Source organism: Variovorax sp. 05T418, from assembly GCF_056396385.1.
Genome location: NZ_JBFTLJ010000008.1, coordinates 55,727 through 110,126 on the forward strand (window position 1 = coordinate 55,727; position 54,400 = coordinate 110,126).

55 protein-coding genes (2 of these 55 cut by a window edge) are annotated in these 54,400 nt (G+C 65.5%); 26 read left to right on the plus strand and 29 right to left on the minus strand.

Going from position 1 to position 54,400, the window contains the following annotated elements; genetic code table 11:
- The 5 genes in view from AC1DMS_RS17375 to AC1DMS_RS17395 are tightly spaced (at most 53 nt apart) and all read left to right on the plus strand, a layout consistent with a single transcriptional unit that may run on beyond the window.
- Positions 1-252, plus strand: partial view of an NAD(P)/FAD-dependent oxidoreductase gene (locus tag AC1DMS_RS17375; RefSeq protein ID WP_478181507.1) — the 3' end only. It extends 855 nt beyond the left edge of the window; only the last 252 of its 1,107 coding nucleotides appear in the window; its start codon lies off the left edge, out of view; its stop codon occupies positions 250-252.
- On the plus strand, positions 249-497 hold the full coding sequence (locus AC1DMS_RS17380; protein ID WP_478181508.1) for a (2Fe-2S)-binding protein: 249 nt from the start codon (positions 249-251) through the stop codon (positions 495-497). The genes AC1DMS_RS17375 and AC1DMS_RS17380 overlap by 4 nt, the downstream gene beginning before the upstream one ends.
- A complete protein-coding gene (locus AC1DMS_RS17385) occupies positions 494-1,789 on the plus strand; it encodes an FAD-dependent oxidoreductase (protein ID WP_478181509.1) in 1,296 nt (431 codons plus the stop codon). Before AC1DMS_RS17380 ends, AC1DMS_RS17385 begins: the two co-directional genes overlap by 4 nt.
- Before the next feature lie 35 nt (positions 1,790-1,824).
- On the plus strand, positions 1,825-2,493 hold the full coding sequence (locus tag AC1DMS_RS17390) for a GntR family transcriptional regulator (RefSeq protein ID WP_478181510.1): 669 nt from the start codon (positions 1,825-1,827) through the stop codon (positions 2,491-2,493).
- Positions 2,494-2,546: 53 nt separating this feature from the next.
- Positions 2,547-3,470, plus strand: a complete 924-nt coding sequence (locus AC1DMS_RS17395) for a fatty acid desaturase family protein (protein ID WP_062363947.1) — start codon at positions 2,547-2,549, stop codon at positions 3,468-3,470.
- 21 nt (positions 3,471-3,491) lie between these two features.
- Here AC1DMS_RS17395 and AC1DMS_RS17400 read toward each other — a convergent pair whose 3' ends face one another.
- From AC1DMS_RS17400 to AC1DMS_RS17425, 6 genes are all read right to left on the minus strand, one after another.
- Positions 3,492-3,806 carry a hypothetical protein gene (locus AC1DMS_RS17400; RefSeq protein WP_015867953.1) on the minus strand — a complete coding sequence of 105 codons (315 nt, stop codon included), beginning with the start codon at positions 3,804-3,806 and terminating at the stop codon, positions 3,492-3,494.
- Between the two features lie 86 nt (positions 3,807-3,892).
- Positions 3,893-4,063 carry a hypothetical protein gene (locus tag AC1DMS_RS17405; protein WP_015867952.1) on the minus strand — a complete coding sequence of 57 codons (171 nt, stop codon included), beginning with the start codon at positions 4,061-4,063 and terminating at the stop codon, positions 3,893-3,895.
- 99 nt (positions 4,064-4,162) lie between these two features.
- Positions 4,163-5,593 carry an ATP-dependent RNA helicase DbpA gene (dbpA, locus tag AC1DMS_RS17410; RefSeq protein WP_478181511.1) on the minus strand — a complete coding sequence of 477 codons (1,431 nt, stop codon included), beginning with the start codon at positions 5,591-5,593 and terminating at the stop codon, positions 4,163-4,165.
- Between the two features lie 88 nt (positions 5,594-5,681).
- Positions 5,682-5,954, minus strand: a complete 273-nt coding sequence (infA, locus tag AC1DMS_RS17415; protein ID WP_015867950.1) for a translation initiation factor IF-1 — start codon at positions 5,952-5,954, stop codon at positions 5,682-5,684.
- A gap of 61 nt (positions 5,955-6,015) precedes the next feature.
- Positions 6,016-6,276 carry a hypothetical protein gene (locus tag AC1DMS_RS17420; protein WP_015867949.1) on the minus strand — a complete coding sequence of 87 codons (261 nt, stop codon included), beginning with the start codon at positions 6,274-6,276 and terminating at the stop codon, positions 6,016-6,018.
- Positions 6,277-6,664: 388 nt separating this feature from the next.
- The gene (locus tag AC1DMS_RS17425) at positions 6,665-7,720 is read right to left on the minus strand and encodes a sugar phosphate isomerase/epimerase family protein (RefSeq protein ID WP_478181512.1); all 1,056 of its coding nucleotides are present in this window, start codon (positions 7,718-7,720) and stop codon (positions 6,665-6,667) included.
- Positions 7,721-7,848: 128 nt separating this feature from the next.
- On the opposite strand from AC1DMS_RS17425, the gene AC1DMS_RS17430 reads away from it, so the two are divergent.
- Complete coding sequence (locus AC1DMS_RS17430) at positions 7,849-8,736, plus strand: gamma-glutamyl-gamma-aminobutyrate hydrolase family protein (protein WP_062363953.1); 888 nt, start codon at positions 7,849-7,851, stop codon at positions 8,734-8,736.
- Positions 8,737-8,749: 13 nt separating this feature from the next.
- Here the strand turns inward: AC1DMS_RS17430 and AC1DMS_RS17435 are convergent, their stop codons facing one another.
- From AC1DMS_RS17435 to AC1DMS_RS17445, 3 genes are all read right to left on the minus strand, one after another.
- The gene (locus AC1DMS_RS17435) at positions 8,750-8,932 is read right to left on the minus strand and encodes a hypothetical protein (RefSeq protein WP_438999169.1); all 183 of its coding nucleotides are present in this window, start codon (positions 8,930-8,932) and stop codon (positions 8,750-8,752) included.
- Between the two features lie 105 nt (positions 8,933-9,037).
- Positions 9,038-9,910 carry an N-formylglutamate amidohydrolase gene (locus tag AC1DMS_RS17440; RefSeq protein WP_478181513.1) on the minus strand — a complete coding sequence of 291 codons (873 nt, stop codon included), beginning with the start codon at positions 9,908-9,910 and terminating at the stop codon, positions 9,038-9,040.
- Between the two features lie 12 nt (positions 9,911-9,922).
- Positions 9,923-10,888 carry a tripartite tricarboxylate transporter substrate binding protein BugE gene (locus tag AC1DMS_RS17445; protein WP_436298671.1) on the minus strand — a complete coding sequence of 322 codons (966 nt, stop codon included), beginning with the start codon at positions 10,886-10,888 and terminating at the stop codon, positions 9,923-9,925.
- Between the two features lie 112 nt (positions 10,889-11,000).
- On the opposite strand from AC1DMS_RS17445, the gene AC1DMS_RS17450 reads away from it, so the two are divergent.
- The gene (locus AC1DMS_RS17450) at positions 11,001-11,930 is read left to right on the plus strand and encodes a LysR substrate-binding domain-containing protein (RefSeq protein WP_369663830.1); all 930 of its coding nucleotides are present in this window, start codon (positions 11,001-11,003) and stop codon (positions 11,928-11,930) included.
- A gap of 19 nt (positions 11,931-11,949) precedes the next feature.
- Here AC1DMS_RS17450 and AC1DMS_RS17455 read toward each other — a convergent pair whose 3' ends face one another.
- The gene (locus tag AC1DMS_RS17455) at positions 11,950-12,927 is read right to left on the minus strand and encodes a Bug family tripartite tricarboxylate transporter substrate binding protein (RefSeq protein WP_278876383.1); all 978 of its coding nucleotides are present in this window, start codon (positions 12,925-12,927) and stop codon (positions 11,950-11,952) included.
- Positions 12,928-12,935: 8 nt separating this feature from the next.
- Positions 12,936-15,878: a DNA topoisomerase III gene (locus AC1DMS_RS17460; protein WP_478181514.1), complete on the minus strand. Its 2,943-nt coding sequence runs from the start codon at positions 15,876-15,878 to the stop codon at positions 12,936-12,938.
- A 184-nt stretch (positions 15,879-16,062) separates the two neighbouring features.
- Between AC1DMS_RS17460 and AC1DMS_RS17465 the strand changes: the two genes are divergently transcribed.
- Genes AC1DMS_RS17465 through AC1DMS_RS17475 form a run of 3 tightly spaced genes read left to right on the plus strand, consistent with a single transcriptional unit; the run spans position 16,063 to position 17,725 of the window.
- Positions 16,063-16,695: an SET domain-containing protein gene (locus tag AC1DMS_RS17465; RefSeq protein WP_478181515.1), complete on the plus strand. Its 633-nt coding sequence runs from the start codon at positions 16,063-16,065 to the stop codon at positions 16,693-16,695.
- Positions 16,696-16,697: 2 nt separating this feature from the next.
- A complete protein-coding gene (locus AC1DMS_RS17470) occupies positions 16,698-17,525 on the plus strand; it encodes a biotin--[acetyl-CoA-carboxylase] ligase (protein WP_018903492.1) in 828 nt (275 codons plus the stop codon).
- 11 nt (positions 17,526-17,536) lie between these two features.
- On the plus strand, positions 17,537-17,725 hold the full coding sequence (locus AC1DMS_RS17475) for a sporulation protein (RefSeq protein ID WP_478181516.1): 189 nt from the start codon (positions 17,537-17,539) through the stop codon (positions 17,723-17,725).
- A gap of 21 nt (positions 17,726-17,746) precedes the next feature.
- Here AC1DMS_RS17475 and AC1DMS_RS17480 read toward each other — a convergent pair whose 3' ends face one another.
- The 3 genes from AC1DMS_RS17480 to AC1DMS_RS17490 all read right to left on the minus strand — a co-directional run bounded on the left by AC1DMS_RS17480 (position 17,747) and on the right by AC1DMS_RS17490 (position 20,461).
- Entirely contained in the window at positions 17,747-19,192 is a 1,446-nt protein-coding gene (locus AC1DMS_RS17480) for a sensor histidine kinase (RefSeq protein ID WP_015867937.1), read from the minus strand.
- 45 nt (positions 19,193-19,237) lie between these two features.
- Positions 19,238-19,909, minus strand: a complete 672-nt coding sequence (locus AC1DMS_RS17485) for a response regulator (protein ID WP_015867936.1) — start codon at positions 19,907-19,909, stop codon at positions 19,238-19,240.
- Positions 19,910-19,975: 66 nt separating this feature from the next.
- A complete protein-coding gene (locus tag AC1DMS_RS17490; protein WP_018903493.1) occupies positions 19,976-20,461 on the minus strand; it encodes a MarR family winged helix-turn-helix transcriptional regulator in 486 nt (161 codons plus the stop codon).
- A gap of 146 nt (positions 20,462-20,607) precedes the next feature.
- Here AC1DMS_RS17490 and recA point away from each other — a divergent pair, with 146 nt between their 5' ends.
- Entirely contained in the window at positions 20,608-21,726 is a 1,119-nt protein-coding gene (gene recA, locus AC1DMS_RS17495) for a recombinase RecA (RefSeq protein ID WP_062363963.1), read from the plus strand.
- 27 nt (positions 21,727-21,753) lie between these two features.
- On the plus strand, positions 21,754-22,206 hold the full coding sequence (gene recX / locus AC1DMS_RS17500) for a recombination regulator RecX (RefSeq protein ID WP_307593287.1): 453 nt from the start codon (positions 21,754-21,756) through the stop codon (positions 22,204-22,206).
- Between the two features lie 50 nt (positions 22,207-22,256).
- Here recX and argC read toward each other — a convergent pair whose 3' ends face one another.
- A complete protein-coding gene (gene argC / locus AC1DMS_RS17505; RefSeq protein WP_478080766.1) occupies positions 22,257-23,180 on the minus strand; it encodes an N-acetyl-gamma-glutamyl-phosphate reductase in 924 nt (307 codons plus the stop codon).
- 206 nt (positions 23,181-23,386) lie between these two features.
- Between argC and sucC the strand changes: the two genes are divergently transcribed.
- The 12 genes from sucC to AC1DMS_RS17565 all read left to right on the plus strand — a co-directional run bounded on the left by sucC (position 23,387) and on the right by AC1DMS_RS17565 (position 37,078).
- The gene (gene sucC / locus AC1DMS_RS17510) at positions 23,387-24,553 is read left to right on the plus strand and encodes an ADP-forming succinate--CoA ligase subunit beta (protein ID WP_007828709.1); all 1,167 of its coding nucleotides are present in this window, start codon (positions 23,387-23,389) and stop codon (positions 24,551-24,553) included.
- A 10-nt stretch (positions 24,554-24,563) separates the two neighbouring features.
- Positions 24,564-25,457 carry a succinate--CoA ligase subunit alpha gene (sucD, locus tag AC1DMS_RS17515; protein WP_015867930.1) on the plus strand — a complete coding sequence of 298 codons (894 nt, stop codon included), beginning with the start codon at positions 24,564-24,566 and terminating at the stop codon, positions 25,455-25,457.
- A 102-nt stretch (positions 25,458-25,559) separates the two neighbouring features.
- Positions 25,560-26,246 carry a TerC family protein gene (locus AC1DMS_RS17520; RefSeq protein ID WP_015867929.1) on the plus strand — a complete coding sequence of 229 codons (687 nt, stop codon included), beginning with the start codon at positions 25,560-25,562 and terminating at the stop codon, positions 26,244-26,246.
- A 32-nt stretch (positions 26,247-26,278) separates the two neighbouring features.
- Positions 26,279-27,079 (plus strand): Stp1/IreP family PP2C-type Ser/Thr phosphatase, encoded by an 801-nt coding sequence (locus tag AC1DMS_RS17525; protein WP_307593288.1) that lies wholly within the window; start codon positions 26,279-26,281, stop codon positions 27,077-27,079.
- Positions 27,080-27,103: 24 nt separating this feature from the next.
- The gene (locus AC1DMS_RS17530; protein WP_018903498.1) at positions 27,104-27,760 is read left to right on the plus strand and encodes an FHA domain-containing protein; all 657 of its coding nucleotides are present in this window, start codon (positions 27,104-27,106) and stop codon (positions 27,758-27,760) included.
- Positions 27,761-27,796: 36 nt separating this feature from the next.
- On the plus strand, positions 27,797-30,073 hold the full coding sequence (locus tag AC1DMS_RS17535) for a CHASE2 domain-containing protein (protein WP_478181517.1): 2,277 nt from the start codon (positions 27,797-27,799) through the stop codon (positions 30,071-30,073).
- 32 nt (positions 30,074-30,105) lie between these two features.
- Complete coding sequence (locus AC1DMS_RS17540; protein WP_478080762.1) at positions 30,106-30,909, plus strand: 3',5'-cyclic-nucleotide phosphodiesterase; 804 nt, start codon at positions 30,106-30,108, stop codon at positions 30,907-30,909.
- A gap of 202 nt (positions 30,910-31,111) precedes the next feature.
- A complete protein-coding gene (locus tag AC1DMS_RS17545) occupies positions 31,112-31,549 on the plus strand; it encodes a pilin (protein ID WP_478181518.1) in 438 nt (145 codons plus the stop codon).
- Positions 31,550-31,715: 166 nt separating this feature from the next.
- Positions 31,716-33,704, plus strand: a complete 1,989-nt coding sequence (locus tag AC1DMS_RS17550) for a hypothetical protein (protein ID WP_478181519.1) — start codon at positions 31,716-31,718, stop codon at positions 33,702-33,704.
- Positions 33,705-33,725: 21 nt separating this feature from the next.
- Positions 33,726-35,000, plus strand: coding sequence for a glycosyltransferase family 2 protein (locus tag AC1DMS_RS17555; protein WP_478181520.1), 1,275 nt, complete (start codon positions 33,726-33,728; stop codon positions 34,998-35,000).
- 98 nt (positions 35,001-35,098) lie between these two features.
- Positions 35,099-36,145 (plus strand): class I SAM-dependent methyltransferase, encoded by a 1,047-nt coding sequence (locus tag AC1DMS_RS17560; protein WP_478181521.1) that lies wholly within the window; start codon positions 35,099-35,101, stop codon positions 36,143-36,145.
- A 12-nt stretch (positions 36,146-36,157) separates the two neighbouring features.
- Entirely contained in the window at positions 36,158-37,078 is a 921-nt protein-coding gene (locus AC1DMS_RS17565; RefSeq protein WP_478181522.1) for a glycosyltransferase family 2 protein, read from the plus strand.
- Between the two features lie 26 nt (positions 37,079-37,104).
- On the opposite strand, the gene AC1DMS_RS17570 is transcribed toward AC1DMS_RS17565, so the two are convergent.
- The 10 genes from AC1DMS_RS17570 to AC1DMS_RS17615 all read right to left on the minus strand — a co-directional run bounded on the left by AC1DMS_RS17570 (position 37,105) and on the right by AC1DMS_RS17615 (position 48,783).
- Complete coding sequence (locus AC1DMS_RS17570) at positions 37,105-38,031, minus strand: glycosyltransferase family 2 protein (RefSeq protein WP_478181523.1); 927 nt, start codon at positions 38,029-38,031, stop codon at positions 37,105-37,107.
- Positions 38,032-38,063: 32 nt separating this feature from the next.
- Positions 38,064-39,524, minus strand: a complete 1,461-nt coding sequence (locus AC1DMS_RS17575) for an oligosaccharide flippase family protein (RefSeq protein ID WP_478181524.1) — start codon at positions 39,522-39,524, stop codon at positions 38,064-38,066.
- A gap of 23 nt (positions 39,525-39,547) precedes the next feature.
- Positions 39,548-40,627, minus strand: coding sequence for a methyltransferase domain-containing protein (locus AC1DMS_RS17580; protein ID WP_478181525.1), 1,080 nt, complete (start codon positions 40,625-40,627; stop codon positions 39,548-39,550).
- A gap of 102 nt (positions 40,628-40,729) precedes the next feature.
- On the minus strand, positions 40,730-41,140 hold the full coding sequence (locus tag AC1DMS_RS17585; RefSeq protein ID WP_478181526.1) for an energy transducer TonB: 411 nt from the start codon (positions 41,138-41,140) through the stop codon (positions 40,730-40,732).
- Between the two features lie 278 nt (positions 41,141-41,418).
- The gene (locus AC1DMS_RS17590; protein WP_478181527.1) at positions 41,419-45,336 is read right to left on the minus strand and encodes a pilus assembly protein; all 3,918 of its coding nucleotides are present in this window, start codon (positions 45,334-45,336) and stop codon (positions 41,419-41,421) included.
- A gap of 42 nt (positions 45,337-45,378) precedes the next feature.
- A complete protein-coding gene (locus AC1DMS_RS17595; protein ID WP_478181528.1) occupies positions 45,379-46,077 on the minus strand; it encodes a pilus assembly PilX family protein in 699 nt (232 codons plus the stop codon).
- A 9-nt stretch (positions 46,078-46,086) separates the two neighbouring features.
- Positions 46,087-47,226, minus strand: a complete 1,140-nt coding sequence (locus AC1DMS_RS17600; protein WP_478181529.1) for a PilW family protein — start codon at positions 47,224-47,226, stop codon at positions 46,087-46,089.
- A gap of 1 nt (position 47,227) precedes the next feature.
- On the minus strand, positions 47,228-47,695 hold the full coding sequence (locus AC1DMS_RS17605) for a type IV pilus modification PilV family protein (protein WP_478181530.1): 468 nt from the start codon (positions 47,693-47,695) through the stop codon (positions 47,228-47,230).
- Positions 47,689-48,300, minus strand: a complete 612-nt coding sequence (locus AC1DMS_RS17610) for a GspH/FimT family pseudopilin (protein WP_018903510.1) — start codon at positions 48,298-48,300, stop codon at positions 47,689-47,691. Before AC1DMS_RS17610 ends, AC1DMS_RS17605 begins: the two co-directional genes overlap by 7 nt.
- A gap of 6 nt (positions 48,301-48,306) precedes the next feature.
- Positions 48,307-48,783, minus strand: coding sequence for a type IV pilin protein (locus AC1DMS_RS17615; protein ID WP_478181531.1), 477 nt, complete (start codon positions 48,781-48,783; stop codon positions 48,307-48,309).
- Between the two features lie 157 nt (positions 48,784-48,940).
- Between AC1DMS_RS17615 and AC1DMS_RS17620 the strand changes: the two genes are divergently transcribed.
- A complete protein-coding gene (locus AC1DMS_RS17620) occupies positions 48,941-50,683 on the plus strand; it encodes a PglL family O-oligosaccharyltransferase (RefSeq protein WP_478181532.1) in 1,743 nt (580 codons plus the stop codon).
- Here the strand turns inward: AC1DMS_RS17620 and moaC are convergent.
- Positions 50,680-51,171, minus strand: coding sequence for a cyclic pyranopterin monophosphate synthase MoaC (gene moaC / locus AC1DMS_RS17625; RefSeq protein ID WP_018903513.1), 492 nt, complete (start codon positions 51,169-51,171; stop codon positions 50,680-50,682). The genes AC1DMS_RS17620 and moaC overlap by 4 nt on opposite strands.
- 54 nt (positions 51,172-51,225) lie before the next feature.
- Here moaC and AC1DMS_RS17630 point away from each other — a divergent pair, with 54 nt between their 5' ends.
- Positions 51,226-52,791 carry a M48 family metalloprotease gene (locus AC1DMS_RS17630; RefSeq protein WP_478181533.1) on the plus strand — a complete coding sequence of 522 codons (1,566 nt, stop codon included), beginning with the start codon at positions 51,226-51,228 and terminating at the stop codon, positions 52,789-52,791.
- Between the two features lie 30 nt (positions 52,792-52,821).
- Here the strand turns inward: AC1DMS_RS17630 and AC1DMS_RS17635 are convergent, their stop codons facing one another.
- From AC1DMS_RS17635 to AC1DMS_RS17645, 3 genes are all read right to left on the minus strand, one after another.
- Complete coding sequence (locus tag AC1DMS_RS17635; RefSeq protein ID WP_015867914.1) at positions 52,822-53,175, minus strand: phage holin family protein; 354 nt, start codon at positions 53,173-53,175, stop codon at positions 52,822-52,824.
- Positions 53,176-53,260: 85 nt separating this feature from the next.
- Positions 53,261-53,725, minus strand: coding sequence for a hypothetical protein (locus AC1DMS_RS17640; protein ID WP_018903515.1), 465 nt, complete (start codon positions 53,723-53,725; stop codon positions 53,261-53,263).
- A gap of 59 nt (positions 53,726-53,784) precedes the next feature.
- Positions 53,785-54,400 carry the 3' portion of a TerC family protein gene (locus tag AC1DMS_RS17645; protein ID WP_018903516.1) on the minus strand. Its footprint extends 134 nt past the window's final position, so only the last 616 of its 750 coding nucleotides appear in the window; the start codon falls outside the window, past its right edge; it ends in the stop codon at positions 53,785-53,787.

A 54,400-nucleotide genomic window follows, 5' to 3' on the forward strand; every position in this document is an offset into this window, starting at 1 on the left:
CTGCCGGGGCTCGCGGATCTCAATGCGGTCCGCTCGTGGACCGGCCTGCGCGCCGCCACGCCCGACGGGCTGCCGCTGCTGGGCAAGCACCCCTGGCGCGAGAAGCTCTGGCTCGCGGTCGGCCACGAAGGCCTGGGCGTGACCACCGCGCCGGGCAGCGCGCACCTGCTCGCGGCGCTGATGACCGGCGCCGCGCCTGAATTCGATGCGGCGCCGTATGCGCCGCGCGGCTTGCTGGAGAAGCGCGCATGAGCGGCGAGACCTTGCTGCACATCGACGGCCAACCCGTCCGCGTGAAGGCGGGCAGTTCGGTCGCCGCCGCCTTGCGGGTGGCCGGCGCCATGGGCGTGGCGCGCAGCTCCGTCACGGGCCAGCCGCGCGCGCCCTTCTGCGGCATGGGCGTGTGCCAGGAATGCCGCGTGCGGATCGATGGCCGGCAAAGGCTCGCCTGCCAGGCGGTCTGCGCCGAAGGCATGCGCGTGGAGACCTTGGCATGACGGCCATGGTGCTGGCGCACTGCGACCTGCTGATCGTCGGCGCAGGCCCGGCCGGCATGGCCGCGGCCGTGGCGGCAGCGCCGAGCGGCGCTTCGATCGCCGTGGTCGACGACAACCCCGCGCCCGGCGGCCAGATCTGGCGCGACGGGCCCGGCGCGTCGCTGCCCGTGGCCGCACGCAGGTGGCGCGATGCGCTCGAGCGCCACGCCAACATCCGCGTGTGCAGCGGCACGCGCGTCGTCGCGGCGCCTGCGCGCAACGAACTGCTGCTCGAAGACGCCGAACGCGGCTGGCGCATGCGTTGGAGCAAGCTGATCCTCTGCACCGGCGCGCGAGAGCTGCTGCTGCCCTTCCCGGGCTGGACGCTGCCCGGCGTCACGGGCGCGGGTGGGTTGCAGGCGCTCATCAAGGCGGGGCTGCCGGTCGAGGGCGAGCGCATCGTGGTCGCCGGCAGCGGACCCTTGCTGCTGGCCGCTGCATCAACGGCGCGCGCGGCGGGCGCCAAGGTCGTGCGCATCGCCGAGCAGGCCTCGTTCGCGGCGGTTGCGGGCTTTGCCGCCAGCCTGCTGCGCTGGCCGGGCAAGGCGATGCAGGCGGTGACGCTGGCCGATCCTCAGTACCGCACTTCGTCGCGCATCGTCTCGGCCCACGGCGGCACGCAGGTCGAATCGGTTCGGCTCCTGCTGGGCGAGCGCGAGGTGGAGATCGCCTGCGACCGCATCGCCTGCGGCTTCGGCCTCGTGCCCAACATACAGCTCGGCCGGATGCTGGGCTGCGACCTGACACCCGCGGAGGCCGGCGCACAGGCGCTGGCCGTCGATGCGCTGCAAGCCACCAGCCTGCCCGGCATCTACGCGGCCGGCGAATGCACCGGCTTCGGCGGCAGCGAGCGCGCGTTGGCCCAGGGCACCATCGCCGGCCATGCAGCCGTCGGCAACGAGCGCGCAGCGAGGCCGCATGAAGCCGAGCGCGCCCGCTGGAATGCCTTTGCCGCGCAGCTGCACCGCAGCTTCGCGCTCGGCCCCGTCATCAGGCAGATGCCGCAGCCCGACACCCTCGTGTGCCGCTGCGAAGACGTGCCCTTTTCAGCGCTCGCGGGCTGCAGCGGCTGGACCGATGCCAAGCTCCATCGCCGTTGCGGCATGGGCGCCTGCCAGGGCCGCGTGTGCGGCGATGCGGCGCAGTTCCTGTTCGGCTGGACCCCGCCCGCGCCGCGGCCGCCACTGTCGCCGGCGCGCATCGCAACCCTGGCCGGCCTCGCGCGCCCGGATGGCGATGTGGACCGACAATGAAGCCGAAGCAGCAGCACCAGCAGCAAAAGAAAACAATGCCCCCCCCGAAGACCGTGCCCCGCCCCCAGCCCAAGCGACGGGCCGCCGACCTCGCCTACGACGCGATCGAGACGCTGCTGTCCACGCTGCAGCTGGAGCCCGGCAGCCAGATCGTCGAGGCCGACCTCGCCGAGCGCACCGGCCTTGGCCGCACGCCGGTGCGCGAGGCGCTGATGCGCATGGTGTCGATCGGCCTCATCGTGCAGCAGCCGCGCCGCGGCCTGCTGGTGTCGACCATCGACTTGGCCGACCACCTCGACGTGATCCAGACCCGGCGCGTGCTCGAACGCCTGATCGCGGCCTGCTCGGCGCGCCGCGCCACCGCGCTGCAGCGCAAGGAGATCGTGCGCTGCGCCGAGCTGATGGTGAAGGCGGCCCATCGCGGCGACCTGAACGACTACATGCAGGCCGACCGCGCGCTCGACCTCGTCAACCACCAGGCGAGCCACAACGACTCGGCGGTGAAGGCCGTGATCCCGCTCATCGTGCAGTGCCGCCGCTTCTGGTACGCCTACCAGCACGAAGGCGAGATCGTCGAAGGCGCCAATGCGCACCTCGAACTCGCGCAGGGCATCGCCACCGGCGACGAGGCCGCGGCCATTGCCGGCGCCAACCGCCTGATGGACTACCTCGAGCTGTTCGCCCGCAAGGTGATCGACAACTGAAGCCCCGGGGAATTCCGCGTGCCGCGGCCGGGCCATCGGCGCATACTGGCCCGATGGCCGTCGCCCCCCGCGCGCAACCCGAGGACTTCTTCTCCAACGAAGAGTGGCAGTCGCTTACCACCCGCTCTTCATGGAAGGGCCTGTGGCTGGTGGCGCACTGCTGGGGCGTCATCGGCGCCGCGATGCTCGCGGGCATCCTGTGGCCGTGGACCATGCCGCTCATGGTGCCGATCGTCGGCGCGCGGCAGCTCGGGCTCTTCATCCTCATGCACGATGCCGCGCATGCGGGCCTGCACCGCAATCGCCGGATCAACGACTGGGTGGGCTACTGGCTGTGCTCCTCCACGCTGCGCGACTACCGGCCCTACCACCTGCAGCACCACCGCTTCGTGCAGCAGACCGAAGACCCGGACCTCGTGCTGTCCGCGCCCTTCCCCATCTCGCGCGATTCGATGTGGCGCAAGGTCGTGCGCGATTTGAGCGGCCAGACCTTCTACAAGCAGCGCTTCGGCCACATTGCCGAGGGCATCCGGCATCGTGCCCCGGGCGAATCGGCGCTGAAGGCATTCGGGCGCGAGCTGGCGAAGGACCGGCGCTTCCTGGCCGGCAACGGCCTCGGCTTCCTGGCCTTCGCGCTGGCCGGGTATGGGTGGGCCTGGCTTTTGATGTGGCTGCTGCCGATGGCCACCTGGCTGCCGCTCGTGAGCCGCGTGCGCAACATCGCCGAGCATGCGCTGGTGGCGCAGAACGAGGCCGATCCGCTGCGCCAGGCGCGCACCACGCAGGCCGGCTGGCTCGAACGCGCGCTGGTGGCGCCCTACTGGGTCAACTACCACTGCGAGCACCACATGTTCACCGGCCTGCCCTGCTGGAGCCTGCCAAAGGCGCACCGGCTGCTCCAGCGGCGTGGCGCCATCGCGCGCATGGAAGTGCAGCCTGGCTACCTGAGCCTGCTCAGGCGCGCCGCGCCGGCCTGACGGGTGCCCGGCCGCTCTGCGTCAGTCCGCAGCCAGCTCGGGTCCGGGCCAGCCCAGCAATTCAGCCAGCCGCTGCACGATCCAGCCGGCCTCGGCGGCCGACACGCCGGCTTCGGGCGCCCTGAGCCCGGCGTGGATGCGCCGAAGGATCTCGCTCTCGACCGGCACCTCGGTGTGGTGCTGGATCTGCGCGTGGCCCACCAGGTGGCTGGCCAGGTCCTCGCAGATCTCGTAGCGCTCGCGCACCACGCCGATCGGCTCTGAGAGGCGCTGGCGCGCATCGCTGTAGACCGCGAAGAACGAGGGCGGAATGAAGATCTGGTTGTCGTCGGACATCGCGGATTGGCTTTATGGCGGTCCCAATGACAAAACGCGCCCGGGGGCGCGTTCGTCGCGGCTCTTGCGAGCCTCCGGGGGCCGGATCAGCCGCCCTTCTTGGCGCGCTTGCCGGGGTTCTTCTTGCTGCGCGTGGCGGTGCCGCGTTCCAGGCTGACCTTCTGGCCGCCACCGGACTTGGGCAGGGCGTAGCCGGGCATGGGCGTCGGCTTCGGGGTGGCAACGCGGTCGGCTTCGGTACGAATTTTCTTGGGCATGAAAAGCTCGGGTAAAAAAGTGATGTTCGAGGCTCAATTAGGCCACAGCGGGGATTTTGCCTGCCGGAAGCCGAAGCAACCGGCACGGCGGGGTGACTTTCAGAGCTCCAGCAGGCGCACCTTCACGCTCTTGCCCTTCACGCGGCCGCTCGAGAGCTTGCGCGCCGCTTCGGCCGCAATGCCGCGCTCCACGGCCACGTAGGTCGAGAACTCGTTGACGTTGATCTTGCCGACCTGGTCCTTGGCGTAGCCGCAGTCGCCGGTGAGCGCGCCCAGCACGTCGCCGGCGCGGATCTTCTCCTTGCGCCCGCCCACGATCTGCAAGGTGGCCATGGGCGGCGCGAGCGGCGCGCCCTGGGCCGGCGTGAGCTCGGCCAGCGGGTGCCATTCGGATTCGCGGCCCTGCAGCTGCTCGATCTTGCCGACGCTGCCCATCTCGTCCATGCTCGCCAGGTTCAGCGCGAGGCCCTCGGCGCTGCCCTGCTGGCCGACGCGGCCGGTGCGGCCGATGCGGTGGATGTGGATTTCGGCGTCGGGCGTCACGTCGACGTTGATCACGGCTTCAAGCTGCGCAATGTCGAGCCCGCGCGCCGCCACGTCGGTGGCCACCAGCACCGAGCAGCTGCGGTTGGCAAACTGCACCAGCACCTGGTCGCGCTCGCGCTGCTCCAGCTCGCCGAACAGCGCCAGCGCGCTGAAGCCCTGGCCCTGCAGCACCTCGACGAGGTCGCGGCACTGCTGCTTGGTGTTGCAGAAGGCCAGCGTGCTCACGGGGCGGAAATGGTCGAGCAAAAGGCTCACGGCATGCAGCCGTTCGCTTTCCTTCACCTGGTACCAGCGCTGGCGGATCTTGCTGCCTTCATGCTGCGCCTGCACCGTGATCTGCTCGGGGTTCTTCATGAACTGCTGCGCGAGCTTGGCGATGCCTTCGGGGTAGGTGGCCGAGAACAGCAGCGTCTGGCGCTCCTTGGGGCACTGGCGCGCCACCTTGACGATGTCGTCGAAGAAGCCCATGTCCAGCATGCGGTCGGCTTCGTCGAGCACCAGCGTGTTGAGCGCCTCGAGATTCAGGTTCTCGCGCTCCAGGTGGTCCATGATGCGGCCCGGCGTGCCCACCACGATGTGCGCGCCGTGCTCCAGGCTGGCGATCTGCCCGCGCAGCGCAACGCCGCCGCAGAGCGTGACCACCTTGATGTTCTCTTCCGCGCGCGCCAGGCGGCGGATTTCGGTCGTGACCTGGTCGGCCAGTTCGCGCGTGGGGCACAGCACCATCGCCTGGATGGCGAAGCGGCGCGGGTTCAGGTTGGAGAGCAGCGCGAGCGCAAAGGCGGCGGTCTTGCCGCTGCCGGTCTTGGCCTGCGCGATCAGGTCCTTGCCGAGCAGCGCCGGCGGCAGCGCGGCCGCCTGGATCGCCGTCATCTGCGTGTAGCCCAGCTGCGTGAGGTTGGCCAGCATCTGGGGCGAGAGCGCCAGCGTGGCAAAACCGTTGCCGGCTGGCGGGCCGCCGGCGGTGGAAGGGGATGTGGTCATCGATTTGCAGCCGGGCGGCCGCAACAAAAACAAAGGCCTTGCCAAGCGCCCGCGCGGGGCGCTTGCAAGGCCCTTCGTCCGTCGCGGATCAGCGGCGAGGTGCGTTGTTGTTGCCGGAGTTGGTCGGCGGCGGGCCGCGGCGCTCCAGGTGGCGGAAGGTGATACGGCCCTTGGTCAGGTCGTAGGGCGAGAGTTCGAGCGACACCTTGTCACCCGCCAGGATGCGGATGTGGTGCTTGCGCATCTTGCCGCCGCTGTAGGCGATCAGCTGATGGCCGTTGTCGAGCGTCACGCGGTAGCGCGAGTCGGGCAGGACTTCGGTCACTGCGCCGTTCATTTCGATCAGTTCTTCCTTGGGCATGTGTGATTACCTCTGAATTCTCGTTCGATGTGTGTTGGAGATGAAGATGGGCGTAATTGTTTCAGCCCGCGCACGGCAAAGCGAGCGGCGCGCTGCGGGGGTGGCGTTCGCGCACCCAGCCGAGCCCCTGGGCGACGGCATAGCGTGCCGCGGCGGCGTGGCTGGCAAAGCGCGGCGTGAAACGCATCACGCGGTCGTGCATGCCGCTGCCCCGGCCGGAGCGGATCGAGACGGATGCGGCGAAATTGCCGTCGTCCTGGTGGCGGATGAGCGGAGAAACAAGGTACTTGCCCACCGCGATACTGTGTTGAATGATGTCCATGAAGCCTTGGCACCCTGCGCGGAAAGTGTGCGCAAGATGCCGGAAAAATAATTGAAAACGGGCGTGGGCCGGCCGGAATGGCGCGGCGGACGCGCTATTCGCTTCAACAAGAACGAAGGCAGTGGTGGCAATCATGGGCGCCCGGTCTGGCGCTCCAACACACTGTGAAGCCGGCTTGGGGGAAAGAGGCCTGAAAAATCCAAGGGACAGTGCAGGTCAGCCGGCGGAGTGACGAAAAGTGCTTCGTCGTGGTATCGAAACGAACCCGGCATTATAGCCCGCGGGGCATGACAGTTGCTTGTCTTAAAAACAACGCCGTGGCGAATTCGGCATCAAACACCCGCCGGCCAAGTGTTTGATGCTATCAAAAATATAGCTCAAAAGCGCTTCAGCCGATCCCCAGCATCCGCTTGTTGGCGGCCACGTCCACGCCGCCCGCCGCAAAATCGTCAAAAGCCCGCTCCGCCACCCGGATGATGTGGTCGGCAATGAAGGCCGCGCCCTCGCGCGCGCCGTCCTCGGGGTGCTTGATGCAGCACTCCCATTCGAGCACCGCCCAGCCCGGGAAGTCGTACTGCGCCATCTTCGAGAAGATGGCGCTGAAATCGACCTGCCCGTCGCCCAGCGAGCGGAAGCGCCCCGCGCGGTTGATCCAGCTCTGGAAGCCGCCGTAGACGCCCTGCTTGCCGGTCGGGTTGAACTCGGCATCCTTCACGTGGAAGATCTTGATGCGCTCGTGGTAGTGGTCGATGTACGCCAGGTAATCGAGCTGCTGCAGCATGAAGTGGCTCGGGTCGTACAGGAGGCAGGCGCGCGGGTGGTTGTCCACGCGCTCCAGGAACATCTCGTAGCTCACGCCGTCGTGCAGGTCTTCGCCCGGGTGGATCTCGTAGCCCACGTCCACGCCCGCCGCGTCGAAGGCATCGAGGATCGGGCGCCAGCGGCGCGCGAGCTCGTCGAAGGCCTCCTCGATGAGTCCCGGCGGGCGCGGCGGCCACGAATAGAGGTACGGCCAGGCCAGCGCGCCCGAGAAGGTGGCATGCGCCGTGAGCCCCAGGTTGGCCGAGGCCTTCGCGGCGAAGTGCAGCTGCTCCACCGCCCACTGCTGGCGCCGCACCGGATCGCCGCGCACCTCAGGCGCCGCGAAGCCGTCGAAGCCCGCGTCGTAGGCCGGATGCACCGCGACCAGCTGGCCCTGCAGATGGGTCGACAGCTCGGTGATCTCCAGGCCGTGCGCGGCCAACGTGCCCTTGACCTCGTCGCAGTAGGTCCTGCTCTCGGCGGCCTTCTTCAGGTCGAACAGGCGCGCGTCCCAGCTCGGGATCTGCACGCCCTTGTAGCCCAGCCCGGCGGCCCAGCCGGCAATGGCGTCGAGCGAGTTGAACGGGGCTTCGTCCCCGGCGAACTGGGCCAGGAATATGGCCGGGCCCTGGATCGTTTTCATGGCTTGTCTTCCTTCTTGGTCGTGGCGGCGTTGAAAGCATACTTTGGCGTGTCGTCCGACCCCGTGCGAGAGGCCAAAGCGCCACAATGGACTTTCCTTTTCGCACAGCACGCCCTGCTCGTCCCGCGATGCCGCAACCCGTTTCCGCCCGGCTGAAGATCGGCTTGTCCGCCTGCTTTTCCCACGCCGATCCGGCGCGTTCGCTCTTCACCAACAAGACGCTGCAGTACGTCGAGCAGTCCATTGCGCACTGGCTCATGTCGGCCGGTGCCATGGTGGTGATGGTGCCCTGCCCCACGGGCGAAACCGCGCGCGGCGACACCAAGCTCTCGCACTATGCCGAATGGCTCGACGGCGTGGTGATGCACGGCGGCGCCGACGTCTGGCCCGGCAGCTACGGCGAGGTGCCGCTCAAGGACGCCTGGGTGGGCGACCGCATCCGCGACCTGTACGACCTGGCGCTGGTCGAGGCCTTCGAGCAGGCCGGCAAGCCCATCTTCGGCGTCTGCCGCGGGCTGCAGCTGATCAATGTGGCCTTCGGCGGCACGCTCTACCAGGACATCGAGGCGCAGCACGAGCACCCCGAAACCGTGCGGCACCGCGACCCGGTGACCTACGACCAGAACTTCCACCAGATCGAGATCGTCGAGGGCACGCGCCTGGCCAAGCTCTACCCCGAGGTCAAGACCGCCAAGGTCAACAGCATCCACCACCAGGGCGTGAAAGACCTCGCGCCGGGTTTCGAGATCGAGGCCTGGAGCCTGCCCGACCGCGTGCCCGAGGCCATCCGCCGCCGCGCCGACAGGGGCCGCAGCTACATCGCCGCCACGCAGTGGCACCCCGAATTCCACAAGTACGGCAGCACTGAGACGGTGGACGACACGCCGATCCTGCACGACTTTCTCTGGGCCTGCGCCACCGCGAAGGTGGCGCCGCGCACCCTGCCGGATGCCGGGCACGGCCGCATCCGCGATCGCGCGGCGCGGGTGCTGCGCCAGGCACTGCTGCGGCGCTGACGCCCCGGCCGGCTTAGCGCCGCTCGGAACGGTTCGTGCTGCCGCTCACGCCCGCATCGATGGTGCCGAACACGGTCACGCCGCTGCCGGACGACGAGGCGGCGCGGTCGCCGCTGCCGGCCGACCCCGTGCCGGCGCAGCCCGCCGCCAGGGCGCCCATCGCGATGGCAAGAACAGCTGCAATGAATGGCTTCACGTAAAACTCCAGGCAAGGGTGGGAAGACTCGCGGCCACTATAGGCCGGTGCCTTCCGGCCCTGCCGCAACACACGCGCCGGCGGCAGGGTTGTTGTTGTTGCCGGTCAGCGCGGATCGGTGGCCAGCAGCATCGCCACCATCGACTGCAGATCCTGCCGCAGCCGCGCCGCGCCGGCCTCGTCGAGCGCCAGCGTGGCCTCGTCCATGTAGAGCTTGCGGTTGACCTCGACCTGGATGCTGTGCCGGTGCTCGGCCGGCCGGCCATGCCGGCGCACCAGTTCCACGCCCTTGTAGGGATGGTTGTAGTCCACGTTGTAGCCGCGCGCGCGCAGGTGCGCGCAGATCCTTTGCGACAGCGCCGGGTCGGCGGTGCTGCCGTCGCGGTCGCCGATCACGAAGTCCGCATGCACGAGGCCCGGAAAATCGGTGGCATGGCTGCCCGCCACCGCCGGCATCGAGTGGCAGTTGATGTGGATGCTGTAGCCGTGCCGCGCATGCGCCGAGTCGATGGCCTCGGCCACCGCCGCATGGTAGGGCCGCCAGCAGTTGTCGATGCGCGCGCGCACCTCGTCCACAGTGAGCAGCCGGTCGTAGATCGGCAGGCCCTCGTCGGTGAGCTTCCAGACTAGGCCCTTGCCGAGCCGCACCTTGGCAAGCACGCGCGGGTCGGTCGACAGGGGCTCGGTCCACGGGCCGTCGAGCAGCGCGGTGTCCAGCTCGGTGGTGTCGCGGTTGGCGTCCAGGTAGCTGCGCGGAAAGTGCGCTTCGATCCACGCCGCGCCCATTTCGGGCGCAAAGGCGTAGAGCTTCTCGACGTGCGTGTCCTCGGCCCGGCGCAGCGTGGCCAGGTCGCACACGGGCCGGAAGTCCTCGGGGTAGACGGTGCCGCTGTGCGGCGAATCGAGCACCAGCGGCGTGTGCCCGGCGATGCTGGTCACCTGGGCGCGGGTTTGAATGATCTTCAGAACAGGATGCATAGGCAGACGAGATCAGTCCAATCGGATGCGGGCGAAGGCGGCGACTTTTTTCATCTTCTCGATCTCGCTGTCGATCTGCTTCGCGAACTCGGCCGGCGTGGTGCCCGACGCATAGAGTCCCTGCAGGGCGAGGCGTTCGCGCACCGAGCTGTCCTTCAGCGCGGTGGCCACCGCCTGCTGCATGCGCAGCGCGATGTCGGCCGGCGTGCCGGCGGGCGCCACCAGCCCGAACCACGACGGATCGTTGTTGGCCGGGTAGCCGAGCTCGCGGTAGGTCGGCACTTCGGGCAGCACGTCGAGCCGGCTGCTCCAGGACACGGCCAGCGCCTTCAGCTTGCCCGCCTTCACGTGCGGCAGCGACGAGGCCACCTGGTCGAAGTACACCGGCACCTCGCCCGCGAGCACGTCGTTGATGGCCGGGCCCGCACCGCGATAGGGGATGTGCACCATCGAGGTTCCGGTGCTGCTCTTGAAGAGCTCGCCCCACATGTGGCCGATGGTGCCGTTGCCCGGCGAGGCGTACGACACTTTGCCCGGATTGGCCTTCAGGTACTTCACGAGCTCCGCGAAGCTCTGCACCGGCAGCACCCGCGGGTTGATGACGACCACGCCCGGCGCCTTCACCAGCTCGGTCACGGCGACGAAGCCCTTGAGCGGGTCATAAGGCAGCTTCTGGTAGACGGCCGGGTTCACGCCGTGCGTGGAGAGCGTGGCCACGCCAAAGGCGAGGCCGTCCGGTGCGGAGCGGGCCACCTCGGCCATGCCGATGGAGCCGCCGGCGCCGGCGCGGTTGTCGATGACCACGGGCTGCTGGAGGATCTTGGCCAGCGGCTCCGACAGCACGCGCGCCGTGATGTCGGTGGCGCCGCCGGGCGGGAAGGGCACGATCATGCGGATCGGCTTGCCTTGCTGGGCAAAGGATATTCCAGGCGCGACAGAAACAGCGGCCAGGGCAGAAAGAAGATGACGACGTTGCATGGGGGTTTCTCCAATGAGACGGAAGCAATGAAGCAAAAGTTGCTGCGCTACTTGAAGCAAAGGATAGACCAGCTAACATTCTGATCTGGAATGTTTTAATGGGCATCCAGCCATGTCGCTCCGCCGCCTCAACCCGCCGCTGAACCTGCTGCGCGCCTTTTCCACCGTGGTGCGCTTCGGCGGCGTCTCGCGCGCCGCCGAGGCGCTGCACCTCACGCAGGGGGCGGTCAGCAAGCAGGTGCAGGAGCTGGAGCGCTGGATCGGCGTGCCGCTGTTCGAGCGCAGCCGCAAGCGCCTGGCGCTCACGCCCGCGGGCGAGCGCTACGAAAAAGCCGTGCGCGCCCTGCTCGCGCAGCTGGAGGCGGCCACGCTGGAATTCATCACCAGCGGCGACGGCGGCGGCGCGCTGCACCTGTCCACCCTGCCCACCTTCGGCGCCAAGTGGCTGATTCCGCGCCTGCCCGACTTCCAGCGCCTGCATCCGCAGATCACGCTGCATTTCGTGCCCTTCGTGCATGGCTACGACTTCGAGCGCCCCGAGCTCGACTGCGCCATCCTCTTCGGCGACGGCCATTGGCCCGGCGCGCGCTCGCACTACCTGGCCGGGCGCGACGTGGCGCTGATCGCGCCGCGCGCGGGCCTGGCCGAAGCCGCCATCCGTACGCCGCAGGACGTGGCGCGCTGCACCCTGCTGCGCCATGTCACGGTGCCGCAATCGTGGCTGCAATGGAGCGAGGCGCACGGCGTGCGCGGGCTCGATCCGCTCGCGGGCCCGCAGTTCGACCAGTTCCAGACCATGATCCGCGCGGTGATGGTGGGCATGGGCGTGGCGCTGGTGCCGCGCTGCCTGGTGCAGGACGAGATCGCCTCGGGGCTGGTGGACGAGCCGCTGCCGGGCGGCGGCTACCGCGGCGACCAGGGCTACTGGTTCTGCTACCCCGAGGGCCGCGGCCAGCTGGCCACGCTCGACCACTTCCGCCGCTGGCTGCTGGCGGATGCCGACCGCAGCGCGGAGGAGCAAGCGCCGCCGGCCGTCGCCTGAGCGGCGCGCGGCAAAAGGGCTACTCGGGCTTGGCGCCCGATGCCTTCACCGCGCCGCCCCAGCGCTGGATCTCGTTCGCCACGAAGCGGTCGAACTCGGCGCCCGTGGTGGGCGCGGGCTCGGAGCCGCGGTCGCGGATGAAGCGCGCCATCTGCTCGCTCTTGAGGATATCGGTCACTTCCTGGTTCAGCCGCGCCGTGATCTCGGGCGGCGTGCCGCGCGGCGCCATCAGGCCGAGCCAGCCCACGGCCTCGAAGTCCCTGGTGCCGGCCACGCCGCTTTCGCGCACGGTGGGCACGTCGGGCAGCTGCGAGGAGCGCTTGGCCGAGGTCACCGCCAGCGCCACCGCCCTGCCCGACTTGATGTGCGGCAGCGCGGCCGTCACCGAGTCGACCATCAGCGGAATCTGGTTGCCCAGGAAGTCCGACTGCGCCGGCCCGCTGCCGCGGTATGGAATGTGGGTGATGAAGACGCGCGCGGCCGACTTGAACATCTCGCCCGACAGGTGCTGCGTGCCGCCGATGCCGGCGCTCGCATAGCTCAGCCGGCCCGGTTCGGCCTTGGCGCGCGCGGCCAGGTCGGCCATGCTGCGGATGCCGCTTTCGGGCGTGGCCAGGAACACCAGCGGCACCGTGGCAATCAGCGAGATGCCCACCAGGTCCTTGCGCGGGTCGAAGCCCGGCTTGGCGTAGAGCGTCTGGTTCACCGCCATCGCGCTGCCGGCCACCACCAGCGTGTAGCCGTCGGCCGGCGCGCGCACCACGAACTCGGTGCCGATGTTGCTGCCGGCACCGGCCTTGTTGTCGACGATCACCGGCTGGCCCAGCCGCTTGCCGAGCTGCTCGGCGAGTGCGCGCGCGAAGATGTCGGTGGCCTGCCCGGGCGGGAACGGCACCACGAGCTTCACGGGCTTGTCGGGCCAGGCGGCCGCCTGCGCCGCGCCGACGGCCAACGTGCAGGCCGCGGCGAGCGCGACGGCGAAGTGTCTGCGCTGCATGGTGGTCTTCATGGCGCCGACAGGTGCTTGCCCACGATGCCCGCGAGCTCGAACATCGTCACCTGGTCCTTGCCGAACACCGGCTTGAGCTTGGCATCGGCATTGATCGCGCGCTTGTTGGCCGCGTCCTGCAGGCCGTTGGCCTTGATGTAGTCCCAGAGCTTCTTGATGACCTCGGTGCGCGCCACCGGCTCGGCGCCGATCACCGCGGCCAGCGAGTCGCTGGGCTTGAGGCCCGCGCCCGGCTTGCGTGGCGCCGCGGCCTTCTTCGCGGCCGGTGCCTTCTTGGCGGCGGGCGTCTTCTTGGCCGCCACCTTCTTGGCCGCCGCGGTCTTGCCCGCCGGCGCGGCCTTGCCGAAGGTCTTGCGCGGCGGGAACTTGCTGCCGCCTTCGCGCGGCGCGAATTCGAAGGTCACCTTGCCCTCCTCGGCGTTCCAGGTCAGGAAGGCCTTGAAGGCGCGGCGCGTACGCATGCTCACGAACTTGTCGAGCAGGTCGGTCTTGCCGGTGGCCAGCAGCTTTTCCATCTGCGCGCGCTCCACCGGCTGCTGCAGGATGATCTTGCCGGTCTTGAAGGTGCAGCTGGGCGTCGGCTGCGCAGTGGTGGGCACCGACTTCTCGCAGACGTAGTTGCTGCCGTGCTCGAACACCGGCGCGCCGCAGATCGGGCACGGGCCCACCGTGTCCTGCTCGCTGAAATCGACGATCTCGCCGGTGTCGGCGTTCTTGTCGTCGCCGAAGTCGAACTCCAGCTTCCAGTTCTTCGCCTCTTCGTCGTACTTGAGGACGATCTCGGACGTGAAGGGCCAGCCGGCCTTGGAGCGGAAGCCTTCCAGCGGGCCGATGTGCTTGTCGCGCAGCAGCACTTCCGCCTCGGCCACCTCGAAGGTGCGCCCCGCCGGCGACTTGCCGAACGAGAAGCCGCAGGGCTCCTGCCCGGCCTTGCCGGTGCAGCTGTAGCGGCGGTAGTTTTCCTTCACCACGCCGCCGCAGTTGGGGCATGGCGTCGACAGCGTGGCGTAGTCGCCCGGCACGGTGTCGCGGTCGTATTCCTTGGCCTTCTTGACGATGTGCTGCGTCATCTCGGCGATCTCGCGCATGAAGGCGTCGCGGCTCAGCGCGCCCTTCTCCATCTGCGCGAGCTTGTATTCCCACTCGCCCGTGAGCTCGGCCTTGGAGAGTTCTTCCACGCCCAGGCCGCGCAGCAGCGTCATGAGCTGGAAGGCCTTGGCCGTGGGGATCAGCTCGCGGCCTTCGCGCAGCATGTATTTCTCGGTGATCAGGCCTTCGATGGTGGCCGCGCGCGTGGCTGGCGTGCCCAGGCCCTTCTCCTGCATGGCCTCGCGCAGTTCGTCGTCGTCGATGGTCTTGCCGGCGCCTTCCATCGCGCCCAGCAGCGTGGCTTCCGAATAGCGCGCGGGCGGCCGGGTCTTCAGCGCCTTCAGGTCGGCCGATTCGGTCTTCACCGTTTCGCCCGGCTTCACCACCACCAGGTTCTTGCCGTCCTTCTCGTCGTCGTCGCTGATGGCTTCCTTGCCCCAGATCGCGAGCCAGCCCGGCTTGACCAGCACCTTGCCGTCGCTGCGGAACGGGTATTTTTTGCCATTGGTCTCGACCGTGCTGATGCGCGTGGTCACCTGGAACTCGGCGCTCGGGAAGAACACCGACATGAAGCGGCGCACCACGAAGTCGTAGAGCTTCTGCTCGGCGTCCGAAAGGCCGCTCGGCGCCTGCAGCGTGGGAATGATCGCGAAGTGATCCGACACCTTGGCGTTGTCGAAGATGCGCTTGTTCGGCTTCACGTAGCTGCCGTCGACCGCCTGCTGCGCGAAGGGCGCCAGGTGCTTCATGCCGCTCTCGGCGAGCATCTTCATGGTGTCCTTGACCACCGGCAGGTAGTCCTCGGGCAGCGCGCGCGAGTCGGTCCGCGGATAGGTCAGCGCCTTGTGGCGCTCGTACAGGCTCTGCGCCAGCGCCAGCGTGGTCTTGGCCGAGAAGCCGAAGCGGCCGTTGGCCTCGCGCTGCAGCGAGGTCAGGTCGAACAGCATCGGCGAGGCCTGGGTGGTGGGCTTGCTTTCCTCGGTGACGCTGGCGGGCTTGCCGCGCGCCGCATCGGCGATCTCGCGCGCCTCGCGCTCGCTCCACACGCGGTCGGCACGGATCTCGGCGTCGGCCGTGCCGTCGGGGCCCGGCGGCGGCTTCTTGAAGTTGGCGTCGAACCACTTGCCCGGGTACTGGCCGGCCTCGGCCTGGAACACGCCGTGGATTTCCCAGTAGTCGCGGCTCACGAACTTGCGGATCTTCTCCTCCCGCTCGACCACCACCGACAGCGTGGGCGTCTGCACGCGGCCCACGGTCGTCAAAAAGAATCCGCCGTCGCGCGAATTGAAGGCCGTCATGGCGCGCGTGCCGTTGATGCCCACCAGCCAGTCGGCCTCGGAGCGCGAGCGCGCGGCATCGGCCAGACCCTGCATCTGCTTTTCGGTGCGCAGCGCGTCGAAGCCGTCGCGGATGGCCTGCGGCGTCATCGACTGCAGCCACAGGCGCTTCACGGGCTTGTTCAGGCCGGTCTTGCCGCCCGCGTACTGCTCGATCAGGCGGAAGATCAGCTCGCCCTCGCGGCCCGCGTCGCAGGCGTTGATGAGCTGCGTCACGTCCTTGCGCTTGGCCTGCTTGACCACGGCGTTCAGGCGCGTCTTGGTCTTGTCGACCGGCTTCAGGTCGAAATGCGGCGGAATCACCGGCAGGTTCGCGAAGCTCCACTTGCCCCGCTTGACGTCGAACTCCTCGGGCGCCTGGATTTCGACCAGGTGGCCGACAGCGCTGGTCACGACATAGCTGTCGTTCTCGAAATGCTCGTCATGCTTGTCGAACTTGCCGGCCACCGGCGTGAGTGCACGGACGATGTCCTGTGCCACCGACGGCTTTTCTGCGATTACCAAGGTCTTCATCAACAAATTCCTAAAAGAGTTCTCAGGCCGCCGCCGAGCCGCCTCAAGGCGGCCTGCGGCCCCCTCGGGGGGCAGCGACGACACGCAGTGCGGGAGCGTGGGGGCCACATACAATCTGCGGCTTCCCGCGTGTGCGCACGCGCACACGCGCATGTGTGCATATTCAACCTAACAGACTTCGGCGATGCCTTCCAAATCCCCACAATTCGCCGGCCGCCGCATCCAGATGCGGCGCTCGGATGTCCACGGCAACGGCGTGTTCGCCGTGGACGACCTGGCCGAGGGCGAGACGCTGATCGAATACAAGGGCGAAGTCATCAGCTGGAAAGAGGCGCTGCGCCGCCACCCGCACGACCCGGCCCAGCCGAACCACACCTTCTACTTCCACATCGACGACGGGCGCGTGATCGACGGCAACGTCAAGGGCAACGACGCGCGCTGGATCAACCATTCGTGCGAGCCGAACTGCGAGGCCGACGAGATCGATGGGCGCGTTTATATCAAGGCGCTGCGCAACATCGCTGCAGGAGAAGAGCTCAACTACGACTACGGCCTGATCATCGACGAACCCTACACGCCGAAGCTGCTGTCCGAGTTTCCCTGCTGGTGCGGCTCCGAGAATTGCCGCGGCACGCTGCTGACGCCCAAGGACGAAGACGAAGAAAAGAAAAAGAAGAAAAAGGCCAGGAAGAAGGCCGAAAAGAAAAAGGCCGAGAAAAAGGAAGCCAGGAAGGCGGACAAGAAAGCCGAAAAAAAGGCTGAAAAGAAGCCGGAAAAAAAGAAGTCCAAGAAGGCCGACGGAGCCGGCAAGGGCTGAGCATGATGGGTACCCAGGCCGCCTGGCTCGAAGACCGGATCGCTGCGGCGGTGGCGCCGCTCTTGCCCGGCTTCGCGGTCGAGGCGGTGGCCGAGATCGACTCCACCAATACCGAACTGATGCGCCGCGCGCGCGCCGGACGTGTCGAACCGGTGCTGCTGGTGGCCGAGCGCCAGACGGCCGGGCGCGGCCGCCTCGGCCGGCCCTGGCAGAGCGCGCAGCAGGGCGAAGAACAAGGCGCCGCCTCCCTCACCTTCTCGCTGGGCCTGCCGCTCGCGCCGCGCGACTGGGCCGGCCTCTCGCTGGCCGTGGGTGTGAGCGTGGCGGAAAGCCTCGATCCCACGGGCGCGGCCAAGGTCGCGCTCAAGTGGCCCAACGACCTGTGGGTGGAGGACCGCAAGCTGGCCGGCATCCTGATCGAAACCGCCATGCCGCATGCGGGCCGCGCCGATGCGCCGGCCCCGCCGCGCTACCTGGTGATCGGCATCGGCATCAACATCGGCCCGCGCGAGGGCGATGGCATGCGCACCCCGCCGGCCTGGCTGCGCCAGTGGCGCCCCGATGCCACCGCGCCCCAGGTGCTGGCCGAGCTGGCCGCGCCGCTGGTGCGCAGCGTGCAGGCCTTCGAGGCCGAGGGCTTTGGGCCGTTTGCCGAGCGCTTTGCCGCGCGCGACGCCTTGCGCGGGCGGCAAGTCCAGCTCAGCGACGGCAGCTTCGGCCTGTGCGAGGGCGTGGCCTGGGGCGGCGAGCTCCAGGTGCGCACCGCCGGCGGGCTGCAGCTGGTCTCGAGCGACGAAGTCAGCGTGCGCCCGAGCGGCATGGCGTTCTGAGGCCGGCCACCATGAAGCTGCGCCTGGTGCTGGTTGCCCTGCTCGCCGCCAACCTGGGCTACTGGCTGTGGTCGCGCGGCGACCTGGCCGGCTTCGGCCTCACGCCCGCCGGCTTCAACGAGCGCGAGCCGCAGCGCCTCGCGCGCCAGGTGCATCCCGAGTGGCTCCAGATCCGCAAGGACGCCAAGGGCACGCCCTGACGACCCCGCCGCCGCGTCTCGTCAGGCCGCGGCTTCTTCGCCCTCGAAGCGCACCGTGAAGCGCGCCCCCGGCGGCTGCCGGCCCGGATGCGCGTCCTCCAGCTTCACCTGCGCATGGTGCTGGTTGGCGATCTCGCGCACGATCGGCAGGCCCAGGCCCGAGCCGTCGGCCTCGTTGCCGAGCACGCGGTAGAACGGCTCGAACACCAGTTCGCGGTCGGACTCCGCAATGCCCGGCCCGTTGTCCTCCACCTGCAGCAGCACCACGTGGCCGAACGGGTCGGCCAGCACGCGCGCGGTGATCACGCCGGGCCGCTCGGCGGTCGAGGGCGTGTAGTTGATCGCGTTGTCGAGCAGGTTGCGCACCAGCTCCTTGAGCAGGGTCTGGTTGCCTTCGATCACCACGCCGGGCGCGCCTGCCTCGGCGCCGTCGTAGCCCAGGTCGATGCGCTTCTCGATCGCGCGCGGCACCGCTTCGCGCACCACCTCGATGGTGAGCCGCGCCAGGTCGCAGGCCTGGCGGCCGGTGCCGGCGCCGGTGCTTTCGGCGCGCGCGAGCGAGAGCAGCTGGTTCACCGTGTGGGTGGCGCGCACGCTGGCGCGGCCGATCTGCTTGAGCGACTGCTTGAGCTCGTCGGCGTTGGCGCCCTCGCGCTGTGCCAGGTCGGCCTGCATGCGCAGGCCCGCGAGCGGCGTCTTGAGCTGGTGCGCCGCATCGGCCAGGAAGCGCTTTTGCGTGTGGATCGAATCGTTGAGCTTGTCGAGCAGCTCGTTGACCGACGACACCAGCGGCACCACTTCGAGCGGCACCGACGACTCGTCCAGCGGGCTCAGGTCGCCCGGGCGGCGCTCGCGGATGCGCGCCTCCACCACCGACAGCGGCTTGATGCCGCGCACCAGCGCCAGCCAGATCAGCAGCACGGCCAGCGGCAGGATCGCGAACTGCGGCAGCAGCACGCCCTTGATGATCTCGGTGGCCAGCACCGACTGCTTCTCGCGCGTCTCGGCCACCTGCAGCAGCGCCGGCTCCGCGTCGCTGTCGGGGCCCGCGAGCCAGAGCGAGGCCACGCGCACCGACTTGCCGCGCATCTCGCCGTTGCGGAGCGTGACCACGCCGGGAACCGGGGGCTCGTCGGAATTGGGATGCGGCACGTCGGGCTCGCCGCTGAGCAGCGCGCCGTGGCTGTCGAGCACCTGGTAATAGACGCGGTCGGCGCCGTCGGCCCGCAGGATCTCGCGCGCCGGCTGCGGCAGCACGAACTGCGTCTGCCCCTGCTGCACCGTGACCAGCCGCGCCAGCGTCTGCACGTTGTATTCGAGCGCGCGGTCGAAGGGCGCATTGGCAATGCCCTGCGCCACCAGCCAGGTCACGCCGATGCTCACCGGCACCAGCAGCAGGAGCGGCGTGAGCATCCAGTCGAGGATCTCGCCGAACAGGGAGCGCTGCGCGCGCTGGAAGAGTTTCAAGGCAGTTGCCCCCGGGGGTCTTCGGGCACTACGCGTGGCGGCGCGTCAAGGAATCTTCTCGAGGCAGTAGCCGAGGCCTCGAACCGTTGCAATGCGCACCGGGCCTTTCTCGATCTTCTTGCGCAGCCGGTGGATGTAGACCTCGATCGCGTTCAGGCTCACTTCCTCGCCCCATTCGCACAGGCGCTCCACCAGCTGGTCCTTGCTGACCAGGCGGCCGGCGCGCTGCAGCAGCACCTCCAGCAGGCCCAGTTCGCGCGCCGAGAGCTCGACCATCTTGCCGTCGATGGTGGCCACCCGGCCGGCCTGGTCGTACACCAGCGGGCCGTGGCGGATCGTGTTGCTGGTGGCGCCCATGCCGCGCCGCGTGAGCGCCCGCACGCGCGCCTCGAGCTCCTGCAGGCTGAAGGGCTTGGCCATGTAGTCGTCGGCGCCGTGGTCCAGGCCCTTGACGCGCTCCTCCACGCTGTCGGCCGCGGTGAGCACCAGCACCGGCAGCTGCGAGCCGCGTGCGCGCAGCCGCTTCAGGATCTCGATGCCGTGCAGGTTGGGCAGCCCCAGGTCGAGGATCAGCAGGTCGAACTCGCTGTGCGTCATGAGCGCGGTGTCGGCCTGCGATCCGTTCGCCACGTGGTCGACCGCCGCGCCCGAGGTGCGCAGGCTGCGCAGCAGGGCATCGGCCAGCACCTGGTCGTCTTCGGCAATCAGAATCCGCATGAGCCACCTCCGGCCGGTTCGGGCGCCGCACTGGCGCCGCGTTCACACATGTCTCTTTTGCCGAGTCTAGCCCGCCGTGTAGGCCTCGAGTCCGATGGTTACCACGGTGGCAATGTCGTTGCCCACGCTCGCGCGGAACTCGCGCTCGGCCTGTGTCACGGCGCCGCGGAAGGCGTCGAGCCAGGCCAGGCCGTCGGTGGTGAAGAGCACGCGCCGCGCCCGCGCATCGAGCGGATCGGGCCCGCGCGTGACCAGGCCCCAGGCCTCGCATTGGTCCACCAGCGCGCCCATCGCCTGCTTGGTCATGCCGGCGCGCTGCGCGAGCTCGGTCAGGCGCGAGCCCTCGCGCGCCAGGTGCCGCGTGATGTGGATGTGCGCCGCGCTCACCTGCGCGCGCGCCGCAAGGTTCGACAGCGCCAGCGGCACGTTCACGTCATGCGCCATGAGTTCGAGCACGCGCTCGTCGAAGCGGCGCATTGCATGGCCCAGCAGGCGGCCCAGGTGGGTCTGCCGCCAGGCGTCCGGGTCGGTCGGAAAAGCGGATTCGGCCATCGGCTAGATGGTAAAGCAAACTGACCAAAAAATGGATTTACTCAAATCAATCAGCCTCTACACTACTGTTCAAGCATCCAGCCTGTGATTAAAAGCAGATGGACCGCCTCCACACACAAACCGTTGATTTTCAAGGAGATTTCTTCATGGACGCACTCGTCAAGGGCACCAGCATCTCGGTCGCAGGCAGCGAAAAGGCCAAGGCCCTGCAGGCCGCGCTGGCCCAGATCGAAAAGCAGTTCGGCAAGGGCACGATCATGCGGCTCGGCGAAGGCGAGGCGCTCGAAGACGTCCAGGTGGTCTCCACCGGCTCGCTCGGCCTGGACATCGCGCTGGGCGTCGGCGGCCTGCCGCGCGGCCGCGTCATCGAAATCTACGGCCCGGAATCCTCGGGCAAGACCACGCTCACGCTGCAGGTCATCGCCCAGATGCAGAAGCAGGCCGGCACCTGCGCCTTCGTCGACGCCGAACACGCGCTCGACGTGCAGTACGCCCAGAAGCTCGGCGTGAACCTGTCCGACCTGCTCATCAGCCAGCCCGACACCGGCGAGCAGGCCCTCGAAATCGTCGATTCGCTGGTGCGCTCGGGCGCCGTCGACCTGATCGTGGTCGACTCGGTCGCCGCGCTCACGCCCAAGGCCGAAATCGAAGGCGAAATGGGCGACTCGCTGCCCGGCCTGCAGGCCCGCCTGATGAGCCAGGCGCTGCGCAAGCTCACCGCCACCATCAAGAAGACCAACTGCATGGTCATCTTCATCAACCAGATCCGCATGAAGATCGGCGTGATGTTCGGCTCGCCCGAAACCACCACCGGCGGCAATGCGCTGAAGTTCTACGCCTCGGTGCGGCTGGACATCCGCCGCATCGGCACCATCAAGAAGGGCGACGAGGCCATCGGCAACGAAACCAAGGTCAAGGTGGTGAAGAACAAGGTGTCGCCCCCGTTCAAGACGGCCGAGTTCGACATCCTGTTCGGCGAAGGCATCAGCCGCGAAGGCGAGATCATCGACATGGGCGTGAACGCCAAGATCCTCGACAAGTCGGGCGCCTGGTACGCCTACAACGGCGAAAAGATCGGCCAGGGCCGCGACAACGCCCGCGAGTTCCTGCGCGAGAACCCCGAGCTGTCGCGCGAGATCGAGAACAAGGTGCGCGAATCGCTGGGCATTCCGCTGCTGGCGGCCGATGCCAACGCTCCCGCCCCCGAAAAGGCCGAGAAGCCCGCCAAGGCGCCCAAGGCCGACAAAGCCGACAAGGGCGAGTAAGCCGGCGAGCACGCGCGCAGGCAGCGCATGGCTTTCGGCGCCCCTTCCCTCAAAGGCCGCGCGCTGCGGCTCCTGAGCCAGCGCGAGCATTCGCGCGCGGAACTGGAGCGCAAGCTGGCCAGGCACGAAGAAACACCCGGCGAACTGGCCCGCGCGCTCGACGAATTGGCCGCCAAGGACTTCATCAGCGAGCCGCGCGTGGTGGCCTCGGTGCTGAACCAGCGCGCCGCCCGCTCGGGCGCGCTGCGGGTGCGGCAGGAGCTGCAGGCCAAGGGCATTGCGCCCGAGGCCATTGCACAGGCCGTGGCCAGCCTGCAGGACACCGAGGTGGAGCGCGCCACGGCCCTGTGGCGCCGCCGCTTCGACGCACCGCCCGCCGATGCGAAGGAGCGCGCCAAGCAAACGCGCTTCCTGCTGGCGCGCGGCTTTTCGGGCGCGGTGGTGGCCAAGGTGCTGCGGAGCGATTTCGACGAAGACTGACGGCCGGGCGCGCGGCCCCGGCCTGCCAGGAAAGGCTCAGCCGCGGGCGCTCAGAGCGCCAGCATCAGCTTCAGGTTCTGCACCGCGGCGCCGCTCGCGCCCTTGCCCAGGTTGTCCAGGCGCGCAATCACCACGGCGTGGCGATGGTCCTCGTTCGGGAACACGCGGATCTCTAGCTGGTTGGTGTCGTTGAGCGCCAGCGCGTCGAGCTTGCCGTCATCGGTGGGCGGCAGCACCTTCACGAACTGCTCGGGCGTGTTGCTCTTGGCGTAGTGCGCGGCCAGGGCCTCTTGCAGGTCGCCGGCCTTCGGCTTGCCGGGCAGCAGATCGAGGTGCAGCGGCAGCTGCACCAGCATGCCCTGCTTGAAATTGCCCACCGAAGGAATGAAGACCGGCCGGCGGGTAAGGCCGGTGTACTTCATGATCTCGGGAATGTGCTTGTGCTTGAGGCCGAGCGCGTAGGTCTCGAAAAGCGGCGCCTTGCCGTTCTCATAGTCTTCGATCATGGCCCGCCCGCCGCCCGAATAGCCGCTCACCGAAGGCAGCGAGATCGGAAAGTCGGCCGGCAGCAGGCCGGCGTCGACCAGCGGCCGCACCATGGCGATGGCGCCCGTGGCATAGCAGCCCGGGTTGCCCACGCGGTCGGCCGCGGCCACGGCCTGCCAGTGGCCGGCCGCCAGTTCGGGAAAGCCGAACACCCAGCCGGGCGCCACGCGGTGCGCGGTGGAGGCGTCGATGATCTTGGGCTTCTTGCCGGGCAGCTGGTCGATCAGCGCGACCGATTCGCGCGCCGCATCGTCGTGCAGGCACAGCACCACCAGGTCGACGCCGGCCATCAGCTCGCGCTTGGCGGCCACGTCTTTTCGCAGCTCGGGCGCAATGCTCACGAGTTCGATCTGCGGCATCGTCTGGAGCCGCTCGCGGATTTGCAAGCCGGTGGTGCCGGCTTCGCCGTCGATGAAAACCTTGGCCATATCGGAGTATGCGTAGAGGGGCTAGAAGAAAGTACGTATTGACCGCAAGGCCACGTCGAGTATTGGTGCGCCGCACCATGATACAGTCCGCGGTTGTTCGCCGCCCCCAGCCGTCAGGCTGCCGTCGCCCGCGAGCAACAGAGCCAAAGACGCCTCAGACCCCAGATCCCCCGTTCTCAACCTCCTCCTTCCGAGAGACATCCCTCATGAAGATTCACGAGTACCAAGGCAAGGAAATCCTTGCCAAGTTCGGCGTGCCGGTGCCGCGCGGCATTCCGGCCTATACGGTTCAGGAGGCGGTCGAGGCCGCCCAGAAACTTGGAGGCCCGGTGTGGGTCGTCAAGGCCCAGATCCACGCGGGTGGCCGCGGCAAGGGCGGCGGCGTCAAGGTCGCCAAGTCGATCGAAGACGTCAAGAAGCTCGCCGGCGAGATCCTCGGCATGCAGCTCAAGACCCACCAGACCGGCCCCGAAGGCCAGAAGGTGCGCCGCCTCTACATCGAAGATGGCGCCGACATCAACAAGGAATACTACGTCTCGGCCGTGACCGACCGCGCGACGCAGAAGGTCGCGTTCATCGCCTCGAGCGAAGGCGGCATGGACATCGAGGAAGTGGCCCACTCCTCGCCCGAGAAGATCATCACCGTGTTCGCGGACCCCGAAAAGGGCCTGACCGACGAGCAGGCCAAGCAGATCGCCGACGGCATCGGCATGCCGGCCGATTCCACCGCGCAAACGGTCGACATCCTCAAGAAGCTCTACACCTGCTACATGGAGACGGACGCCTCGCTGGTCGAGATCAACCCGCTCAACCGTGACAGCAAGGGCAAGGTCATGGCGCTGGACGCCAAGTTCAACTTCGACAGCAACGCGCTGTTCCGCCACCCCGAAATCGTGGCCCTGCGCGACCTCGACGAAGAAGACGCGGCCGAAGTCGAAGCCTCCAAGTTCGACCTCGCCTACATCAGCCTGGACGGCAACATCGGCTGCCTGGTGAACGGTGCCGGCCTGGCCATGGCCACCATGGACACCATCAAGCTGTTCGGCGGCGAGCCGGCCAACTTCCTGGACGTGGGCGGCGGCGCCACCCCCGAGAAGGTCACCGAAGCCTTCAAGATCATGCTGAAGAACAAGAACGTGGAAGCCATCCTCGTCAACATCTTCGGCGGCATCATGAAGTGCGACACCATTGCCACCGGCGTGATCGCAGCCTGCAAGGCCGTGAACCTGCAAGTGCCGCTGGTCGTGCGCATGAAGGGCACCAACGAAGTCGAAGGCAAGAAGCTGCTGGCCGATTCGGGCCTGCCGATCATCAGCGCCGACACCATGGCGGAAGCGGCCCAGAAGGTCGTCGCAGCAGTCAAGAAGGCCTAAGGAACAAGTCATGTCGATCTACATCAACAAAGACACCAAAGTCATCACGCAAGGCATCACCGGCAAGACCGGCCAGTTCCACACCGAGAAGTGCCAGGAATACGCGAACGGCAAGAACTGCTTCGTCGCGGGCGTGAACCCCAAGAAGGCCGGCGAGTCGATCTTCAACATCCCGATCTTCGGTTCGGTGAAGGAAGCCGCTTCGCAAACCGGCGCCACCGTGTCGGTGATCTACGTGCCGCCGGCCGGCGCGGCCGCCGCCATCTGGGAAGCCGTCGAGGCCGACCTGGACCTGGCGATCTGCATCACCGAAGGCATTCCGGTTCGCGACATGCTCGAAGTGCGCAACAAGATGAAGGCCAAGGAAGCGGCCGGCGGCAAGAAGACCCTGCTGCTGGGCCCCAACTGCCCCGGCCTCATCACGCCCGACGAAATCAAGATCGGCATCATGCCCGGCCACATCCACCGCAAGGGCCGCATCGGCGTGGTCTCGCGCTCGGGCACGCTCACGTATGAAGCCGTGGCGCAGCTGACCGAAATCGGCCTTGGCCAATCGTCGGCAGTCGGCATCGGCGGCGACCCGATCAACGGCCTCAAGCACATCGATGTGATGAAGGCCTTCAACGACGATCCCGACACCGACGCCGTCATCATGATCGGCGAAATCGGCGGCCCCGACGAAGCCGACGCGGCCCGCTGGTGCAAGGAACACATGAAGAAGCCGGTGGTCGGTTTCATCGCCGGCGTCACCGCCCCTCCCGGCAAGCGCATGGGCCACGCCGGCGCGCTGATCTCGGGCGGTGCCGACACGGCCGATGCCAAGCTCGCCATCATGGAAGAGTGCGGCTTCACCGTGACGCGCAACTTCTCGGAACTGGCAAAACTGCTCAAGGCCCAGCTCTAAACAAGCCCCCGGCAGTTCTCCGCGCAACCACGCAAAAAGAAAAAGCGCCCGCAATCTGGATTGCGGGCGCTTTTTTCACTACAACACAGTGGAACAAGAGACATGGAACTCCTTCAAGGCGCCGACTTCTGGATCGGTCTGATCAAGATTGTCTGGATCAACATCATTCTTTCGGGCGACAACGCCGTGGTGATTGCCATGGCGGCGCGATCGCTGCCGCCCGCGCAGCAGAAAAAGGCCGTGCTGTTCGGCTCGGGCGCGGCCGTGGTGCTGCGCATCGTGCTCACGGTGGTGGCGGCCAGGCTGCTGGCGCTGCCCTACCTGCAGATCGTCGGCGGCCTGCTGCTGCTGTGGATCGGCCTGCAGCTGCTGAGCGAAGAAGATGAAGGCGAAGGCGAAGCCAAGGAATACGGCAGCATGATGGCGGCCGTGCGCACCATCCTGCTGGCGGACCTGGTCATGAGCCTGGACAACGTGATTGCCGTGGCCGCCGCCGCGCAGGGCAACATGGTGCTCCTGGTGCTTGGCCTGGCCATCAGCATTCCGCTGGTGATCTTCGGCAGCACGCTCATGATCAAGCTCATGGAACGCTTTCCGATCGTCGTCATGCTGGGCGCCGCCCTGATCGGCTGGGTCGGCGGCGAAACCATTGCCAGCGACGTGTCGCTGCACGGCGTGCTGGCTGCCAACCCCTGGCTGCACTATGCGGCCGCGGCTGCCGGCGCCTTCTTCGTGGTGGCCGTGGGCCGCCTGCTGCAGCGGCGCGCGCAGGCCGCCGAGGGACACTGAAACCGTCGCGCGTCGACGCTTCCTGAAAACATATGGCGAGTGTCGGCGCGTCCCTTTTCTCCACCCGGCCCCAGCTCTCCTGGGACTTTGCGGCGCTGACCGACGTCGGCCGCGCGCGCGCCCACAACGAGGACGACCTGCACGTCGACCCGGCCCTGGGCCTGGCCGTGCTGGCCGACGGCATGGGCGGCTACAAGGGCGGCGAAGTGGCCAGTGCCATGGCCGTGTCGCTGGTGCACGCCAGCTTTGCGCGCTGGTTCGCGCAGGCCGGCCTGCAGGCGCCCGCGCGCGTGGTCCGGCGCGCCCTGCAGGCGGCCACCGACGAGGCCAATTCCGCCATCCTCGAAGCCGGCCTGGCCAATGCCGAACTCCAGGGCATGGGAACCACCCTGGTGCTGGCCGCGTTCCGGCCCCAGCGCGTGCTGGTCGGCCACATCGGCGATTCGCGCTGCTACCGCCTTCGCAACAACAAGCTCGAGCAGCTCACGCGCGACCATTCACTGCGCCAGCAGCAGCTCGACGCCGGCGCCATCACCGCCGAGGAAGCGCTGATCTCCCCGCACCGCAACCTGGTGACGCGTGCCATGGGCGTGGAGCCGCAGGTGGTGCTCGAGATGCACGAGCACACCGCAAGGCCCGACGACCTCTATATGCTCTGCTCCGACGGGCTCAGCGAGATGGTCCCGGATGCGCAGCTTTTCACGCTTTTGAATCACGATGTCGAGCTTCAGCAGAAAGCATCACTTCTGGTGGCCGTTGCCAACGACAATGGCGGCCGAGACAATATTTCAGTTGTCCTGGCCAGGGCGCGCGTTGGCAGTGCGCCTGAATAAAAACATGCATTCAGGGAGTCGGCAATGCCGAAGATGATCATTTCGATCGATGGCACTGTCATCGGGCAAATGGCGCTTGCCAAGGACCGGACCACGCTGGGGCGGCGCGCCTACAACGACATCGTGCTCGACAATCTCGCGGTCAGCGGCGAGCATGCCGTGCTGCACATGCGCGGCGCTGAAGTCGAAATTGAAGATCTCAACAGCACCAACGGCACCTACGTCAATGCGATCGTCGTCCAGAAGCAGCAGAAGCTCAAGGACAACGACGTCATCGAAATCGGCGGCTGCCGCCTGCACTTCCGCGCCCGCAGCAGCGCGGCCGCCGACGCCGGTTCCCCCCGCGGTGCTGCGCGCGGCGATTACGCGGCTTCCGTCCCTCTGTCGGCCGCACCCACCGAAGCCGGCGCGCTGCTCGAACTGGGCATGCCCGCACTGCGCGTTCTCTCGGGCACCGACCAGGGCCAGGAAGTGCCGCTGCAGAAGGTGGTCACCACCATCGGCAAGCCCGGCGTTGCGGTGGCCGTGGTCACGCGCCGCCGCCAGAGCTACATGGCTTCCACCATCATGGGCGGCGTCACGCTCAACGGCGCACCGCTCGGTGCCGAGCCCGTCGGGCTGCAGGAAGGCGACGTACTCGAGCTTGGCGGCGCCACGCGCATGCAGTTCGTGCGCGTCTGATTCCCGCGGCGCAACAGCGCCAAGGGTGCAGCACCAGTGACCGCGCTCAGGCGCCACTGGCCGCGCATTGCCATCACCCTGCTGCCGGTTTTGCTCGCGCTCGCGCATGCCACCGGCCTCTGGCGCCTGGATGCCATCGACCGGCTCGACCACCTGATCTACGACACCCGCCTGCGCGCCACCATGCCGGGCACGCTCGATCCGCGCATCGTGATCGTCGACGTCGACGACGCCAGCCTCACCCGGCAGGGCCAATGGCCCTGGTCGCGCGACAAGCTGGCCCGGCTCACCCGGGAGCTCACCGGGCGGCAGCAGGCGGCGGCGCTGGGCTTCGACGTGATGTTCGTCGAGCCCGACCGCAGCTCCGGCCTCGACAAGCTGCGCCAGATCGCACGCGGGCCGCTGCGCGAAATGCCGGGCCTGGCCGCTGAAATCGACCGGCTCGCTCCCACGCTCGACAACGACGCCATCTTTGCCGCCGCCATGCAGGGCCAGCGCGTGGCGCTCGGCTACTACTTCACGCGCACCGAAAAGCCCGGCGCCAAGGGCCAGCTGCCGCCGGCCCCCGTGCTGCAGGCCGAGGCCTTTCCGCCGGGCCGCGGCTATGCCACCGCCTGGAACGGCTTTGGCGCCAGCCTGCCGGTGCTGGCCGATGCCGCGCCGGCGGCGGGCTTTCTCAACACGCTGGTCATGTCGAACGGCGACGGCGTCATCCGCGCCGTGCCGCTCATCGCCCGCTATGAGGGCGACCGCGCCCGGCCCGGCTACTACGAATCGCTGGGTCTGGCCGTCTACCGGCTCGCCAGCGGCTCGCCGCCCGTGCGGCCGGCCTTTGCACCCAGCGGACCCGGCGCCGCCGCGCCGCCGCTCCAGTCCCTGCTGGCCGGCGGCCTGCGCATACCCGTCAACGAAGCCGCTTCCATGCAGGTGCCGTTCCGCGGCCCCGGCGGAGCGCACGGCGGATCGTTCCGCTACGTGTCCGCCGGCGACGTGCTCGAAGGGCGGCTTGCGCCCGGCGAGCTGAAGGACCGCATCGTGCTCGTCGGCGCCACCGCGCCGGGCCTGCAGGACCTGCGCGCCACCCCTGTCGGCGCTGCCTTCCCCGGCGTCGAAGTGCATGCCAACATCGTCTCGGCCATGCTCGACCACCGCCTGCTCGCGGTGCCCGACTACGCCCCCGGCTACGAAGTGCTCAGCGTGCTGGCCGCGGGGCTCGTGCTGGCGCTGGGCCTGTCGCTGCTGCCCGCCCCGCGCGCCGTGGTGCTGGCCATTGCCACCCTCGCGGCGCTGGTCGGCGTCAATGCCTGGCTCTACCAGCGCCACAGCCTCGTGCTGCCGCTTGCCTCCGCACTGGCCATGGCGGTGCTCGCCTTTGCCTTCAACATGGGCTGGGGCTACTTCATCGAGTCGCGCGCACGCCGGGGGCTGGTGCGGCTCTTCGGCACCTACGTGCCGCCGCAGCTCGTCAAGGAAATGCTCGTCACCCCCGGCCGCTACAGCATGCGCGCCGAGAGCAAGCACATGAGCGTCATGTTCTGCGACATGCGCAACTTCACCCGCCTGTCCGAGCAGATGGCACCGGCCGAACTGCAGGCCTTCCTGAACAACGTGTTCAACCGGCTCACCAGCGTCATCAGCACGCATCGCGGCACCGTCGACAAATACATGGGCGACTGCGTCATGGCCTTCTGGGGCGCCCCCATCGACACCCCTGACCACGCCACCCTGGCCGTGCGCGCCGCGCTCGACATGGCCGAGGCCGTGCGCGACATCAACAACCTCCACCGCAGCACCGGCCGGCCCGAGATCAGCGTGGGCATCGGCATCAACAGCGGCGTCATGAGCGTGGGCGACATGGGCTCGGCTGCGCGGCGCAGCTACACCGTCGTTGGCGATGCGGTCAACCTCGCCTCCCGCCTCGAAGGCCTGAGCGTGCACTACGGCGTGGAAATCGTCGCCAGCGGCGCCACCCGCGAACTCGCGCCCGGCTTCGTCTGGCAGGAGCTCGACAGCGTGCTCGTCAAGGGCCGCGCGCAGGCCGTGGCCGTGTTCACGCCGCTCGGCGCCACCGCGCAAGCGGAGGCCCAGAGCCCTGCCGCACTGCAGCAATCCGCCCAGCTGCAGCGCTGGGCCGAAGTGCTGGCCGCCTACCGCCGTCAGGACTGGGCCATGGGCCGCAACTTGCTGGATCCGCTGCTGGCCGCGGATGCCAAAAAAGTCCTTTACCAGCTCTACGCACAACGATTAGCCTCCATGGCGTTGCGGCCCCAAGACCCCGAATGGGACGGCGCAACCCGCTTCGAAACCAAATGACGGCAGAAGACACAAGCAGAGGGTCTCTCACAATGCAGGTTCGCGTGCTGGGTTGCTCGGGCGCCATTGCCAAGGACTGCCGGACCACCTCGTTTCTGATCGACACCGACCTGCTCGTCGATGCAGGCACCGGCGTGGGCGACCTCACCCTCGAAGAAATGGCCGGCATCGACGACGTGGTGCTCACCCACTGCCACCTCGACCACATCGCCGCGTTGCCCCTCATGCTCGACGCCGTCGGTGGCCGCCGCACCCGCTCGCTGCGCGTGCACGCCCTGCGAGCCACCATCGAGGCGCTACGCGCCCATGTGTTCAACAACGTCATCTGGCCCGACTTCGAGAGCATTCCCAGCCCCGAGGCCCCCTTCGTGAGCTTTCACGACATTGCCGTGGGCCAGGTGCTGCAACTGGGCACCGCCGCCCCCAAGCGCATCGAGGTGCTGCCGGCCGTGCACACCGTCCCCGCCTGCGGCTTTGCCGTGAGCCGCGCCGAGGGCGGCGCCAACTGGGTCTTCACCGGCGACACCGAGCGCAACACCCCCTTCTGGGACCGCCTTAACGCCCTGGACGTGGCCATGCTCGTCATAGAAACAGCATTCAGCAACCGCGAGCAGGCCCTGGCCGAACGCAGCCTGCACCTGTCGCCCCGCGCCCTGGCCGACGAGCTGGCGCACATCGATCCGGGCAAGCAGTTTCCGATCTACATCACGCACACCAAGCCTGCGGAAACCGAAGAGATCATGTGGCAGATCGAGCACCTGGCCGGGCACCAGGTGGCGGGGTTGGCGCAGCGGGATATTCGGTGGTTGAAGGCGAATGGGGTGCTGACTTTTTGAGTCGGTGACACAAAAGGGCTGACAAATTTGTCACGCCTTGTAGCATCTAGAAGCATTTTTTGTCACTCGATGTAACCTGGTTGAGTGCAAAGTGCTCGGTTTCGACGGCGCGAGGCCCCGAAAACGGGGTGGCACAGATGCTGCGGAGGTACTGCGCTCCGGGCTTGGTTCCCGGGCTCTACAAACCAACCTGGAGTTTTGAATGAACCGTCGTTCTATCGCACGCAATGTGCAAAAGGGTTTCACCCTTATCGAATTGATGATCGTTGTAGCGATCATCGGTATCTTGGCTGCTGTGGCTCTGCCGGCGTATCAGGACTACACGACCCGTGCCAAGGTCAGCGAAGTCATCCTGATGGCAGCGCCTGCAAAGTTGGCTGTTGCCGAAACCAGTTCTTCGTTCGGTGATCTCGCTTCCGTTACCTCGTCGAATACCGGATATACATTTCCGGGTGCTACGAAATATGTTTCTGGCGTGTCGATCGCGGCCACGGGTGGCGCCGTGACGGTTACTTCCTCTGTGCCGGGTGCAGGCGGCACCATCATCCTGACGCCGACCGACAAGGGTTCGGGCCAGCTGCAATGGAAGTGCACCACCACCATTACCGAAAAGTTTGTCCCGGCTGAATGCCGTACTTAACCCTCGAGATTTGTAAGGTTTCGAATTGAAAAGCGGCCTTCGGGCCGCTTTTTCTTCGCTAACCGAAAAGGCGTTGATATACATGCTTGCATCGCCCCCAAGTCGGCCTGCTGCAGGCCGGCCGGTTTGGCCCGAACGTGCCGTTGCCTATGGGATATGCACCCTCTTGGCAATCACCTGGACACTATTTGCCGGCAAGGACGTCCCTTGGGACGCGCTTCACTATCACCTATATGCCGGCTTCGGTGCGCTCAATGAACGCTTGGCGATCGACCTGTTCCCAGCCGGTACGCAGACTTATCTCAATCCATATTCCCACGTCCCCCTATACCTGATGGTGCGCGCAGGGTGGCCATCGCTCGCGATCGGAGTGACCTTTGCGCTACTCCACAGCGTCATGCTCTGGATGACCTGGGAACTGGCTCGCGCAGTGAGCCGCAGTCCGGACGGTAACAGCCCATCGCTTGTTACTTGGTCGGCGATTGGCGTGGCGTTCTTCAATCCGGTTCTGTTGCAGGAACTGGGCTCGTCGTTCAACGACGTCACCACGGGCGCGCTTGGACTCGCCGGTTATGTTGCACTCGCAAACGCCTTCATGAGAGGCCGTGTGGGGCTGGTGGCGATGGCCGGCGCCTTGCTTGGCGCCGCCTCTGCGTTGAAGATGTCCAACGCCCTATTTGTGCTTTTGCCAGCCTTGCCGCTGGTTTTGGGTTGCGTGACATCGTCGCGAATGCGGCTGCGCGCACTTGCGGTATTTGTGCTTTGTGCCGCTGGAACCGCCTTGGTGATCGCTTTGCCCTGGGCTTGGCGCCTCCAGGAAGCTTTTGGAAATCCGGTTTATCCGATGCTCGATGGCCTGTTTCATCCAGCGGCTGCGTCAACTGAACCCACATCCACGGGTATGACGTCGTCTTTGACGAACACGATCGGACAGTTCGTGCAAGGCATGCGCGATCCTCGCTTTCTTCCTTCAACATGGGTCGAAGCGGTGACCCGACCGTTTGACATGCTGCGTTCGCGGCGTCTGATCCACACCGAGACGATGGCCGCCGACGTGCGATATGCGGCGCTCTTCGTGTTGGCGCTCGTAGGGATAGCGGGCGGTTTGCTGTGGCGGCGACCGCGTGCTTTCAATGTCGAAACGGCACCAATTTCTCTCCCATCTCAACGCGCCTTTGCGAGCCTGGCAATTTCGTTCGGAATCGCCTGGATCGTGTGGCTCAGTATGAGCGGCAACAGTCGCTACTTTTTGCCGATGGCCTGTATTGCGAGTGTATTGCTCGTTGTTGGGATGTCGCGCATCTTGGCATCTGCGCCACCGCGCGCGCTGGCCTATGCACTTGCCTCGGTTTTTGGCGCTCAAGTTGTCTTGCTGTGGCAAGCAACGGAATACCGATGGAGCCCGCAGCGATGGGATGGTCCATGGGTTCAGGCGACAGTGCCGGCGTCCCTGCAGGTCGATCCATACCTCTATCTGCCGATGGATTCTCAGTCGCAATCGTTCCTCCTGCCCTGGCTGGCCCCTGGTTCGGCTTTCCTGGGCATTGCGAGTGGCATCGTGCCCGACAGCAATGAGGGGCGCCGCGCCCGCAAGCTCATAGAGGCCAACCAGGGCCGTCTCCGCTTGCTCAAACTTGTCGACACAATCGAGTCCGACGGGCGTCCGGTGGTGCCGAATGAAGGGCGTTTCGATTTTGCGCTGCGTCGATTTGGCTTGCGTGTAAGCACAGGAGACTGCGATTTCATCCGCTACAAAGGCAATCGTGACGTGATCGAAAGGCCCGGGCCTCGCTCTGGTCCGCGCGATGAGGTTTGGCTCTACACGTGCAAAGTGGTGCCGGGCTCTGGCCTGTTGGACGCCGAGCAGGACGCCAAGCGCATTGCCGATGTGGTCCTCGACCACGTGGAGGAAGCTTGCCCCCAGCTTTTCAGGCAGACCCGAGGGGGCAGTTGGCGCAGCGGGCAGATCTGGCGTCGCAGCTACGCCGATCTGGCGCTCTGGGTTACCGATGATGGCTGGGTAAGGTTTGCCGATCTGATTCGTGGCGGTGGCGATCGAATCGCCATCGGGCGCGCTGAAGATTGGATGAAAGCGAAGCAAAAGCTGCGATGCTGGCAAGAGAGGGGCCGTGCCTATGTCGAGTTGCAGCAGTAGCGCTGAGACGGAGGCAAGACCATGAATGCAATAGCTTTGACAGATGCTGGATCGGCTTTTCTCGCGGTGCCCCTTGAGCCCAGCATGCGACCAGCACCGTTGGAATTGACGATTCTGATGCCTTGCCTCAACGAGGTGCGGACTCTGCCGGCATGCATTGCAAAGGCGAAAGATTTCTTGGCGCAGTCGGGGATCGTCGGTGAAGTGCTTATCGCTGACAACGGCTCGACTGATGGGTCGCAAACTTTGGCGCGATCGTGTGGCGCCCGCATCATTGATGTGCCACTACGCGGCTATGGGGCGGCGTTGATTGCGGGCATTGGCGCGGCGAGGGGCCGTTACGTCATCATGGGCGACGCCGATGACAGCTACGACTTCAGCAACCTTGCACCCTTCGTCGCGGAACTGCGGCAGGGGAGCGAACTCGTGATGGGGAACCGTTTCCGCGGTGGTATCTTGCCTAGCGCGATGCCGCCATTGCACCGCTACCTTGGAAACCCGGTGCTCAGCTTCGTGGGGCGACTGTTTTTCAAGTCCAGGATCGGTGATTTCCACTGTGGCTTGCGCGGGTTCGAACGCAAAGCCATCCGCCAATTGGGACTATGTTGTGAAGGCATGGAGTTCGCCAGCGAGATGGTTGTCAAGGCATCTTTGAGCGGCCTACGCATCTCCGAGGTGCCCACCATTCTGTCTCCTGATGGGCGGGATCGGCCTCCGCATTTGCGCACGTGGCGTGACGGCTGGCGGCATCTTCGATTTCTGCTGCTATTCACGCCACGCTGGTTGTTTCTATATCCAGGTGTGCTGATGACTTTGTTGAGCCTGGCCCAACTGCTGTTTGCGCATTTTCACCAAGGCGGTCAGGGCCGCTGGCCAGTGGGCATCCATACCCAGCTGCTTGCAGCCGCCGGTATGGTGCTGGGCTATCAGACCATGTTGTTCGCCATGGGGGCCGTACTTGCGCGCCATTGTGCGCGCCTTAACACGCCGCACCCGCGGGAGCGTTGGGCGCTGCGCGCAGCCAGCGGGGGCTGGCTGTCGATAGGGGGAGTGCTGGCAACTTTGTTCGGACTGACATTGTGTGCGAGCCTCACGTGGCAGTGGGGGCGTGCTGGCTTCGGTGCGCTGGATCCTGAAACCGCCATGCGCCAGATCATTCCTGGCGTTGCACTGCTTTTGATGGGAACACAATCCCTGCTGGCCTCGATTTTTTTTGCAGCGCTTCGAAGCGCTTTTGATTTGCGGCCAGGGGTCATGCACGCGAATATCGCAGAGGCGGATCTCACAGAAATCTGAGAGCAGCGCTATCGGCAGTTCGGCAGCCAGCGTGTGAAGGTATACCCAGCAACGTCGATCACATTTAAGACCAGGCAAGTTTTGCCAATCTATCAAGCATGAGCGAACACAGTAACCACAGTGATGATTGGCCGTTGGAAGGCTTGGAACATCTGGGCGCCTGCCCGATCTGTGCGAGTGCACGCCGCAATTGTTTGCACCAAGGATTGGTAGACCATTTGTTCAACACGCCGGGGCGCTGGAATCTCTACGCGTGCGAGCTGTGCGGCACAGCCTATCTGGATCCCAGGCCCAATCGTCAAACAATCCATATCGCATATCAAGATTACGGCACACACGAAAGTCAGCTTGACGATGATCCGCAGCAGCCAGGAGACGATTGGCGCAGTTCCGTCAAACAGGCCATCCTGCGCGCATATATTCGCGTGCGGTTTAGCAAGCAGCCGTTCAAGCCAAGCGATGTGTTCGCCGGTGCAATGTGGCTTCGCCCATTCTTGCGGCCGCGTTTTGATGGAGCCATGCGGAACCTTCCCGTCTCGAGCAAAACCAGCACAGTGCTCGACATCGGTTGCGGAAACGGCCGCTTCTTGGCATGGGCACGCACCGCGGGTTGGCAGGGTTATGGCACAGAGTTCGACTCGCAAGCGGCGGCAGTCGCCCGCTCCAAAGGATTCGACGTTCACGAAGGTCCTTTGGAGGACTTGGTCGACAGCGGCACCAAGTTCGATGCGGTCACCATTAGTCATGTCATTGAACATGTGCACGAGCCATCCGCTCTTTTGAGGGCCGCGCATCAGCTGCTCAAACCAGGGGGACATTTCTGGATCGAAACCCCGAACGTCAATGCGCGCGGCCATGCGTATTTCGGTTCGGGTTGGGCAGGGCTGCATCCACCACACCATCTTCAAGTATTTGCGCCGAAGGCGCTGAAAGGGCTTCTTCAAGAAGCCGGCTTTACCGGCATTCGTGATTCGTCTTCGCAGTCTGGTTGGCGAGCGATGGCTTCCTTGAGTCGATCATCAGATCCGGCGCAGTTGCGCAATATCCGTTCCCAGGCGATCCGCGAAGATATAGCGGAATTCTTTGGGCACTGCGATGCGGCAGAAGGAGAGTGCATCACGTTGACGGCGACAGTCTCTGCTTGAATGGATCCCGGCATGTCAATCCCTTCACGGCCGACGTGCGGGTCCCCGACCGGCACAGTGTTCGCTGTGGTTGTGACGTACAACCCGGACGACAAGCTGTTCGATCGATTGCAGGCTTTGCGCATGCAAGTGCACGCGCTTTTGGTTGTCGATAACGGCTCAACCAACGCCGAGGCTGTGCGCTCGATGGCGCTGCAAGCTGAATGCTCAGTGGTCCTCAACCCGGAGAACCTTGGCATTGCTGAAGCCCTCAATCAGGGCGCTCGTGCTGCCATTCAACAGGGAGCCGAATGGCTTGCGACCTTTGATCAGGACAGCCACGTAGCTCCTGAAGCTATTGCGCAGCTGCTGGCCGCTTCCGCGGCATTGCCGCAGTTAGACCGCGTCGCCATTCTGGCCATGAGCCATCGCGACCGTGGGACAGGGCGCGATTACCACCGCTCCGGCGAAATCTTGAAGGAAACAGAGCAATGGCGGTCGGTGCGCACCACCATTACATCGGGAAGCCTGGTGCGCGTATCGGTTTTTCTCCAGGTGGGTTTTTTTGATACGCGGCTTTTCATAGACACGGTTGATCTGGAGTTTTGTCTGCGCTGTCGTCGCCAAGGATTGCTGGTGCAGGAAAACCGGACGGTGGTACTGGCCCATTCAATGGGAAATTCCACGACCCGCGTCGTACTAGGATTCCCCCTCGTGCTGACCGGGCACTCTCCGCTACGCCGCTACTACATCACGCGCAATCAGCTTGAAATGTGCCGGCGTTTCATTTGGGCCGACCCGCGCTGGGCATTGGGAGCGTTCTGGGACTTGGCAAGCGGAAGCGCAATTACCCTGTTGTTGGAGACCGAGCGTCGCGCGAAGTTGCGCGCAATGCTCTCCGGACTGGGTGACTTTATGCTGCGCCGCTTTGGACGCAGGACACTGCCGCTGTAGACGTGTTGTCCGGTCCCCGCAGGTCCTCATCGGGGACGGCTGATCAGGCCCCGGCCAGTGACCCAGCTCCCCAGCAGAAGCAGCCGCAGCAGCACGTCACCGACAAGTGATTGGCGAAAACGCATGGGGGTCATCAGCAACCGCATAGCGGTCATTGGCCTGTGACAGTCGAAGTAACTCTCCAGCAATCGTCGGTCCACCGCATTCAGTCGCGCGGCATGCACAGCGCGAAAATTCTCGATCTGGTCGTACATGATGTGGACCCAGTTCTTTTTGCGGAGAAAGCGCAGGATCGCGATGTAGCGGCCCATGCCTGAGCCCATTCCGATGGCATTGGCACCATGCTGCCGATAAAGGATGGTGGGTTCGCGATCAACGATGACTTGGCCGAACGCCGCGATGACCAGATACAGCCACCAGTCATGAAAATAGATGCGGTCCGGATCACCATATTGGCGCGCCAGAGGCAAGGCCGCGCGATTGATGGCGCAGGTGCAACCGGTCACGATATTTTCTGTCAACGCATTGCGAAACGACGGGGGCCGTTCCCACATTGGCGACAGGCCGAGAGGAAGCAGCTGTTCGTTGACCAGCCGAAGACGTGAGCAATACAGCGCGGGTTTGTCTTGCAGCGGCGCCAAGTGCGCGGCAGCTCGCTCGATCTTGTTCGGCAGCCACACGTCGTCCTGGTCACTCAGCATGATCAGATCTGCGTCATCAGGTGCGGTATCCAGCAGCTTGAAAAAACTTCGCACGAAACCGACGTTTTGCCCGCGCATCACTGCAATGCGCGAATCGCCGAGGCTTTGAATGCGTGCAACGGTCTGGTCCGTGGAACCATCGTCGCGAACGATCACGTGGCCGTCAGGCGGCAGCTGATCGAGGATGGAGCGAAGTTGCTCTTCCACAAGGCGTTCGCCTTGCCAAGTGGACATCAAGACAACGATCTTCATAAGATTCAGGATTCTCGTTCAAGATCCTGCCGTCAATCAGTCCGCGGATGCGCTGAGTCACGACGAGCGTCCTTTGACCTGCGATTGGCGATACGCAACTGCGTCAACGACCATCCCAGCAGTGCGAGCAACAACATGAACTCGAATGGCCCTGGCAAAGTTGGGGAGAGATTCCTTCTCATGACGAGCCCAAGGAGCGCCGCCATGAGGGTCGCCGGAATCGCCAGAAACCTCAGCGTCGAAAGCAGCGTGCCCGCCAAATAGGAGAGCAGCAGAAAATCTATCGTCACTCTCGCGGCAAATGCTGCAGCGACACCGACAAGGCCCCATGATTGGAGCGCGACATACAACAACGCCAGATATGGCAGCAACTCGATCATGTGGCTTTTTGCAACGAGATCGGGCCGCCCACTCGCAAGCAGCTTGGTGAATGGGACGATTGTGAGACTGTTGATCCAGAAGGCGAGGCATAGGATTTGTGCCACGCTGGCCGACTGCGTGGCAAGTTCCGGTGAGATCCACAAGGCGAGGAACGGAGCGGACAACAGCAGCCCTGTCGCCATCAGCGGTGACAACCACACACCCAGCACGCGCAGGCCAAACATGGCCAGTTGACGTCTTTGGATATCGGTCGTCGCGCTGGCAAAACGAGGAAAGAGCGCTTGGTTCAGTGCCGATGACAACAGCGTAGTGCGTTCGGTCATCTGAAAAGGGATGACATAGTGACTGACCGATCTAGCGCCCAGCTGTACACCGATCGCAAAGCGGTCTGCAACCACCATGAGTGGTCCTGCGACCGCACTGACAGTTGCCCATCCGCCGAAACGCAGCAATTGCGAGGCATAACGCCTGTCGATCGAAACGGGAAAGCCAACAAGGTAATGTTTTCTGCAGCGCCAGAGCATCGGTACCAGCACCAGCAGACGAACCACTGCCACCGCGGCAACAAGCCCGGACAGTTGAACTCCTAACGTTGCTGCCACAGCCAATGGGGCGAGCAGAGCGAGAGCATTGACCGAGGCGCCGATCAGATTAAGTTCACCAAATGCGCTGCGCGCCTGCAATGCCCCGCTTAATACAGCCGCAAGGGTTGTCGCCGGCACCATCGCCGCGGCCCATGGCAAGGCAGCCAGGAGTTCGACACGCAAGCCGGCCTCGATAGAGGAATCGCGCGAAAAGAACCAAGCGCCTAGAGGTTGAGTGACAAGAGCACCAGCCAATCCGAGTGCGAGGCTGATCGACAGCGCCGTCCAAAGTACCTTTGCATGCTCTTTCTTCGATTCGCCGGCCATGTGTGCGAGCTGACGGGCGGTTGCTTGACCGATTCCCAAATCGAAAAGGCCCATGTAACCGAAGAAGAGCCAGATCAACGCGAGCACTCCGAAGCGGGCTTCCCCAATCAAGCGCAGATAGGCCGGAATGGTGAGCAGGGACAACACCAGCGGCAGGATCTGACCGGCCAGGTTGTAAGAAGTATGGCGCTTCAGGCTCATGTGGTGGACTGGATGATGTCTCGCTATCCTCGAACAAGGCCGATCATCTTGTGCAAGACACTAGAGATGTGCCAGGAAGCAGATCTGAGCAAAGTGACACGGCGTTTTCGTATCTGCTCTTCACGGATGCGCTCAGCATCGAGTTCCATATTCAGCAGTGCAATGCGCTCTTGGCTATTCGCGTGTCCTTCGGCTTTATGCCGGGCGGTCATCATCTGCAGGGGCAACTCGGCAACCTGTCGATCGACGCCGTCTCGAATCATCGCCTCTTGAAACCGCAGCATGCGCAATGGATGAACGGAGGTGTCGCAGATCACCTTTTCACACCAGTCCTCGACGAATTTTCTTGATTCCTCTAGCGAGTTCTCGCCGGGAATCTTTTCTAGAAGAAGAGCGAACTCGATGCCTCGGGCTTTGGGGAGATGTTCAGCGAAATACATTGAGTCCAGCCGCCAGAACCATGCTCCCTCCGACATGCCAGCTGCAAGCAATGATGCGAACTCTTCCGGGTTCCAGGCGTGGACGTGAATGGTGCGCCTCCTATGCAGCGCGAATCGCGACGTGTCCAATAGGCGGGGGTTGTACCACTCACGAACGTCGCGGGGATGGACTGGTGCTTGGTTGTAGATGGCCTCGCAAAATTCGCGAATGCTCGCCTCGTCTACCTCAGTCACGCCCGCCCGGTACTTTGCGAGCGGCACCGAAAAAGGCGTCGGCACGCGCACTGCGTCAAAAGTGCAGCTTCGGTCTGGTACGACCAGTAGCAACTTTCCGCCAATGCGAAGCACCCTGGAGAACTCGGTAAGCACCCCAAGGGGATTGGCTACATGCTCAATGACGTGCGAAGCGACCAATCCATCAAAAGAATTTGGTGCAAGCTTTGACAATCCTTCGGTGTCGAGGTCGATGTCGTAGTGAGCTTGCACGCCATTTGGCTGCCCGATCAACTCTGGGAAGTTCTTGTCACGGCCTCCCTCGATCGAGCGATCAGCGTACTTGACGTTTGCACCGGGCGAAACGACGAACGGGCGGCTCCCAGGGCCAATTTCCAAAACATCACCGCAGATGGAAAGGCCGATGAGATCGCGAGGGCTGGTGGTCATAGATCCAATGGTAACCATTCGCAACAGATGGGTGTGTGTCGCAGCGCTTATGTCGCGATCGCCAGATGCACAAGTAGCTGTTAACTGAAGTGTGCTGCAGCTTCAATCGAACACTACTTCCACCCTCTGCCGTGACTTGACGGCACGGCCATCGACTTTCCCAGGAGAAAACTCTGCACCCATGAAGGCTTCACGTGCAGCTTGTTCGAAAGCGGGCGGAAGTGTCGGCTCTTCGGCGTCGATACGCTGAACGCGACCTTGTTCGTCAATGAAGAGCGATAGGACACCAACGAGGGGGCCGGTCGCGATTTCGCCAAGCGGAGGTTCTAGCACGATGGCCGTCTTGGCGATGGGCGGCGTCGACAGTTGGCTGCGTGGCACATAGCTGTCGCTATTAGCTTCGGCCGTAACGGAGAGAGCAGGTGCAGCAGCGGCAGCCGACGTATCTGTTAACGGTTGCTGCCCGGAGGCGGAGACGGGAGGGCGGTCAGGCGCATGAATCGCTTCGTTCACCCGAGGGGGCTCACGGACAGAAGGCGCGGGCGGAGGCGAAGGCGAGGGCGGCGGCGAGGGAGGAGGGGGAGAGATCGTCCGCACCCGAATGGCGGCGGAAGCGCCACTTAAGACCTTCCCGCGCACCGCCCCTTCCGAGCCGACAGGCGAAACCCGCGCCGAAAGCACCGCAGCGTGAAGTGCCAATGAGAGCACCGCGCTCCCCAAAAGCACGCATCGCATCCTTGCCTGGCCCGGCGCATGCCGGGCCAAGACCTTTTCTCTCATCTCATCGAAGCTCAGTCCACCAGCTCGCGCCAGGAGGTCCTGCGCACGCTGCCGGAGCCGGACGATGTCGCGACTGGTGGCGTCTCGATCACGTTGTCGCCATTGCTCTTCTGGTAAATGATGCGGGCGTTGCCGTTGCTGTCTTGCACCCAGGTCATGCCCATGATCAGCCCGTCGGTGCTGAAGAGTCCGCCGGCCGGGTTGGTCGTCACGACGCCGCCATTGGCCACGTTGAGGTAGTAGCGCCACGCCGTGCCGCCCGACGCGCAGGCGTCACCATTCGGAATGGCGGTGGCGACCGCCAAGGTGCTGAATTGCAGGCCCAGGTTGGTATTCACGCGTTCACGCGAATGCGGCAGATCGATCCACCATCCGCCCTTGGTCGCCCAGTCGACCGACGTATTGGATACCGAGGCCGCAGTAGCGGTTGCCACGGGGCCATTCAACGTGAACGTCTGCCTGACGAAGTTCGTGGTGTCGGCGCGTACGTCGCTCCAACCGGTGGCGGTCAGCGTGTCCTTGACTGCATAGATGCTTTGCTGTGTCGAATCTGCGATGTCGGACGAGCCGAGATACCGGCCTGTTGCAACCACGACCACTGGCTTGCCGGAGATCTCCACGGTTTCCGGCTTTGTGGTGATGGGCTGCGGCGTCGTATCGTTGATCTGGAACTTGGCGAGCCGCATCGCGGCCCCGTTGGGTAGCAGGAGACCGTCGATGTCGAAGCGCCAGAGGTTGCCTTGCTGATCACCGCCGTAGAAGCGCTTGGCTGTGTTGTCGCTGGAGCTTTCGATCCAGGCGTTGATCTTTGCAAGGCCGCTCGGGTCGGAGCTGCTGCCGTCGCTGGTGGCAATGTCCAGCAGCAGGGCGCCGGTGTTGGCGTTCAGGACGTAGAGGTGGCCCTTGCCGTCACCGTCGGTGTTGTTGTAGCCCGAAGCGAAGGCAACGATCCAGGTGCCGTCGCCGCGCTTGGCGATCACCGGGTTGCCGAAGCTGAAGCCCAGGTTGGCATCGGTGAACTCCCAGAGAGCCTTGGGATCATTGGGGTCGGTGATGTCCAGTGCGTAGTAGCCGCGGCCGCCGCTGTTCAGGCCACCGACAACAATGGTCTTCCAGGCGGTGCCAACCTTGATGTCGCCCATGACCGGCGCTCCGTCCACGGAGTATTGGTGTCTCGACCCGTAGTTCGTGTCCGCCATCTTGTAGAGGTTGGGCATGACGGTGCCTGGAACGTATGCCCAGAGCTCGGTGCCGCCCGTGCTGCCGGTCGCAGCCGAGAAGGCGTGCAGCATGCCGTCGTTCGAGCCCACGTACACCACGGGCGTGCGGGTTGACTTTGCTGTAACGAAGTCGGCGTAGCCGGCGTCGGCATAGCGGAAGGGCGGCTTCCCAACATAGACCGGGGCACCGTTGATGATGTCGCCCAGCACATGTTCACGCTTGCGATAAAGCGCCGCAATGCTGTTGTTGGATGCGTCGACGCTGGCCGTTTCGTAGGTGCGCACGCCGCGCAGGTAGTTGACGAGGTTCGTGCCGTTGTTGGCCAGGGTCTTGTTGCTGTCCGAAAGCAGCGAGCATTGCGCGGCAATGAGGGTTTTGCTGCAAAGGTTGTCGAAGTAGCCTTTTTGCGCGGCGCTCAGGTTGCCGTACTCGAAGCTCTGGAGAGCCGAACCGCTGTTGAAGTAGATCCTTCGGTCCGAAGCGGCCGTTGCATCGAGCTTTGCCTGCGCGGACCATGTGGCGTTGTTCGCAATGACGCCCGTTGTGCCGTTGATTGCAAAGGCCTGCAGATCGCCGGTCCAAAGCTGCGTGGTGTAGCTGGCCCGGAAGACCAGGTTGTTGTCGCCAGCCACCAGCTGGAGCGAACTGGTCGATGCGGTGGCGCCCGCGCCGGAGACCTGCTGGACCGATGTGACCACGCCGTTGATGGCTTCGCTCAGCGCGCTGGCATTGAGTGCCGAGTAATACTGGCCGCGGCCATTCACGGCCGCATGCCATAGGTCGTCGACGTTGGTGGCGTTGCCGCCCTCGCCATCATTCAGGTCCGCACCTTCGGGCACAGGCCAGTTCAGTCGGCCACTGGTCAGGTCCACATAGGAGCCGGCGGTTTGGGTCAGGTAATTCTTGTCGTAAGGCAAGGTGCCGCTCACGCCAAGGCCAATCGTGAACGAGTTCATGTGCTGCCATGCGGCCTTGTCGCTCCCCACCGGTCGCACGATGTTGCTGCAGACATCCTGGCTGCTGCCGGAACTGCTCGAAGTGCAATTGCCGAGTGCGCTGGTGCGCAGGTCTGTCGAAAAGTAGTATTCGGCAACGTCGGCCAGCGTGTTGCCAGTGCCGCCTGAGGTGGACGGTGTTTGGGTTGGCGTGCCTGCAACAGGAGTTTGGGCCACAGGTGTTGTGTTGGAGGTGATTGCCGGTATAGACCAGGAGCTCCACGACCCAGCAGAATCTGAATTGACCGTCACACCGTCGCCCTTGGTCGCCTGGTGGGTCGTGTTTGTGTTTCCGCCCGTGAAGCTGCTGCTGTCGGTTGGAGGGCCATTGCCTGTCAACGACTCGGTGGGGGTCCCAGTGTTGACCCAAGCGGAAGTGGTGGGCGTGCTGGTGCTTCTGGATGTCTCGACGCCGTCGGTGGTCACTACCGTCTCGGAATAGGACCTCGTTGCCGACTGCGGTGTCGTATAGGTTCGAGACTGCGTTTCGGTGTAGCTCTGGTTTGTAACCTTGGTGACGGCATACTTACCCTTGTTCTGACCGTTCGCCACTGGCTTTGAGGAAACCGTGGTGGAGGTGCGCGTCCAGGTTCGCGTTTGTGTTTGAGTGGAAAGCGCGTTTCTGGTCAATGCGACGGTGTAGGGCGTCACAGTGGTGACGATGACCTGGCTGTCGTCCCGCATCGGGCGAGCCTCGGTGCCGTCCTGCTGGCCAATTTCGGTGGTGCCGTCGAGCTTCAGGCCCTTGTTCTTGTTCCAGTAGCCGTCTGTGGAGAGGAGCGCATAGTTGCGCTGGCAGGAGTACTGGACGGGGTCGTAGCTTTGGTCGGTAGCCTTGTTCGCAAAATAGCGTCCCGCCTTGGACAGGGCCGAGCGCAACGGCGTCCAACCATTCGGCGAGGCGCTGTAGAGACTGCTGTAGAAGTTGGTTTTCTGCGCAAGATCGAAGTCCTTGACGTCGCGAAAGTAGTTGTTGCCATCCACCGCAGTTCCATCGCTGATCGTGCTGAAGCCAACGCGGTAGCTCGAGTCGAGCGCCGCAATCGCTCGGCCCATGGCTGTGCGCATCAACAGGTAGCGCTTGCGGTAGTACGAATACCAATTGGCGTAGTTTTGAGCCTCGGCGGAAGTGCTCGTGAGCGTTACCTTGGCAAAGATGCTGCTCTGCGTGCTCGTTCGCGTCCTGCACTGGTTGTAGAAGGTGTTAGCCACCGGACCATTGCTCGTGTAGACCCAACCCATCTTGGGCTGAGTGCCGCTGTAGGTGTAATAGAACCGGTTGTTGAGATTGGTCGTCGAACTCGACGCGTCGTACCCATCATTACGTGCGGCTGTAAAAACCGCATTGGGATAAGACGTTCCATCCGCGTTGAGTGGCGGCGCATAGGTGACCGTGGGATCGTAGGCCACCCCATTGCACTGGGCGGAGCGGTATCCGTAGTATTCGTAGGCGTTGTTCCGATCTATGCCGCTCGGAATGTTATCCGGCATGTAGTCGTTGTCCATACTTCCCGAATCGTCCAGAACGAACAGCAGGTTCGGCTTGGCTTGAACGGCGGGCAGCGTGGCCAGCGGTTGGTTCGACAGGTCTGTGGATGCTGCATCGACGATGGGAGCGAATGATCCCAGCAGCAACGCACAGACCATCACCGCACAGCAGATGGCCTGCCTTTGGGGCTTCAGGCCGATGGCAAGAGTGAATCTATTTTTCATGGTGTTGGGTTCTCTGTCTGGCGCCGGAGCGGCGCTCCCTCATCAGAAATGCACGATGGTTTCGGTGAAGCTGGCCGTATTGCGCGCGCCCAGCACGCGCACCACGATGCGGTAGTACGGTCCGGAAGCACCGCCGGCAAAAGGCTGTTCGGCGTAGTTCATCTCGCCCTTCTTCGTCACGTTGGCACCACTGCTCGAGATCGGCTTGGCGCAGCTGATGCTCGTATCGGTGAGGTAGTTGCCTGCCTTGGAGCACAGCCTGAAGATGACGAAGCGGGCGTTGTTGTTATTGATGGTGCCGGCATCCGCCGTCGTGACGGAGCATCCGTTGTATGTGCCTGTGGTGGCGGACTGGCAGGTGTTGCCGTCCCAATCGATCAGTTGGCGGTTCGTGCTGGCGGCGAGTTGCCGTCCGGTTACGTCGATCGGCGGTTTTGCCGTGACGCCATCGGCGGCAAGCTCCTGCGTGCTTGCGTAGTAGCCGCTCGACGCGGCGTCGGTGTTCAGGCTGGCACTGTTGGCGGTCAACCAGTCGACGGCCTTGCGCGCCGCTTGGTCTGCGGCGGAGGTGGCATCTTGCTTGAAGCCCATGTTGCCCAGCACCAACGTGCTGGTGTCGACCGAGCGCACCAGCGCCAATGTTGCAAGCAGGAGTGCGACCAGGGTCAGAAGGGCGAAGAGCAGCGAGACACCACGTTCAGCGCGCCGGTGTTGGGAGAGATTCAAGGGTCTGATTTGCATGGCGATGGCTCAGGAATTCCAGAGGACGTTGCGCAGCGGCACGATCGTGTCGTAGACCTTGAAGCGGTAGTGCTCCCATTCGGGAACGTGGCTTACCTTCAGCGAAATGCATTTGCTGGCGCCATGGCAGGTCGTGGTCCCCGTGATGGTGGCGTTGGCGCCTACGTCCCACTGAGGGGCGCTCGCTGTGACGTTTTCCTTTTCGTACTGATTGCTGCGCGCCACTACCGCGATGCGGATCGCGAGCACCTGCAGCCAACCTGCATTGGTGGTCGGCGTCACGTTGTCGTAGGTGTCGACAACACCATCGCCGTTGGTGTCCTTGCCGTACATGGCCTGGAGGTTGACGATTTGCGGATAGAGCTCCAATGGCGGGTCGGTTACTACGCCATTCACCGGTGAGAGCTCGGCCATTTGCAGGCTGTTGGCACTGCTGATCGAGTAGGTGCGATAGACCATCGAACCCATGTTCAGCAGATAGCTTCCCGACGCGTATCCGCTCGTTGGAAATATGCTGTTCTGGTTCCACTTGCTCGCAGCGGTAGCGGCATGGGGAACGCGCGTCGGCCCCAGTGTCGTGGCCGGAGATGCCGTGTTGTTGGTCACGCTGAACAGCGTGCACGCCAGGCCGCTGCCCTGAACTTTTGGAACGGCGATCATCATGTTGCCGACCACGGCGCCAAATGAGGACGTCACCTCGAAGTAGTTGCTGGACTGCGGGTGATCCTCCTTGAGGACCATGGGCGCCGAAAAGTTGGTAGTCCGGCCTTGCAGGACAGTGATCGTGTCGGGGGCGTTGGTGTCAGTGCTGGTGCCGTTCGTGATGACGACCGGTGCCAGCGGAAAGGCGAACGACGCGCCGCTCGCGTCGTACTTGCCCGTCACTGTGCAGCCGAGTGCATCCGGGCTGGCCGCAGCACCGTAGCCCGCCATCTGCACGTCGCGTTGGAGTGTGAAGAGCGACAACGCGCCATTGACCTGCGCATCGCTGCCCATGGTGATCGTGCGCTTCTTGCCCTCGGCAAGCGCGAGCACCTGGCTGATGACGAGCACCGTGAGCAGACCCAGCACGAGGCCGACCATGAGCTCGACCAGGGTGAAGCCACGCTGGAAAGGATGCTTGGAAAAGATGGATTGAGCGGTGCGCATCTCAGTTCGCAGCCTTCGAGACGGTTGTGTGCGTGACGTACTGGTGCGTTTCACCATTCGGCATCGTCCAGCTGATGGTGACGGCGACATCGCCGGAGCTTGCGTTGACGGTGACTGCACCGGTCCCTCCAGGCAGGCTGCTGCTCACCTTGCTCTGCCATTCGCTGCATCGCGCTTGAGAGGCGCAACCGGTGCCGTTGTAGCTCGCGAGATTGGTGAGGTCGGACCACATGCGCCCGTTCAGTTCGCTGGCCAGATAGGCGGCGTCAGCCCTCACCTTGGAATCGGTCTGCGCGCGCGTCATCGAGGCCTGCAGGCCCACCAGTCCGAGCACGCCGAGCATGAAGATCAACAGCGCCACGAGCACTTCGATCAAGGCGATGCCTCGCGTATGCGAAGCTTGGTGAGGCTCGCGCCGCACATGGTCGAGTTGGCCGGGCGCGCGCATGCGATTCACTCGGTTCAGCATTTGCGGGGATCCTTTGCCGTGCTGTCGACGATGGCCGGCTCGCACATGCGCACCGAGCCCGAGGGCGAGACGACGATGCGCAATGCGCGGGTGCCCGTGGAGCTTCCGGTGACGTCGATCTGGCCAATGGCGTCGCTGTTGGCAATGCGCCCAAAACCATTGAAGGTGACGGTCGTGCCTTCGGTCGATCCATCAATGGCTTGAACTGCGGCCACCGTGACTCTTCCGCCGCTGTCTCCAGCGGGGCGCCCGGTAACGATCATGGGAGAGCTGGTCGTCGATGGAGCGTCGGAGCAATGCCCGATCGGAGAATTCACGCTCACGATCCAGGCGCCACTGGCGCCGGAAAGAGAGCAGTCGTCGCTCAGCACCGCCGGGTCATTGAGCGACACCAGCCAGAGCGACACATTCTGGTTGCGCCGCACGGCCTCGCCGCGCGCGACCTGGAGCCCGTTTTGCAGCGAATCGGCAACGTTGCGAATGCGGGTGTTTTCCAGCCATGTGCCGATGCTCGGCATGACGGCGAAAAGGATCAGCGCCAGCACCGCGATGGTGACGATCAGTTCGACCAGGGTGAAGCCGCGTTGTCGCATGGTGATCGCCATGTGGGATCAGCAAGCACTGCTGCTTGTAAGCCAGCACGATTGCGTCACGGTGCCGCCTTTGAACTGGGTGGTTGCGCGATTGCCGTTGTGATCAATGGTGTAGGTGTGTCCGATGGCTCGCCCCGCGCTTCCGGTAGCGGTGACCACATAGTTCTGCTGATTGTTGGAGGTCGTACAGCTGTAGCTGAAGTACTTGACGTTGAGAGGCGTGAAGGCGGCGGCCGCGTTGGTCGCGCAATTGGTTCCCGAAGGACCGTAGTTGCGGTTGTCCTGGTAGTACTGCTCCATCGTCGCCCGGTAGGCGGAGAGCGTATTGAACGCCTCCGGCAACTGGCCGCGGCGCACATAGTCGTTGTACGACGGGATCGCAATCGAGGCCAGGATGCCGATGATCGCCACAACGATCATTACCTCGATCAGCGTGAAGCCAGGCGACCCGCGCCCTTGGACAGCGGGGCGGAAATAGCTTGCTTGTTTCTTCAAGAGACACCTTTCGGACCGATTCCAGGTCTTCCGCCAGAAGGCGGGCAACAGTTGTAGACAGTTGTCTAAGAATGTCTCTAAATGTGTTTTTCCGCAAAACCGCTCGTCTCCCACCCGCCGCCATTCGTCGGCCCGGCCGGTCGGCACAATTGGCGGAATGACTTCCCGCGCAGCACCTGCCGAGGCGGCCGCTTTCTCGCCTAAAGCCGTCGGCGCCGTGCGCGCCGGGCTGGTGGCGTTTCCGTTTCTCTGTCCCCTCGTCGCCGGCCCGTCGGTCCAGGCCTGGCAGCTGCTGGCCACCTGGGTCTGCCTCGCGGCGATGCTTCTGGCCATTCCTTCTGCCATGCCGGCGCGCGGCATCTGGGCCTGGCTGGGCGCGGGAGCGGCGGCGGTCGTGCTTTTTTCCTCCCCGCATGCCGGCGCCGCCGCATGGCTGCCGCCCGTGGTCGTGCTCGCCGCCATGGCGGCCGCGGCCTGCGTGGGCGCGGGCATGGTGCGTGGCGGGCCGGGCACCTCGGGGGGGCTGGCGGTGGGCGTGCTGGTGGCCGGCCTCGTCAGCGCCGTACTGGGCCTGCTCCAGTACTACGGCTTGGCGGAGCCGCTGGTGCCCTGGACCACCGCGCCCGCGCTGGGCCAGGCGTATGGCAACCTGCGCCAGCGCAACCAGTTCGCCACGCTGATCAGCATGGCGCTGGTGGCCGCGCTCTGGATCTACGCTGCGCAGCCCTCGGCGCGCATCCGGCGCTGGCTGGTGGCGGCGGCGTTGCTGCTGCTGGTGGCCGCGGCGGCGTCCACTTCGCGCACGGGCCTGCTCCAGCTGCTGTCGATCGTGGGCGTTGCGGCGTTCATCGCGCGGCGGGAGCGCCGCGGCGTAGCCCCGGACGGCGCTGCCGGCGCGCCGCCTTTCAGCCTGCCGCCACCGCTGGTGCTGCTGGCGATGGTTCCGGTCTACTTCGCCATCGCCTGGCTGCTGCCGCAGCTGGCGGCGGGCGAGGTCGAGGGCATGATGCAGCGGCTGCAGGAGGGCGCGCCGGGCGACCACACGCGGATGATCCTGTGGCGCAACGTGCTCTCGCTGATTGCCGCGCATCCGCTCGCGGGGTGGGGCTGGGGCGAGCTGGCCTTCGCGCACTACAGCACGCTGTACGACGGGCCGCGCTTCCCCGAGATATTGGACAACGCGCACAACCTGCCGCTGCACCTGGCGGTAGAAATGGGCATTCCGGTGTCGGTGCTGATCTGCGGCGGCTTCCTCTGGATGGTGATGGCGGCACGGCCCTGGCGCGAGCGCGATCCGGTGCGGCTCATGGCGTGGGGCATGCTGGGCGCGATTGCGCTGCACAGCCTGCTCGAATATCCGCTCTGGTACGGGCCGTTCCAGCTGGTGTTCGGGCTGTGTTTGGGCACGCTGTGGCCGGCGCGGGGTGCTGGCGACCCGGCCTGGATGCGGGAGCGGCTGAAGAAGAAGGCCCGGTGGCTCGAGCCGCCGGTGCTGTCTTGCGTCGCGGCCGCGGTGCTGATGGCGGTGGTCGGCTATGCCACCTGGGACTACATCCGCATCAGCCAGATCTACCTGGCGCGCGACGAGCGTTTGCCGGCCTACGAAGACGGCACGCTCGCCAAGGCCAGGAAATCGTGGCTCTTTGCCAGGCAGGTCGACTTTGCCGAACTCACGCTCACGGCCGTCACGCCGGACAACGCCGCCGCGATGCATTCACTGGCCGAACGCACGCTGCATTTCTCGCCCGAGCCGCGCGTGATCGTCAAGCTGATCGAAAGCGCCGAGCTGATGGGGCGGGGCGAGGAGGCGCGCGAGCAGGCGGAGCGTTTTCGCATCGCCTTTCCGGCCGAATACGAGCGCTGGCTGAAAGGGCTGCCCGTGGACGGGCAGGCGCCCTAGCCTTGAGGGTCGGCCACGTAGCTCCCCGACTTGCCCCCGTGCTTCTCCAGCACGTGCACGTCGGTGATGCGCATGCCGCGGTCCACGGCCTTGCACATGTCGTAGATGGTGAGCAGCGCCACCTGCACGGCGGTCAGCGCTTCCATCTCGACGCCGGTGGGCCCCACGGTCTCGACGGTGGCGGTGCACACCACCTGCGGCGCATTGCCTTTTTCGGCCAGCGCAAAGGCCAGCGCCACGCGCGTGAGCGCCAGCGGGTGGCACAGCGGGATCAAATCGCTGGTTTTCTTGGCGGCCTGAATGCCGGCGATGCGCGCGATGCCGAGCACGTCGCCCTTCTTGGCGGTGCCCGATTCGATCAGCGCCAGCGTGGCGGGCTGCATCTCGATGCGGCCGGTGGCCACAGCCACGCGATGGGTGGCGGGCTTGGCCGCCACGTCGACCATGTGGGCCTGGCCCTGGGCGTCGAAATGGGTGAGGGAACTCATGTGTGAACGATCGGTGTGGAGGTGCATCATACGAGCCCGAGCCATGGACGAGGAATGCCGCGCTTGACTCCCTTTGCCACCAAAAAGACTTCCGCCGCGCCCGCACTGCGGTCGCTCTGCGCTACCGTTTTAATAGCGTGCCAGATCCTGCTGCCGGTACCGGCCCGCGCCCAGATGCAGGTGCTGCCGGGCCTGGGCGACGGCGGCGAAATGACCGCCAGTGCCGAGCGCCAGCTGGGCGACCAGATTGCGCGCGAGCTCTACCGCGACACCGACTACATCGACGACCCGGTGATCGCCGCCTACGTGCAGGACATCTGGCAGCGCCTGCTGGCCGCCGCCCGCCAGCGCGGCGAGCTCACGCCCGAGCTCGACGAGCGCTTTGCCTGGACCATCCTGCTGGGGCGCGACCGCAACATCAATGCCTTTGCGCTGCCGGGCGGCTACCTGGGCCTGAACATGGGGCTGATTGCCACGGTGGGCAGCCGCGACGAGCTGGCCACGGTGCTCGGGCACGAGCTGTCGCACGTCACGCAGCGCCACATCTCGCGCATCATGAACCAGCAGGGCAAGCAGATGCCGCTGATGCTGGCCGGCCTGATCCTCGGCATGATCGCGGCCAGCAAGAGCCGCAACGCCGATGCGGGCCAGGCCGTGATGATGGGCAGCCAGGCGCTGTTCATGCAGAACCAGCTGAGCTTCTCGCGCGACATGGAGCGCGAGGCCGACCGCGTCGGCTTTGGCGTGATGACGCAGGCCGGCTTCGCGCCGCAGGGCGCGGCCGCCATGTTCGAAAAGCTGCAGTACGCCTCGCGCCTGAACGACAACGGCTCCTACCCCTACCTGCGCAGCCACCCGCTCACGTCGGAGCGCATCTCGGACATGCAGGGGCGCTTCCAGTTCCGCCTCGATACCGCCCCGGCCATGCCGCTGGCCATGGACCACGCCATGATCGCCGCGCGCGCCCGCGTGCTCACGCGGCCGGGCGTCGACGTGCTGCGGCTGTGGGTCGATGCGGCCTCCACCGGCGAATTCGCCAAGAGCAGCGCGGCCCAGCAGGCCGGCACGCTCTACGCGGCCGCGCTGTCGGCCAAGGAACTGCGCGACTTCCGGGCCGCGCGCGCCATGGCCGAGCGGCTGACCGCGCGCACCGCCGACGACGCCTCCGCCGCCAGGCTGGCGCGCTGGCTCCATGCCGAGATCGAGCTGGCCGGCGGCGGCGCCTCCAAGGCCGCGAGCCTGCTCGATGCCAAGTCGAAGGAGCGGCCCGAGATGCTGCTCGCGGCCGATGCTGCCGTGGCCACGCGCCAGCCCGCGCCCCTGGTGCCGGTGCTGCGCGACTGGGTGGCCACGAACCCGCGCGACGCCACCGCGTGGCGGGCCCTGGCCAACCTGTACGGCGCGCAGAACGATTCGGTGCGCGCGGTGCGCGCCGATGCCGAGGCCAACGTGGCCATCCTCGACTATCCGGCCGCACGCGACCGCCTCAAGGCCGCGCAGGAGCTGATGCGCAAGCCCGGCGCGCCGGTCGACCACTACGAGGCGTCGATCATCGACACCCGCGCGCGGGCCGTGGAGGTGCTGGTGAAGCGGCAAGCCGAGGAGCCGCCGCTGAAGTGAGGTGAGCCGGGCAGCGCGAAAAGCGCCGGTTCAGCCCTTGGAGAGCAGCCCGCCCAGCGCGGCTTCGATCACCAGGCCCAGCAGCGAATAGATCAGCGAGCCGATCAGCGCCGCCACGAAGCCGCTGACCTGGAAGCCGGACAAGAGGCCCGATGCGGCCCAGAACAGCAGTGCGTTGATCACGAACAGGAACAGCCCGAGCGTGACGATGGTGACCGGCAGCGTCAGCACCACCAGCACCGGCCGCACGACCATGTTGAGCAGGCCGATGACGGCCGCGGCAATCAGCGCGGAGCCGAAGCTGGCAACCTGGACACCGCTGTAGAGATAAGCCACCGCCAGCAGCGCCACAGCGCTGAGCAGCCATTTGATGATGATGCGCATGCGGCGCAGGATACCCCAGAGCCCCCAAAACAACGAGCCCCGGGGCGTTGCCGCACCGGGGCTCGTCAGGGACGGGGTTGCGCGGTTATTCGGCCAGTTCGTTCGCAAGCACCAGCAGCGCGCCCATGCCCATCACGGCGCCCGGAAAGGCCCAGCCCGACTGGCGCGCGGGCGCCTGTTCGGGCGTGACCGGCTCCAGGTCGACGCCGATCTTGGGGCGGCGCGCATCGACCACCAGCGTGGCCGAATGCTCGCGCTTGAGCTGCTGCGTCAGGTCGGCCAGCGGGCCCTTGGCCAGCACCGGCGTCACCTGGCCGCCATTGCGCTCGAGCAGCGGCAGCAATTGCGCCTGCACCTTGCTGAACCACTTGGCGCGCCAGTTCTCGCGCGCGCTGTGGCTCACCCACTTGCTGATGCGGTGCGTCATGCGCGGAGCGCAGGCCACGAGCACCCAGTGGCGAGCCACGACGCTGCTGGCGTCGGGGGCAAGCTCGGCGAACTGCTCGGCCGCATAGCCGGCGTCGTCGACGTACAGAATGACCTTTTCCATGGGTGCTCCTTCAAGTAATGAGAGTGGCTTGGCTAAGACCGGGCGCGGGGGAAGGGCCGTCAGCTCGACGACGTTGCGGCTTCGGCCGGCTTCTGGCGGGCCTGGCGCATGGCCACCCACTTGCCGACGGCCAGCACCAGCAGCGCGCCGGCAATGCCTGCGGCGTACCGGATGGTATCGGTCTGCGGCAGCTTCGGCACCCAGGTCCAGGCCGCGGTGTTCGACAGCGCGGGATCGGACACCGCCATGGTGCCGGCAATCCAGCCCAGCAGCATGCCGCCGAGCGTGATGATGATCGGGAAGCGGTCCATCAGCTTGATGACCAGCTGGCTGCCCCAGACGATGATCGGAATGCTCACCAGCAGGCCGAAGATCACCAGCGGCATCTGATGGGCCTGGCCGGCGCCTTGCGCGGCGCCGGCAATCGCAATCACGTTGTCCACGCTCATCACCAGGTCGGCCACGATCACGGTCTTGACCGCGCCCCACAGCTTGTCGCTGCTCTGGATGTTGCCGTGCGCGTCGTCATGGTCGGGCGCCAGCAGCTTGATGCCGATCCACAACAGCAGTGCGGCGCCGACCAGTTTCAGGAACGGAATGGCCAGCAGCGTGAGCGCAAAGAAGATCAATATCACGCGCAGCGCAATGGCGCCGGCCGTGCCCCAGAGAATGCCC

What these genes read in the sequence shown, in the direction of transcription:
- AC1DMS_RS17380 (WP_478181508.1), top strand. Translation starts at nt 249, where the DNA reads ATGAGCGGCGAGACCTTGCTGCACATCGACGGCCAACCCGTCCGCGTG.
- AC1DMS_RS17385 (WP_478181509.1), top strand. Translation starts at nt 494, where the DNA reads ATGACGGCCATGGTGCTGGCGCACTGCGACCTGCTGATCGTCGGCGCA.
- AC1DMS_RS17390 (WP_478181510.1), top strand. Translation starts at nt 1,825, where the DNA reads ATGCCCCCCCCGAAGACCGTGCCCCGCCCCCAGCCCAAGCGACGGGCC.
- AC1DMS_RS17395 (WP_062363947.1), top strand. Translation starts at nt 2,547, where the DNA reads ATGGCCGTCGCCCCCCGCGCGCAACCCGAGGACTTCTTCTCCAACGAA.
- AC1DMS_RS17400 (WP_015867953.1), bottom strand. Translation starts at nt 3,806, where the DNA reads ATGTCCGACGACAACCAGATCTTCATTCCGCCCTCGTTCTTCGCGGTC.
- AC1DMS_RS17405 (WP_015867952.1), bottom strand. Translation starts at nt 4,063, where the DNA reads ATGCCCAAGAAAATTCGTACCGAAGCCGACCGCGTTGCCACCCCGAAG.
- dbpA (WP_478181511.1), bottom strand. Translation starts at nt 5,593, where the DNA reads ATGACCACATCCCCTTCCACCGCCGGCGGCCCGCCAGCCGGCAACGGT.
- infA (WP_015867950.1), bottom strand. Translation starts at nt 5,954, where the DNA reads ATGCCCAAGGAAGAACTGATCGAAATGAACGGCGCAGTGACCGAAGTC.
- AC1DMS_RS17420 (WP_015867949.1), bottom strand. Translation starts at nt 6,276, where the DNA reads ATGGACATCATTCAACACAGTATCGCGGTGGGCAAGTACCTTGTTTCT.
- AC1DMS_RS17425 (WP_478181512.1), bottom strand. Translation starts at nt 7,720, where the DNA reads ATGAAAACGATCCAGGGCCCGGCCATATTCCTGGCCCAGTTCGCCGGG.
- AC1DMS_RS17430 (WP_062363953.1), top strand. Translation starts at nt 7,849, where the DNA reads ATGCCGCAACCCGTTTCCGCCCGGCTGAAGATCGGCTTGTCCGCCTGC.
- AC1DMS_RS17440 (WP_478181513.1), bottom strand. Translation starts at nt 9,910, where the DNA reads ATGCATCCTGTTCTGAAGATCATTCAAACCCGCGCCCAGGTGACCAGC.
- AC1DMS_RS17445 (WP_436298671.1), bottom strand. Translation starts at nt 10,888, where the DNA reads ATGCAACGTCGTCATCTTCTTTCTGCCCTGGCCGCTGTTTCTGTCGCG.
- AC1DMS_RS17450 (WP_369663830.1), top strand. Translation starts at nt 11,001, where the DNA reads ATGTCGCTCCGCCGCCTCAACCCGCCGCTGAACCTGCTGCGCGCCTTT.
- AC1DMS_RS17455 (WP_278876383.1), bottom strand. Translation starts at nt 12,927, where the DNA reads ATGCAGCGCAGACACTTCGCCGTCGCGCTCGCCGCGGCCTGCACGTTG.
- AC1DMS_RS17460 (WP_478181514.1), bottom strand. Translation starts at nt 15,878, where the DNA reads ATGAAGACCTTGGTAATCGCAGAAAAGCCGTCGGTGGCACAGGACATC.
- AC1DMS_RS17465 (WP_478181515.1), top strand. Translation starts at nt 16,063, where the DNA reads ATGCCTTCCAAATCCCCACAATTCGCCGGCCGCCGCATCCAGATGCGG.
- AC1DMS_RS17470 (WP_018903492.1), top strand. Translation starts at nt 16,698, where the DNA reads ATGATGGGTACCCAGGCCGCCTGGCTCGAAGACCGGATCGCTGCGGCG.
- AC1DMS_RS17475 (WP_478181516.1), top strand. Translation starts at nt 17,537, where the DNA reads ATGAAGCTGCGCCTGGTGCTGGTTGCCCTGCTCGCCGCCAACCTGGGC.
- AC1DMS_RS17485 (WP_015867936.1), bottom strand. Translation starts at nt 19,909, where the DNA reads ATGCGGATTCTGATTGCCGAAGACGACCAGGTGCTGGCCGATGCCCTG.
- AC1DMS_RS17490 (WP_018903493.1), bottom strand. Translation starts at nt 20,461, where the DNA reads ATGGCCGAATCCGCTTTTCCGACCGACCCGGACGCCTGGCGGCAGACC.
- recA (WP_062363963.1), top strand. Translation starts at nt 20,608, where the DNA reads ATGGACGCACTCGTCAAGGGCACCAGCATCTCGGTCGCAGGCAGCGAA.
- recX (WP_307593287.1), top strand. Translation starts at nt 21,754, where the DNA reads ATGGCTTTCGGCGCCCCTTCCCTCAAAGGCCGCGCGCTGCGGCTCCTG.
- argC (WP_478080766.1), bottom strand. Translation starts at nt 23,180, where the DNA reads ATGGCCAAGGTTTTCATCGACGGCGAAGCCGGCACCACCGGCTTGCAA.
- sucC (WP_007828709.1), top strand. Translation starts at nt 23,387, where the DNA reads ATGAAGATTCACGAGTACCAAGGCAAGGAAATCCTTGCCAAGTTCGGC.
- sucD (WP_015867930.1), top strand. Translation starts at nt 24,564, where the DNA reads ATGTCGATCTACATCAACAAAGACACCAAAGTCATCACGCAAGGCATC.
- AC1DMS_RS17520 (WP_015867929.1), top strand. Translation starts at nt 25,560, where the DNA reads ATGGAACTCCTTCAAGGCGCCGACTTCTGGATCGGTCTGATCAAGATT.
- AC1DMS_RS17525 (WP_307593288.1), top strand. Translation starts at nt 26,279, where the DNA reads ATGGCGAGTGTCGGCGCGTCCCTTTTCTCCACCCGGCCCCAGCTCTCC.
- AC1DMS_RS17530 (WP_018903498.1), top strand. Translation starts at nt 27,104, where the DNA reads ATGCCGAAGATGATCATTTCGATCGATGGCACTGTCATCGGGCAAATG.
- AC1DMS_RS17540 (WP_478080762.1), top strand. Translation starts at nt 30,106, where the DNA reads ATGCAGGTTCGCGTGCTGGGTTGCTCGGGCGCCATTGCCAAGGACTGC.
- AC1DMS_RS17545 (WP_478181518.1), top strand. Translation starts at nt 31,112, where the DNA reads ATGAACCGTCGTTCTATCGCACGCAATGTGCAAAAGGGTTTCACCCTT.
- AC1DMS_RS17555 (WP_478181520.1), top strand. Translation starts at nt 33,726, where the DNA reads ATGAATGCAATAGCTTTGACAGATGCTGGATCGGCTTTTCTCGCGGTG.
- AC1DMS_RS17560 (WP_478181521.1), top strand. Translation starts at nt 35,099, where the DNA reads ATGAGCGAACACAGTAACCACAGTGATGATTGGCCGTTGGAAGGCTTG.
- AC1DMS_RS17565 (WP_478181522.1), top strand. Translation starts at nt 36,158, where the DNA reads ATGTCAATCCCTTCACGGCCGACGTGCGGGTCCCCGACCGGCACAGTG.
- AC1DMS_RS17570 (WP_478181523.1), bottom strand. Translation starts at nt 38,031, where the DNA reads ATGAAGATCGTTGTCTTGATGTCCACTTGGCAAGGCGAACGCCTTGTG.
- AC1DMS_RS17575 (WP_478181524.1), bottom strand. Translation starts at nt 39,524, where the DNA reads ATGAGCCTGAAGCGCCATACTTCTTACAACCTGGCCGGTCAGATCCTG.
- AC1DMS_RS17580 (WP_478181525.1), bottom strand. Translation starts at nt 40,627, where the DNA reads ATGACCACCAGCCCTCGCGATCTCATCGGCCTTTCCATCTGCGGTGAT.
- AC1DMS_RS17590 (WP_478181527.1), bottom strand. Translation starts at nt 45,336, where the DNA reads ATGAAAAATAGATTCACTCTTGCCATCGGCCTGAAGCCCCAAAGGCAG.
- AC1DMS_RS17595 (WP_478181528.1), bottom strand. Translation starts at nt 46,077, where the DNA reads ATGCAAATCAGACCCTTGAATCTCTCCCAACACCGGCGCGCTGAACGT.
- AC1DMS_RS17600 (WP_478181529.1), bottom strand. Translation starts at nt 47,226, where the DNA reads ATGCGCACCGCTCAATCCATCTTTTCCAAGCATCCTTTCCAGCGTGGC.
- AC1DMS_RS17605 (WP_478181530.1), bottom strand. Translation starts at nt 47,695, where the DNA reads ATGCTGAACCGAGTGAATCGCATGCGCGCGCCCGGCCAACTCGACCAT.
- AC1DMS_RS17610 (WP_018903510.1), bottom strand. Translation starts at nt 48,300, where the DNA reads ATGGCGATCACCATGCGACAACGCGGCTTCACCCTGGTCGAACTGATC.
- AC1DMS_RS17620 (WP_478181532.1), top strand. Translation starts at nt 48,941, where the DNA reads ATGACTTCCCGCGCAGCACCTGCCGAGGCGGCCGCTTTCTCGCCTAAA.
- moaC (WP_018903513.1), bottom strand. Translation starts at nt 51,171, where the DNA reads ATGAGTTCCCTCACCCATTTCGACGCCCAGGGCCAGGCCCACATGGTC.
- AC1DMS_RS17630 (WP_478181533.1), top strand. Translation starts at nt 51,226, where the DNA reads ATGCCGCGCTTGACTCCCTTTGCCACCAAAAAGACTTCCGCCGCGCCC.
- AC1DMS_RS17635 (WP_015867914.1), bottom strand. Translation starts at nt 53,175, where the DNA reads ATGCGCATCATCATCAAATGGCTGCTCAGCGCTGTGGCGCTGCTGGCG.
- AC1DMS_RS17640 (WP_018903515.1), bottom strand. Translation starts at nt 53,725, where the DNA reads ATGGAAAAGGTCATTCTGTACGTCGACGACGCCGGCTATGCGGCCGAG.